Origin of the sequence: Nodosilinea sp. LEGE 07088 (assembly GCF_015207395.1) — a bacterium.
In the GTDB taxonomy this organism is placed as follows: Bacteria; Cyanobacteriota; Cyanobacteriia; order Phormidesmidales; family Phormidesmidaceae; genus Nodosilinea.
Genome location: NZ_JADEWX010000001.1, coordinates 115,344 through 157,396, shown reverse-complemented (window position 1 = coordinate 157,396; position 42,053 = coordinate 115,344). Strand labels below are relative to the sequence as shown.

Genomic DNA, 42,053 nt, shown 5'->3' with positions numbered 1-42,053 from the left:
TTCGCGCTCATTTTCTGGAGCTGGAGGCGATGGGGTATGGGGAAACCCAGGGGATGGGGAATCGGCTGCGGTGGCGGACAACGGTAGACGCGGTAGACAGATTTGAGGAAACGGTAGACGGGGTGTCTACCGCTGAAAGTGTTGATGGACAAGGGTTATAGCGAAACGGTAGACAAGTAGACAGGGTTTGCCAATGGGGAATTGCTAGGGAAGTGTCTACCGTCTACCGAAATGGCTGAAGAGATTGTGGATAAAGGCTTTTGCCCGGTAGACACCCTGTCTACCGGGCGTCTACCGTGTCTACCGAAAGTCGATTACTCCTCGTCGTTGTCTGTGAACAAACTCGTTAGGTCGCGGTAGCCACTGACGACTCGCAAGATGTCTACTCTAGATTCGGTTGCGGTATAGAGAATGAGGCGTTGCTGATTCAGGGTATGAAGCGACGGCTCAAATCTTTGAAAACTCCTTCCGGATTTCGCAAATTCATACTGCCATTCAGCAACGCCGCCTAAGCTACGAGCACGTAGGCCAACACGGCGCGTGCAGCCTTAAAGCAATCTTCTTGATGACCACCGAGTGCACAGAGCCTGAGTTCACTAATCTCAAAGAAGAATTAGAAGAGTTAGGTTATAGGCTGAACGTAGTATACGGCTGCACAAAAGAGCATCAGGATGCGAGACAACGCGCTCTCAATGATGCAATGACCACTGCTTAAGTAGGAGAGATCACATGCAGATCGAATTTCCCGACCATTTAGTGCCCACCGTATATAAGTCAGTGAAGGCTTTGAGTGACCAAGCCTTTTTATCAAGTGAGGACCGAACAGTACTTGTCCTGCTTCGAGAACTGCAGCAAGCCATTAGTGTTAGCAAGAGCAAAGAGGAGTAATGGCTAAAATTATGACCCGCTGGGAGACTTTCTCATACGATGTCTTGGGCAACAAGCACGATGGGTACGAGGTCAACAACACCTACAGAGGTGAAGAAGTTGACCTAGCCCTTGAGTTAAAAGGCTACAACCAGGGCACCCCGCATGGCCCCCTAAAACCCCCAATTCTGGGGGGCAAATCATACTTGCGTTAAGCAACGCCGAGAATGAGGTAGTTCTCCATTGAGAGGCTGCGTAGCTCTGGGAGGATTTTGTCGCGTGGCCGCCCTAGATTAGGGAATTGGGTGATTCTGGCGAATTTGGCATCGAGCTTTGAGAGGAAGCGCTCGGCCTGCTGGAGCCCAGTCTGACCGGCAATGTAGTCTGCAATGGCCTCGATGTCTTGAATGGCAGGCTGAGTAAGGTAAAACTGAGCAGGCATTATTCGGCAGAGGCGTGACGAGACCGGAGGTTTTCTCGAATTTGGGCCATGGCGGAAGGGCCTTCGACGAGGTCGCCGCGCTGGGCTGCTTCCCAGCCGATTTGGGCATTTTGCTGGAGTTCGGGGAGTCGCCCTTGATAGATGTCATCTTGCTGGTCGAGCAGGTGTATGCCTGCTGTGATGACATCTAGGGCAGATTGGTATTTGCCTGCGGCGATTTGGCGCTGGATGAGTTGCTCTAATTCAGGGGTAAGGACAATTTGCATTAATAGGGTGGTTGTCTTTGTCTTTTGATTGTAGTCCTTGTCGATATTTGCCCGGTGGCGGTACTGGATACTGAACAGAAAGGTTGACTATGAAACCCTCTATTGAAGCCTTGATGGGGGACGGGGAAACCCATGGGATGGGGAATCGGTTGCGGTGGCAGACAACGGTAGACACGGTAGACAGATTTGAGGAAACGGTAGACGGGGTGTCTACCGCTGAAAGTGTTGATGGGTAAGGGTTATAGCGAAACGGTAGACAAGTAGACAGGGTTTGCCAATGGGGAATTGCTAGGAAAGTGTCTACCGTCTACCGAAATGGCTGAAGGACTTATGGATAAAGGCTTTTGCCCGGTAGACACTCTGTCTACCGGGCGTCTACCGTTGTCTACCGTTTTTGAGGTAGCTACTGGATGCTTTGCTAGGTAAATAATGGTTGGCAGGCAGAGATCGGTGAGCCAATGGCTGCCCTAAAAGATGATGAAGCTCTCGGGGGTGATGTTCTGCTTTCTGCCAAAAGCGTTGTAATAGGGATGAGGGATACCCTCATAGCACCCTGAGTATGCACTTTGATTATGTTGTGAGCTAGGGCATTCTGAGGATGAGGTCTAGATTGTATCTCCTGTGCCCTTTGCTCTAGCGTCAGTTACTTCCCCATGCTGCCATCCGTCTTCGATACCTGCGTCCCTAGAGACGAGATTCGCTCTGGTGACCTCTCCCTCGATCTGTTCGCAGCCAAGCTCCGGCCTGTGGTGGAGGGCAAAGCTCCCCAGATTTACCAGAAACCCGCAGTTTTTCTGGCCAACACCTTTCCGACTGATGGCCTGAAAACCCTGATTACTGAGGTCTTTGGGCGGCTGACTGGACGGTTGGTCGGCTCTCCAGTCATTCGGCTAGAGACCAGCTTTGGGGGCGGCAAAACCCACGACGAGATTGCCCTGTGGCACATGGCCAAGCAGGGGCGGCAGATCGATGGGCTTAACCGCTTTGTGGATGATATTTCGCTAATTCCAGATCGCCCTATTCAGGTGGCGGCGGTGGATGGACGAGATCTGGACCCAGAGGCAGGGGTGTACCACCCCGACACGGGCATCACCACCTACACCCTGTGGGGCGAAATTGCCTACCAAATCGGCGGCATTGACGGCTACCAACTACTGCGGGGCGCAGACGAAAATCGCATTAGCCCCGGCACCTCGGTGATTGATCGCCTGATTGGCCAAGAACCGACGCTGATCATATTGGATGAGATTGCTCGCCACCTGCGGGCGGCAAAGGCCAAAACGGTGGGGCAGAGCACCCTGGCCGAGCAGGTGGTGGCCTTTTTGTTCTCGCTGATGGATCAGGCGGCCTCCTGCAACAACCTGGTCTTCGTCTATTCCCTGGCCTCAGAGTCCGACACCTTTGCCAAGGAAACCGCAGAGATTCAGCAGGAGCTGATTCGGGCCTCGGCCCGACAGGAGCGAGTGCTGAGCCCCAGTACCGACATCGAGGTCTACAACATTGTGCGGCAACGGCTGTTTGCCAGCATTAGCGCCGAGGCGGCGGAGAAAGCCTCTGAGGAGTACCTACAAGCGTTTCGGGCGAGCCGGGTGAACCTGCCTGACGGCTGTAAAGATGCGACCTACGCTAGGGCGATCGCCAACAGCTACCCCTTCCACCCTGAACTGTTTAACCTGCTGACCAAAAAGATTGCCTCTATCCCTGAGTTTCAGCGCACGCGGGGAGCCCTGCGTCTGTTTGCCCGGCTGGTGCGCTACCTGTGGCAGCACCCAGATAGTCGCATGCCGATGATTCATCCCCACCACCTACCGGTGGGGCTAGAAGATGAAATTACTAATGATCTAACCTCACGGCTCCAGCGGCCCCTGATGCGCATGCCGATTGGAGCTGATATCTACAACCCCACGGGTCGCGAGGCCCACGCCCAGCTGCAAGACCAGGAATGGATCAGTGCCGGTAAGCCACCGTTTTCTACCTGGGTAGGTCGCACGATTTTCTTGCACTCCCTCACCCAGGGCATTTCGTCGGGCATTCGTCGCACTGAGCTGAATCTGTCGCTGCTGACGCCAGGGGTAGACATTAGCTTCGTAGACCGTGCCCTAGAGCGGCTGAGCGGGGTGGCCTGGTACCTTGATGTAGACCCGATAACCTCTGTAGCTCGGTTCAAAGAAGAACCCTCCATCAACAAGATCATTGCTGAGGAGAAAGAGCAGGTTGGTGTCACCGAGGCTAAAGAAGAACTCCGCACCCGGCGCGATACGATCTTTGCCACCAAATTTTTTCAGCTGGTAACTGGCCCTGAAGGTGCCCACGATGTGGACGATGACCCCAGTACTATTGCCCTGTGCATCATCGACTTTAACGAGGCGAAGATCGGCAGCTCCACGGACGGCCCACCAGCGTTGATTGAGCAAATCTTTAACAACACGGGCGAGTCGGGCAAGTTTCGCATCTTTCGCAATCGGCTGCTGTTTTTGCTGGCCAACGAGCAGGAGCTAGACCGGGCGATCGACATTACCCGCGAGTTTAAGGCGGTGCGGGCCATCCTGCGCAGTCAAAACCGCATGGATGACCTCTCGGAGAACCAGCAACAGCAACTGAAAGGGAAAGAAGGAAGCATGGACTTGGATGTGCGGATTGCCTTGACCAACGCCTACCGCCACCTGTTCTACCCGGCTAATGACCCGGTGAAAGCGCCCAAGGGGTTGATGCATTACCCCCTGCCCGCCCAGGATGCCAGCACCGTGAAGGGCAACCGCAACCAGCAGGATGTGGTGCTGAAGGCGTTGAAGGACTGCGGCAAGGTGCGTAGCGAAGATGCGGCCCCATACGCCCCCGCCTACCTACTGCAAAAGGTGTGGCCTACGGGGCTGGACCACTGGACGACCAAGAGTCTGCGGGAGCAGTTTGCCAAGGACTTAGCGCTGAACATGCTGCTGGATGCAGAGGTGTCCAAGCTGCGGGATACGATCCGCAAGGGTTTAACCGAAGGCCAGTGGGATCTCAAGGTGGGAGAGCAGCTCTACATCAAAACCGATGGGGCTCCAGTGGGGACGCCTACCACTATCGAGTTTTCTGAGCGGGCAGAGCTTTACCGGCGGGGGTTGCTGAAGCCGCCTGAGCCGAAGGTGGTGGAGCTGAGTGCTCAGCTTTTGGCCGGGGGCGGCGACGAGCGGACGGTGCAGGTGCGCTGGCGGGCCAAGGAGGCGCTGAAGGTCAGCCTGTATCAGGATGGCAGCCTGGTGGGTGATGAGTTTTTGCCCTCGGATGAGCATCAGGGGCAGATAGCCAAGACGACTCAGTTTAAGGTGGTGGCCGACTACGGTACTGGGGAAATGGGCGAGGCGGTGCAGACGGTGGTGCTGTACCCGGCGGGGAATGACAAGTCGATCAATGGCGGCGAGGGGAATGGGGGGTATGAAACCCTTTCTTTGTTGAATAAGCCCACCGAAAAGGACTTTGAGGGTAGCCCCACCAAGATCTTCAACGACCTGGCGGATTGGCTGGGGGATTATCAGCCGCAGGCGATCGCCGCTCTAGGCTTCTCGGTGAGCGATGTGACGGACTACCGCAAGCTGGGCACGACTCTGCCCCTGCTGGCCCGCTACCAGTTTGATATTGAGCAATTTGTCACAGTGCAAACGGGGCAGCAGTTTGTGCGGCTAGAGTACCAGGGAGATGTGCGCGGGTTCCAAAGCTTCTTTAGCACGCTGAATGGCATGCTGAACTTGCCGGAGACCCAGGCTAGCCTGACGCTGACCGTGAGGCTCAAGCTGAATGCTCCGATGGCCCCAGGGGGGGCGGAGATCCAGGGGCTTCAGCAGGCGTTGACCCGGAACCCTGTCGATAGGATGAATTTGAGAGTCAGAGTAGAATACTAGACCTGACGTCTTCTTCCCGGTTTGTGGGATTCGCGACACCATGCAAGAGTTCCAGCTTCGAGTTGTCCCCCTGAGCAATAATGACTTTGCTCTGGAGCTGTACCAGTGTGCCTACAAAAAGGCGGGGGAAAAGAAGCGTCCTGCGGCCAAGCGGGTGGGGCGGCTGAAGGGTAAGCCGCTGGTGCAGGCTCGGCAGGCGATTTACCAAGCGCTGAAGGCGAATAACTATGACCCCAAGACCCTGAGCTACAAGCGGCAGGCTCCCTATGTACTCAGTGAGGCCTCGGGGGTGAATCTGGCGCTGTTGTTTCAGGCGTTGCAGCCGTTGTCGAAGCCGGAGCGAATTGCCAATGTGACGGAGGGTATTGCGGCCATGAGTAACGAGGAGGCCCATTACTGGTTTGGTAAAGTGAGTAATGGGAAGAAGCGTCCGGCCCTGAAGGCCATGCGGGTTTTACTAGGAGACTGATGTAGTAGGAGGTAAGTATGGCAAAAGCTAATAGCCCAGCAATTTCAACAGTCGATGTTCAGACAGCTGCTCAAAACGCAACCAGTTTCTTACAAAGTCTTGCCCCCCAAATTGGTGCTGAAATTATTGATATTCGCCTTGAGGAAGTTGAACTATCAGAGGATGAAAAGTTCTGGTTTATTACTTTAGGGTTTGCACGACCTGTAGATACTTCATTTGCTATGATTCAAGGCCAAAAACAACGAGATTACAAGCAGTTTAAGATTGATGCGGAGACAGGGGAAGTGAAGGCCATGAAAATTCGCAATGTATGATTGAAGAAGTTAGAGCTGTATTTGTACGCTATCAGCAAGCAGGGATTTTAGTTGACACCAATATCTTACTGCTCTACATCGTAGGCTTGGTCAACAGACAAAGAGTTCCGTTGTTTAAGAGAACTAAGCAATTCACTCCCGAAGATTTTGACTTGCTAGCTCAAATTCTAAAGTCTTTTCAAAAGGTGGTTACTACACCAAATATCTTGACTGAAGTCAATAGCCTTACCAATCAACTGGGGGAGCCGGAGCGTTCTAAATGTTTTCAGTTTTTTCGACAAGTCATTGGCCAAATGGAAGAGATCTACCAACCCAGTCAGCAGTTAGTTCAATTACAAGAATTCCAGAAATTTGGCTTGACAGACTGTGGCATTTTGGAGGTGGCTCAGGGAAGCTATTTAGTGCTCACAGATGATTTAAAGCTCGCAGCTACCCTCCAGCGTAAAGAGATTGATACCGTCAACTTTAACCATATTCGAGTTCTAAACTGGAAAAAGTAAGATTGGGGGTAAATACCAATGCAACTTTCAGATTTGGCTGAAGAGTCTTTAGACGTAATCAAATCTGTCCGGTGGGATCGCATTATTGAGAAGCATGAGGGGCCGGAGGATTGGGCCTCAGTGCTGGAGTGGTATGACCCAGAATTTATGATGATTGAGGGGCGGGCGGTTTTGCTTCCTGTGGAGCGATCGCACCACGACAACATCACCATCCTCCGCACCATCTGGAGCGCCGATGGTAATTCCCTCACCCTATTTTTGAAAGACACCACCTACGGCGACGACTGGTTTGTGAGTGGGTATATGGCGGTGTGTGACCGCATCCCCAACCAAGATTTCTACCTGGCTATTCTCTATCACGAGTGGTTCATCATTGAGTCACCGGCCACCCTGGAGGCGTAACCCTATGACCACCCCCGATGGATTAGATCGCATTCTTGCTTTTATGCCAATTTTTGAGCGCACACCCAGCAGTCTGTACGAGGTGCGCCCAGATTTGAGCATGATGGATCCCTATATCTATGCTCCAGAGTTTAACCAGTTCATCAAGGGGCTTTACCGTGAGAACTTGGTGATTGATTTCAACTGGGTTGCCTGGAAAGATGAGGCTGCCAAGTATCTTGAGAATCCCAGGCAGATCGAGTCAGCAGATTTAGAGACCCTACAGAAACTGATCACAACCCATGTTCGTGCGGATCGGTTCAATAGCGGGCACCTGGCTCAGATGGTTGAGAATGAGCAGATCTTGGCAATCCTGAAGCGCCTAGCGGCGATTCGGGGGCAAATGGAAGCATTTCGTTCAGATTCACAGCAGCGAATTCGAGTCGTTCAGGGAGATATTACCCGCCAGCAGGTGGATGGGATCGTCAATGCAGCCAAGGAGTCGCTATTGGGTGGGGGTGGTGTGGATGGCGCTATCCACCGGGCGGCTGGACCTGAACTGCTGGCAGAATGTCGAACGCTGGGTGGCTGCCCCACTGGGGAGGCCAAAATTACGCAGGGATATAATCTGCCTGCCCGATGGGTGATTCACACCGTGGGGCCGGTTTGGCAAGGTGGGCACCAGGGTGAAGATGAGCTATTGGCCTGCTGTTACCGTAATAGCCTAGCCCTGGCTGTCACCCATGAAATTCGTACCCTGGCATTTCCTGCTATCAGTACGGGTGTCTATGGGTTCCCGCTAGAGCGGGCCACACGCATTGCGATGGCTGAAGTAACCGCTTTTCTCAGCCGTTCAACTTCTGTTGAAGAGGTCAGGTTTATCTGCTTTGGCGACGAGGCCCATCAGGTTTATCAGGCAACGTTATCGACGCTGTAAATGCAAGAGCACTAGCCAAACCAACCTTGGGCTTTGAGGTGGTTCCAGGCCATTGCAAGATGCTGGGGCTTAAAGAGGTTCTTCTTACGATCGCTCCATTCCTGCACCCGCTCAATAGCCACCTCGTAATCAACAGCAGCTTGAGGGTCTTCCTGAGCCACCCAGTGGAGGGTTGCCAGCATTTCAATGCCGTAGGGGGTTTCAAACCCTTCGATTAGCTGGCTGACGCGCTCAAAGGGACGATCGCTGCCTTGATCACAACCATTACCGACCTCCATACCGCCTAGGGCGTGGCTCAGGTTATAGGCATAGGGGCCGTAGTGTGAGCGGCGGTAGGTTAACCCCTGCAACCCTGGCTCACCGGCCACTTTGAGCAAATAGGCCAGCTTTTGAATCTCTAGATGGCTGGTGCGATAACCCGACAGGTCGTAGCGTTCAACCAGTCGCATCAGGGCAGTCTTGGAGGCCCAGAGATTATCAAGGTTTAGCCAAGCCATGACATAGAGGAAGACGGATATGACACGATAGATTAATATGAGGTACTAAGTTTGGCGTACATACGTATTAAATCGTGACTACTCAGGTGGTGGGCTACACACAACTAAGTATGGCCAACCTGCTGGAGCGCCTGGAAGAGAAAGGGCTCCAGGCTAAATACGTGCGCGATCGCGCCCTCCCCACCTGGTGGGATGCTGATCTGGAGGATGACCCTACCGTGGTTGCCGAGGCAGCGGGCTACATTGCCAAGCGCTTAGGTTTAGACATCGCCTCTGTCTTTTCCCCTGAAGCGGAAATCGCATTTAAGGGGCAAGCCCAAGCTAAGTTTAAGAAACGACAGGACACCAGCAAACAGAGCCTTGAGGTTGTTCAAGGGCTGGCTAGCCGAGTGGCGGAATTGGTGAGTTACGCTGTTTTGCCCTCTTACCATGAGCTTCGGAAAGATGCGGCTGCATTACGCCAGGGCATCTTGGCACGTGGCTGCTGGGTTAATCTCGATAGCCTTTTGGCTCTGTGTTGGCAGCATGGTATCCCAGTAGTCCATTTCTCGCCGCCACAAGGCACTAAGAAAATTGATGGTATGGTTGCCAGTTTTAATGGGCGGCTCGTTATTGTGATTTGCTGCGCCCGCAAGGCTGCGGCATGGTTAGCGTTTATTTTGGCTCATGAGCTTGGCCATATCCTAGCGGGCCATGTTCAGGAACAGTTCTATGTGGATGAGTCCATTACTCAGGAAGAGCAAGATCCCGAAGAATTGGAGGCTAACGCGATCGCTGCCACTCTCCTCTTAGGAAATCCCAACAATTACGAGTGGAGAGCCCGGTTATACCCCAATGTTTTAGTGACAACTGCTCGGCGTTTTTCTCGGCGGGATAACGTTGACCCCGGAATAGTTTGCCTCAATTACGGCTGGAAACGAGATATCAAAGAAGAATGGGGCATTGCAGGGAAAGCCCTGAAAACCTTTGAGCCAATTCAAAAAGCACCCAATACGATCAACCAACATCTGATTCACAACCTTGACTGGGAAAGACTAGATCGAGATAGCCAAGAATATTTGCGGTTGGTGATAGGGGCATAGTCGATTGGTCGTTTACTTTTTGGATAACGACATCATCATCAAGCTGTCGGCCTACAATCTTTTCTGGAAAACGATGAAAGCGTGGGGCGTTACTGATCCATCGATCCGAGTGCTACCAACGGCCTCTGGCTATATCAGGCGTGCTCCAAATATTCAGGCTCAATATAATCAGGAAATTTGTACCAGAGCTTGCCAGGTTACTGATAAATCTGACAAAGCTTCTGTCAGTCCGACAAGTCTGGAATATCAGCAGTTGCTAGGCGTTATGGGGATTGATCAAGGAGAGGCATTACTTCTCTCTGCGACTGAAGAGGAATCAGAATTCTTTATTGTGACAGCTGATAAGCGATGTCTAAGAGCGCTTGCTAACTCAGGAATGACAACGACTTTAGCTCGCCTCCAGCACCGAATCATTTGTTTAGAGCAGCTCGTGATTCAGCTAATTCAACAGTCCACTGATTTCAATACGATCTATCGCCGCATCAACAACGCTGTCGAGTGTGAATTTTCTGTCACAGAAGCGTTCAAACTCGCGGATCAATCCGCCATCATCCAGAGATTACAGGCAGAAGTTGATCGCCTCCGAAATGAGACGGGTAACTTATTAGTGCTGTAGAGGCTCCCCGCGTCTCCCCTTGCCCCTAACTTTGACTCACCATGACCGACCCCAAGCCCACGCGCCCTGCTGTGTTCATCGAGAAGATTTTTCCGGTGACGCTGCTGAATAAGCAGGTGTATTACGAGCATGGGGGCAACCCGTTTAAGGGGCTGCATCGGTGGTATTCGCGCAAGCCGCTGTCGTTTAGTCGGGCGAGTGTGTTGGGCTCGCTGCTGCCGGACACGGTGACGATGGAGGAGTTTGAGTATCTGCTGGGGCTAAACCGGCGGGTGGCGGGGCACCCAGACAGCACGACGAAGCTATATAAAACGCCGCCCAGCCCGGAGCGGATTAAGCAGGTGCATGACCTGTGTGAGCAGACCTGGGGCACGCGCACGCCGACGGTGCTAGATGCCTTTGCGGGGGGTGGCAGCATTCCGTTTGAGGCGGTGCGGTATGGGTTGAATGTGCTGGCGAGCGACTTGAACCCGGTGGCGGTGGTGACGATGAAGGCGGCGATGGAGTATCCGCTAAAGTTTGGGCCAGATTTGCAGCATGAGATTGATAAGTGGGTGAAGTGGGTTGGCGATGAGGCGGAAAAGCGGCTAGCGGAGTTTTTTCCGTCGCAGGAGGGGGAGGAAACGCTCTACTATCTTTGGGTACACACGCTTCAATGTCCCAATTGTCAGGGAGTCGTGCCGTTAAGTCCAAACTGGTGGGTCTATAATCGCCCTGAGAAACAGAACTGGAATAGATGGTGCTCTGTAAAACCAGTCTCGGTTGCTTTAACTAAGGACGTTGACTTTCATCTAATTAAGGGCAGTAAGGGTAAAGGAAAAACCATTCAGCTGCTCGAAGAAGAATATAATCCGGATGATTCTGCAACTCTTTCCAGAGGAGTTGCAAAATGCTTACATTGCGACAGCATATTGGAAGACGACTATATTAAAGAATTTGCTGTATCCCAAAAACTTGGAGACAGATTATACGCTGTTGCATATCGTAAAAAAGGAGGAGTCGTTGAAATCAGAGTGCCTACAGAGTTAGATCTACAAGGGGCTGCCAAAGCAAAAAAAGTATACTCAAAAGAAGAGCATCGGATCTCTGAGTTTTTGCCTTTTCAGGAAATACCTTCCAATACTCACAGAGGTCCTGACATGTACCTCTATGGAATCTACTTCTGGAAGCAGATGTTTAACTACCGGCAGTTGCTAACCCTAGCTGCTTATGTAGAAGTAATTTCAGAAGCCCGGATACTTCTTCAAGAAAGCTACGACCCAAGTACGACTGAAGCCATACTGATTTATTTATCTTTGGTATGCAGTAGAAGTATTGACAAAAACTCAAAACTTTCACATTGGCAATCTTCAGTTGGTGTCCCACAAGCTGCGTCAGGGCAACATTCATTTAGTCTGATGTGGAATTATCCAGAAATCAATGGGGCTAGTAGGCTTTACAGATGGAGTGCAGAAACAGTTGTTTCTGACTATCCAAAGCTCTGTTCATATTTGGGAAGCCAAGCTGGGCTCTTGGGGGATTTTCTAGAGCAAGCAAGAAAACCTATTTCAGTTCAAGCTTACTCTGCTGATGATCTACACAGCATTCCCAGTAAATCAGTTTTTGCTGTTGTCACAGATCCTGCGTATTATGACTCTATTCGTTACGCAGAGCTTTCTGACTTTTTCTATGTTTGGTTTAGAAAAAACTTGATTTCAGTCTTGCCAGATCTATTTTCCTTAGAACTGACAGATAAAGACCGTGAAGCGATTGCCAATCCTGGCCGTTTTAGAGGAATGGGCGATTCTCCTGAACAGTTGGCTAGGCGCGATTACGAAGCCAAAATGGCCCTTGCCTTTGCCGAATACTTCCGCGTCCTCCGCGACGACGGCGTCATGACCGTCCAGTTCAACCACAAAGACTCCGGTGCCTGGGACGTACTCGCCAAATCCCTCATCGACGCAGGCTTTGAAATCACCGCCAGTTGGGCCGTCAGCACCGAGAACCCGCAAAACCTGCACCAGGCGCAGAAAAACTCCGTCTCCAGCACCGTGCTCCTCGTCTGCCGCAAGCGTGACCCCAACGCCGGTTCCGCCTGGTGGGATGACCTGCGCCCCGAACTCGCCAACCTCGTCGAGCAACGCGCCCCCGAATTTGAAGCCAACGACATCGGCGGCATCGACCTCTACCTCAGCGCCTTTGGCCCCGCCCTCAACGTCTTTAGCCGCGCCTGGCCCGTGCTCGACAGTTCCGGCGTGGAAATGCGGCCCGAAGTCGCCTTTGGGGAAGCTCGCAAGGCGATCGCCAACTACCGCTTCCGCAAACTGCTCGAAGCCGACACCGCCGGGTTCGACCCCCTCACCCAGTGGTACATCCTCGCCTGGGATGCCTTCCGCGCCCGCGAGTTCCCCTTCGATGAAGCGCGACAGCTCGCCCTCGCTGTCGGCGGCTTCAACGTCAGCGACCTCGCCAAAACCCACAAACTGATCGACTCCGCCAGCGGCACCTGCAAACTGCTCACCCCCCAACAGCGCCTCAAAAAACGCGCTTTCTCCACCAACCCCGACGAGTTTACCGCGATCGCCCTAGTCGATGGCCTCCACGCCATCATCGCCCTCTACCTCGAAGAACAAAGCATCGACCCCGTCCGCCGCTTCCTCAAAACCACCGGCCTACTCAGCAACGATCTCTTCATGCGCGCCTGGGAAGTGGCCCTGAAGGCGATCCCCCACATCGGCGACGAGCGCAAACGCATGGTGGAAGAGAAAGCGCTGGCCGACCTGTGGCTGGCGATGGATGAGATTCAGGCGAAGGTGCTCTACGTACAGCCAGAGCTACCGCTAGAAGAAGGCCAGATGGGGTTGTTTTAGACACGGAGAGAGAGACGGGGGGACGCGCAGAGGGTCTGGTATTTGCGTCACCATAGAGTTAGTTGGGAGTTCATAGGGGATAAGCATTATGGCGAGTACATCGGCTAAAGTTCCAAAATCTAAAAAGAAAAACTTTTCTAGTTTTAGCTATGCAGAAGCCTTCAAGCAGCTCAACTTAGATGATCTCATTCCCTGGGAATTAGAAGCGCCCCCGCTGGAACCCAGCGCCTTCTTTCAAGAGCGGTTACACCGCCTAGAGCAAACCTTTGACCTAGAAGGCTACGAAGAATCGAAAAAGCTGCTGATTGATGCCATTTGCGAAGAGGCGATCGCGAGCACTGACCATCTCAAAATCTGGAAAGGAGCACAGCTCGAAGGCGACACTGCCGCAGGCTACGTCGATTACCTAATCGCCGAGCGAAAGCGGTATTTAGACATTCCTCTACTCTGCATCATCGAAGCCAAAAAGGACGACTTTGAGAAAGGGCTGGCCCAATGCCTGGTCGAAATGCAGGCCTGCCAGTGGCAAAACCAGCAGTCGGGCCGCGAGATTGATGTCTACGGCATTGTCACCAATGGTCGAGCCTGGCAGTTCTACCGCATGATTCCAGATGGCACAGTCTACGAAACTCCCGTATATTCCACCGGGGATATGGATCTGTTGCTGGGGCGACTGCGCTACATATTTCAGCTGTGTGAACAAAATCTGAGCTAGAAATGACGACGAACGCAAACGATGGTGGAAAAGAAGACGCTGGCGAACATGTGGCTAGCTATGGATGAGATTTAGGCCGGGGTGCTCTACGTGCAGCGGGAGCTGGACTTCAAGGAGGGGCAACAAGCTTTATATCTAAGAATTTAATACCGCTCAATATGTTTTTCTCAATCAATCCTTAATAATGATTCCAAATCGAAAAGACTTGCTCCTGTCTGAATCCCTTGATCTTTACGATAACCTTGCTGTAGTCGATGAAGTTACCGGAAGATTGAACGCAAAACTGCAAATTTATCCATCGGCATTCATCGAATGGGATTTTGAGCTTTTTGCGGATGATTCTATTGATATTCAGAAACTACGCGAGAGTTTCAGAGAACATCCCTTAACTGCTCCAGCCCTTTTCCTAGAAGATTTAACTCAAAATAGAGAATCATATAGTTCAGTTGCCACCTTGTTGTCATTTGCAGGTCGTGCAACTAAACTTGTGCTCGGCAACAAAAACTCAAACGGCCAAAGCTTTAACTTTCTTTTGACAAATACGAAGGTTTTGTCATATTGCTTGGCACAAGATATCCTAGAATACAAAGTCATTGAAAAAGGACTCATCACACCAGGCTTGCCTGCGAGAGAAATAGCATCAGGCGAAGAAGGGAAATTTATTGATGCTCCATTGGACTCAAATTGGAATCTTCGTCTTGAGATTCGCAAAGAGGCCATGGATTGGTTAGATGACAAGCGCAAGAGTATTGGCAGCTATCTCACTTGTGAAGCAGAGCTGTATCAACCTAGGCGTTCTCACCTAGAAAACTGGGAATCTCTTGAAAAGCTGAATCTTGAACAAAGTGAAGCTATGATTCAAAACATTTCATGGTTACTTTCTTATGCAAACTGTGGGTTTGTAGCTCCTTTATATATTGAAGCAAAAACCTATCAAATGTCTTCTAGAGATACACCTTCATTTACCACTGAATTTGCAAGTTTCACTACTAATCTGCAAACCACAAGCCTGGAACTTTTGGGGCAAAGTTGGTTTGTTTGGATCAGTGATTTAAAGGCTCTTATAGGCTGTTTTCCTGCATTTCGGAGTATGCTATCTTCTTCCGGCTGGAGGGAGACATTTTATTTTGTTCTGATTCAATATTTCCAGGCTACTCGATTTGGTGATTGGCAAATTGCTGCCAGTGCGGCTGGAGCAGCCCTTGAGAGATTAAGCTATCAAGTCTTGGTTGAGGACGAAGTTAACCCCACCAGCAAATCAAACCATGAACTTTTGTTTGCTATTGATGGTCGGACTCGCAATACAGCAAAAAGCGTGTGGAATTTAGGTAGTAGTTCTTCTCAGCAGAATGTCAGTGTTACGACCAAGCGTCTGATGTTAACTCTTGAACGTATTGGTCTGACAGCTACGAGAGGACACACCGATGCTAACGATGTGCTAGCTTTCCTCAATGTGCGGAATGACGCTGTTCATCCCAGAGTGAGCACTATGGACACCAATGAAAGAATCGCAGTCATCCTCAAAGCTATTCAATGGATAGATGAAATTCTTTTATGGCGCTTGGGCTACGAGGGTAAGTATCTTGACCGCATTGCTTATGGAGAAATGATGAAGGGCACAATTACCAGTCATACACTGGTCGCAGATGCTCGATACGACTTAACACTAAGGGATGCAAGTTGGTGAGATGTTAAATGGCTATCCTTGGAAGATCAGCTACGCCAGCGACACCAGCAACCCCGTCGCCGACTTTTATATCCCCGCCCTAGAGCGATCTACCCAGTACGATCGCAAATCTGGCTTCTTCAACAGCGCCATCCTCAGCCAAGTCGCTGGGGGGCTGGGGGCCTTCCTCCAAAACGAGGGCCGCATCCGGCTGATCATGAGCTGCCACCTCAGCAAAACCGACCTCCAGGCCATCCAGCAGGGCTACACCCTCCGCGATGCCGTCGCCGCCCGCCTCGACGCCAACCTCACCCCACCCACCAACTTTGCCCAACTCAAACGCCTCGAAATCCTTAGCTGGCTGATTCAGAGCGATCGCCTCGATATCCGCATCGCCATCCCCCTGCGCCACGATGGCCAACCCCTCGACCCTGACGAGGCCATCAACACCCACTACATCTATCACGAGAAAGTCTGCCTCTTCACCGACGCCGACGGCAACCAGATCGCCACCACCGGCTCCAACAACGAATCCAGCGGCGGCTGGAACTTCAACGTCGAATCGTTCCACGTCTTCTGCTCCTGGGAGGGCGATCGCGACCTAGCCCGTGTACAGGAAGAAACGCTGCGCTTCGAGCAGCACTGGCACAACCAAATCCCTAGTGTCCGTGTGTTTGAAGTGCCCGAAGCTGTCAAACGCAAGCTGATCCGCTACGCCCCACCCCAAAAGCCCCTTTGGACAGCCGACGACGAATTCAACCAGCGCCCCCTCACCCCACAGGAGCGCGAGCAGCTAGAGATTCCCACCCCAGAGCCTGCCGAGGAGGTGAAGCCAAACATCCCCATTGATGAGGCCACCCTGGCTAGAGAGCGGGAGATGTTTCGGGCGATCGCCAACATCCACCAAGACCCCGGCTGCCTCAGCGCCTGCCTCAGATCCATCCCCATCCAGCCCTGGCCCCACCAAATCAAAATCCTCAAACGCGCCGCCGCCGAATTTCCCCGCAGCTTTTTGATTGCTGATGAAGTGGGCCTGGGCAAAACCATTGAGACCGGGCTAATTCTCCGCTACCTGCTGGTATCCCAAAAGGTCAAGCGAGTCCTGGTGCTGGCTCCCGCCAGCGTCCAGCCCCAGTGGCACGAAGAACTGCGCGAAAAGTTTAACCTTCACTTCTGGAGCTACACCCAGGGCGAATTCAAAGATCCCTACGGCCACACTACCCCGCCCACCGGCAACCCCTGGAATAGCCAAAACCTGATTCTGGCCTCTAGCCACCTAGTGCGCCGCCAAGAGCGGATGCAAGAACTGCTCGATGCCGAACCCTGGGATCTGGTTATTCTCGACGAGGCCCACCACGCCCGCCGCAAATCGCCCCAGGCCCGCAAAGACACCCCCAACCGCCTGCTGCAACTGCTAGAGCAGCTGCGCGATAAAACCAAAGCCCTGATTTTGCTGTCGGCCACCCCGATGCAAATTGACCCCATCGAGGTCTTTGACCTGCTGCATGTGCTGGGGCTAGAGGGCCATTGGGCCTATGGCGATACCTTCTGCGACTACTTTGCGTCGCTGGGCAGCAAGCCTGATCGCCACCTGCTGAACTTTTGGCAAACGATGTCTGCCGACTACTTTGCCCATGGCGGCCAGCCCTGCCCCCGCCTCCAGCAGCACCTCAACCAGCAAGACCGCATGCTGGCCAGCCGAGTGGAAGATGCTTGGCGGGGGCGGCTGAAAATAACCATCAACGATCGCCTCTTCCTACAAGACAAGGCCTTTCTCGCCGCCTCCCTACAATTCCTCTCCACCAACACTCCCCTCAAAGATATGATGTTCCGCCACACGCGGGATACCCTGCGGGAGTATTACCGCCTCGGTCTGCTAGAAAAAGACGTGCCCCGCCGCGAAGTGTGCGACAACGCCATCACCCTAGAACCCACCCGCGAAGCCGACCTCTACCGCCAAGTGAGCGACTACGTGCGCCACTTCTACCGCCTGGCCCAGAAAGAGCAGCGCAAAGCCCTGGGCTTCTTGATGACTCTCTACCGTAAACGGTTGACCAGTTCCTTCTATGCCATTCAGCAATCCCTCCAGCGCCGACTCGACTCGCTGATTACCCAGCAGGGCAGCAGCCTTACCGCCGATGACCTGGCGGATTTAGATGATGCCGACGATGCGGTGATCGAAGGGCTAGAGGGCTACATGGAACCCGTAGACCCTAGAGAAATTGAGCACCTAGAAGCCCTGCTGCGGCAATTTGAGAACACTGGAGAAGACACCAAGCTGGCTCACTTCATTGCCACCCTGCGCCAGGAGCTGGTGAACCGGGAAAGTACGATCGCCTTTACCCAGTACACCGACACCATGGACTTTCTGCGCGAGCAGCTGCGGGAACTCTACGGCAGCCAGGTGGCCTGCTACTCCGGGCGCGGCGGCGAACTGTGGCGCGATGGCCAGTGGGCGATCGTGCCCAAGGAGCTGATCAAAACCCGATTCCGCGATGGCGAGATCAAAATCCTGCTCTGTACCGAATCCGCCAGTGAGGGGCTGAACCTGCAAACCTGCGGGGTGCTGTTTAACTACGACCTGCCCTGGAACCCCATGCGAGTGGAGCAGCGCATTGGTCGCATCGACCGCATTGGCCAGCGATACCCTACGGTCACCATCCACAACTTCTACTACGACGGCACAGTGGAGGCAAAGGTTTATAGGAAGTTGCGCGATCGCATTGGGGCCTTTGAATCTGTCGTCGGCAACCTCCAGCCCATCCTGGCCCAGGTGCCCACCTTCATCGAACGGGCCACCATGAGCGTCGATGCCGAAGAAGAAGACGTTCTACTCTCGGAGTTTGACAACGTTCTCTCAGCTCCGCCCCAGCGTCCAGCCCTCGATGACATGGTAAAACGCGATGTGGAAGCCGACCTGCAAGAAATTCGGCGACCGCTGACTCCCTCTGCAATCAGCCCCGAGGTTGTGGAGGCGACATTCACCCAGTCGAACCTCCTTAAAGCTAAAGGAGTTCATTTTTCTCAAACAGACCCCAACATCTGGAAACTGGTCTATCAACAACAAACTTATTCGGTAACGTTCCGGCCCGAGGTGTTTGAGGGAAGCCCTTCCCTACGGATGATGACGTGGGAAGACCCTCTATTTGAAATGCTATTACTGGAAAGATTAACGAAATGAGTGGATATTGAATTATCCCTTCAGCCGCTTCTGCATCGTTTCCAGCTTCCTCAAATCCGCTGCCCGCTTCCGCCGCTGGTAGCGCTCCTTCGCTACCCCATTCACCGCCTGCATCGCCTTGGGGTGCTCCGCCAGGTAAAGGTATGCCGCCTCAAACCACACCTCCTTGGTGATCTTCTCATCCATACAGAGGTGGCGCAGGGCCTTATCAATCTCTTCTTCCAACCGGGTGGTCGTCCGCACTAGCTGCGGTAACTCCGCCTCATCATCTTGGCTAACAGACATACTGACGTCAACACTCGCAGACTCGCTAGAGTCACTATATCCCGACCCATTGCCCCCAATTGCCACCTGTTGAGGAGACTTCACAGGTAACTCTGCCCCCAACCCATCGGCACGGGGCGGCACACTCGGGCGCTGCCGCTGCATCAACCGTTCCAGCGCATCCTCAGCCATTCCCTTGCCCCTGCTCTAACGCCTCAATCACCCTGTACAGCGGATATTCCAGCTCCGCGTACCCTATTTCTGACAGCCGCTGCCCCTGCCGAATCGCTTGCTTGTAGCGCTCACTCTCCACAATTGATGGCAGCACCGGAATTGCCCCTGCCACCTGCTGCATAGCCGCTATGGCCTCTCGGCTATCCGTCGCCTGAGACCTACCAAACCACTTATCTCGAAACGGCAGCACCCCCAGAACCTGCCCTGTAAACGCCCGTATGCGCCCCAATTCCTCCAGCAATTCCAAACTACGCAGCAGTGAATTCACCCCCTTGGTCGAGGCCTCCGCTGGAATCAGCACCCATTCCGATGCCCCTACTACCGATAAGCAAATCTGGGTGCGCTGGGGCGGCGAGTCGATAATGCAAATGTCAAACAGCTCTTCCACGGCTTCCAGGCTGTGGCGCAAAGCCAGGGCTCCCATCCCGATGGTGGCCAAGTATTCCTGGGCCTTGTGCAGCCCCTCATCTGCCGGAATCAGAAACAGATTCGCCTTCGCCAGCGGATAGATCCCATCGGCTGTTTCCACCTGTCGCTTCAGTACCTCCAACAGGGTGGGTTCATTCGCCTGAACGTCATGGCCTAAATAAAAGGTCAGATTCGCCTGCGGATCAGCATCCACCATCAGTACCTTCTGGCCTCGGTGCGCCAAGAGCTGCCCCAGCAGCAGCGATACCGACGTTTTCCCTTGCCCCCCAGAGAGCGACAAACAACTTAACGTCTTCATAGCTGTGTTTCACTCCCAGTGCAACGCTCAGCCCTGATCACCATTAGGTGACTAGACTCACCAGGGACCATGCCGCCATTTAAGGCCGTGAATATAAATGCATCAAGACGTATTGACGTCAAGACATTTATTTTTGTGTCTGTAAATCAGTTTTCACATGATTTTGTCAGTTGAAGCTTGACTTTTGAGTTGAAAGTATCTGTGGCATAAGGGAACCGAAGGGATAGCCTTACGTCGCTTCGAACAATATCTTATAGATAGACACCGACTTGATCTATAGAGTTTTAAGACAGGTCTAATAGAACATATAAGTTGATGACAATTTTTTATTTTTTAGTGGCTATGTACAGCCCAGGTATAAAAGCTATCTTCTCATTTAAGTAGTTTCAGAGATTGCTCAATAGCTTGATTAACATCACGCAAGATTACGGAATAAGGCACAGTATCCATCATCTTGTATAGGCTTTAGGCATGGTCTTAAACCGCCCGAGTCGAGATTCACAATCTAAATTCCTATTTAACCCACTGCCAGAAAATATTGTTATATTGATCAAATCTTCATGCAATTTGAGTGGGATAGATCACTCATTGGTGAGCACGCGAGTCATGTCATCTGACTGATTTCAGGAGACTTCAACAATCAGTCGGACTCAATTTATTTGAGCCATGAAAACTCTCTACGTTTTTCCGTTGATGGAACGAATGGTAGGTCGGATGAACCCGCTTCCAGACCTGCCACCATTTGCCGTAGCGCTTCTATGTCTCACTCTAGATCTCCTCATCCATGGCCCCGCCTTACTGGTCGTGCTGGCGGTGGCAGGGTTGATCGGTATGGCTTGGAAGCAGAACATAACACCCTCTCGTTCCTTATCCAGACGGGCATCCAAAGCCCAGGGGGGCAGGCGAAAGACTGGGCGGCTCCTGGGTTTAGGGCTGTTCTGGCTGATCACTCTGCTCGCCTTTCCCGCTCAGGCCCAGTTCTTCGGTGGTGCCGAAACCTGGATGCAGAGCAACTTTGGGGCAGATGCGGGAGACGCAATTCCCCTGGTCTTTAACGTGCTGCGGGGTCTGTTTTTGCTCTATGTCGGCATCTCGCTTGTGCGGGTGATTAACGGAGCCCGCCAGGATGAGGATTGGCAGACTATTGCTCGAACCCCGTTAATCATCATCATTGCCGTCACCGCAGGTGATGTGCTGACCACACTAATCACCGGCTAGTTGTCGGTGTTTGGCCATTCAGATCGAGGGTGCAGCTCCAATTGTTCTTTCAGCACTGCTGGGCTGCTTATGGCATCTCAATTTCGTCCCGTTAACACCATCCTGGGGGCGCAACCCCGGTTAGGACCCATTCCGGCAGACCAGATCATTCCCTGGTTCTGCATCACGGGGGCGTCCTACCTGCTGGGCCGAGGATTCAGCCTCAGCTGGATTTCCATAGGTTTTATTGCCGCCTGGGGCATGTCTACCTGGTGGATTCTCACTGGGGGGCAGAGTTGGAAGTTCACCGCAAAATTTGTGCCGACTCCCACCTGGAGTCGCGGCTATGCCCGATATCTGAGGTTTACCCACGATGAAACAGACCATCGGCAAACACCGACTCAAGCTCGGCAACCAGTTCGTCAGCACGTTGACGCCCTTTGAAGATGCGCTCCACCTCGCCGCTATGCTGCGAATCGAGCTGCGGGGGCGGCAGGTTGGAGCCTACGTCCTCACGAAGGGCAAGAACCGGGAGCACCTCTGTTTTGTGTTTGGCTTCGACTGCCGGGGCATTCACAACACGTTGACCGATGAACAGGTGGAGACAGTCTTTGACCAGCTGGAATCGGGACTGAAGGATTTGCCCAACGGTGAGCGGCTGACGATTCATCTGGGGTCGTTTTCGGCGGACTGCAAGCGACAGCAGGATCTAGCCCAGCTCACCCAGATCGCCCCCAACCAGGCTCTCAAGTTCTTGCTCACCGCTGAACGGGCCAGGGTCCAACAGCTCACCCAGCAAGGCCTGCGCAAACCCAAGTTTCTGCGGCTGTACGTCACCTACACCGTGCAGAGCGGTGCCGAAGGAGCCCAAGACATGATCGAGAGGGTGATCAGCAGGGGCGAAACCCTGTGGAAGTCGTTTACGGGGGAGCTACGCCAGGCCAAAAACCAGCGCCTGCAAACGGTGATCACCAAGGCCTTTACCGATGGCTTTTTGCTTTGGGAGCAGGTGCTCTCAACCAAGATGGGCCTCTCGGTGAAGCCTCTGAGTGAACAAGATTTGTGGAGCCTGCTGTGGGGCCGCTTCAACGCCAGTGACCCCATCGACATTCCGCAGTTGATCATCCTGGATCAGGACGGTCTGCACGAGCAGGTCAACTCTGACATTCACAGCACCACCTTGCTAACAAGGGCAGGGGTGCCCACCGCCGGAAAAACCTGGGTCAAGGTTAAAGGACGGTATGTGGCTCCACTGACGTTCCTCGAAAAGCCCGGCGGCTGGGCTAGTGAATCAGCCCAACTCCGCTACCTGTGGGAGATCCTCTCCCGCGAGACGGTGGCCGATACCGAAATCTTTTGCCAGCTGACTCGGGCCAACGAAACTCTGGTGAAAACCACCGTGCAGCGGATGCTGAAGCAGTCAAACCTGACGGCTACGTTAGCTGAAGACAGTCACTCGGTGGATGTGGCCGCTGAGCTGAAGATGAAGCGCTCGATTGAGGCCCAGGAAGAACTCTTTGAGGGGGCTCTGCCCATTCACACCGCCGTTGTATTCCTGGTGCATCGACCGGATCTGGAGCAGTTGGATGAAGCCTGCCGCTATATCCAGAGCTGCTTTCGCCGTCCGGCCTGGGTAGAGCGCGAGCAAGACTACGCCTGGAAGGTGTGGCTCCAGACGCTGCCCATTGTCTGGGAAGCGCTGATGGCGACCCCCTTCGGGCGGCGGCAGCTCTACCTGACTGGCGAAGCGCCGGGGCTGATGCCGCTGGTAGTGACCCAGCCCTGCGACAGGAGTGGCTTTGAGCTGATTGCTGAAGAAGGGGGCCAGCCAATCCACCTGGATTTGTTCAACCAGCACCAGAACCTGGGCCTGTTTGCTACCACCCGAGCCGGAAAATCAGTACTGGTCTCCGGCATCCTTACCCAGGCCCTGGCTCACCGCTTCCCGGTCGTGGCGCTCGATTTTCCCAAACCCGATGGCTCCTCGACCTTCACCGACTACACCCAGCTGGTGGGCGGGGCCTACTTCGACATCTCCCGCGAATCTAACAACCTGTTCGAGCTGCCGGATTTGCGTCACCTGCCCGGTGACGAGCGCAAAGAACGCCTCGACGACTTTCAGTCGTTCCTGGAGTCGGCCCTGCTGACCATGATTGTGGGTTCGGGGGTCAATAGCTCGGTGATGACTCAGACCATCCGCTCGATTTTGGTGCTGGCGCTCAATGCCTTCTTTGTCGATGCCCCGATTCAGCGACGCTACCTGGAAGCGATGGAAGGGCGACTGGGCTCTCCAGCCTGGAGCCAAATGCCGACCCTGGCTGACTTCCTCGACTTTTGCACGCCAGAAACGCTGGAATTGCAACAGGTGGGCGGCAACATCGAGGCGGCCCTGAACATGATTGAGCTGCGGCTACGGTTCTGGCTCTCTAGCCGGGTGGGGCGAGCTATCTCTGCTCCATCTAGCTTTCCGACCGATGCGCAACTGCTGGTCTTTGCCCTGCGCAATCTATCTAACGAAGAAGATGCTGCTGTGCTGGCCCTTTCTGCTTATGCCGCTGCCCTGCGGCGAGCCCTGGAAGCCCCAGCGTCCATCTTCTTCATCGATGAAGCCCCGATTCTGTTTGAGTTTGACGAAATTGGAGCCCTGATTGGCCGACTCTGCGCCAACGGCGCTAAGGCCGGGATTCGGGTGATTATCTCGGCTCAAGATCCTGACACGGTGCATAAATCTCCCGCCAGCGCCAAGATCTTTCAGAACTTGACTACTCGCCTGATTGGTCGCATTCAGCCCATGGCGGTGGATAGCTTTGAGCGCATTCTCAAATATCCCAAGACCGTCATCAGCCGCAATGCCAGCGAGAGCTTCTTTCCCAAACGGGAGGGGATCTACAGCCAGTGGTTATTGGACAACAACGGCCTCTATACCTACTGCCGCTACTATCCCGCCTTTGCCCAGCTGGCCGCCGTGGCCAATAACCCCGATGAGCAGGCGACCCGAGACTTGGTGCTGCGCCATGCCCCGGATACCTTCACGGGCCTGGCGGAGTTTGCCCGGCTGCTGGTGCTCTCGATTCAGTCTGGAGAACCCCTCTCGGCGATCACAGAGCGCTGGTTTGCCGAGCGCAATCCCCATCCTGAAGTTCCCCTGTCTTCTTTTAACTCCTTACCTACTGGAGGTCATTCATGAACCCTCGCCTTCGCACTGCCCTCGTTCCCATTCTGGCTACCACCCTGCTAGTAGCACCGATCAGACCTGCCGCCGCCTCGCAAGTGGATACCACGTTCACCGATATCTTCAGCATTTTTCGCCAGGCCTTTGAGACCAGCAAAACCTACATCGAGCAGACCATTGCCGACTTGCTCACGCCGCTGCCTGGCGATCTAGAGGGCGTGATCCAAAACGCCCTGGGGGATCTGGGCCTGGTTGACCCCAATCGGGTCCGGTCAGCGATCTCAGAGGAGCTGACAACCATCCTGGAGGGCGATCTAGCCCAGTCCGACAGCATCTATGCAGGCCTTGAAACCGCCAACGAAGTTGACCGGCAGCTCACCCGCGCCCAGGTCGATGCGGTGCTAGGTCAGAGCGGACAGGCCGCCACCCGCGACAAAATCACCTGGATTGAGGACACTATCGGCCAGGTGCAGCAGCACGCTGACTCGGCCCAGACGGCTGTCTCTACCCAAGCGGCGATCAAGCAGATGGCGCAGCAAAACGCGCGTCAGTCAGAAATTCTCGGGGCGGTGCAGTCAGAACTGCTGCAATCTCGCCAGGACGCCCAGTTGACCAACCTCAACCTGGCCAACATGTCTCAAAACCTGGATCAAGAGGCCCGTGCCCGTCGCCTGCAAGCGCTGGGTAATGCCCTTGACACCCTGCAAATTAGCGCCCAAGCCCGTCTGTTCTAGACGTCGGTTAGTCATGACGTCAACTTGGATGTGAACCCCCATGCTGCTGGATTGGCCCATCTCACTGATCGCCCAGCTCCCCCGCGACACCGCCGACATCATTGAAGGCGGCGCTGTCGCGTCCGAAGCCGTGGCCGAAAGCTGGAACCAGCTCTGGGAGAGCGTGCTTCAGGGGGGGCTTTACTTTGCCCTGGCTCGGGTCGGGGTCTTATTCGCTGTCGCGACTTTGCTCTTGTTCATGACCCAGTGGACGCGGCAGATGCTGGAAGGGGAAAGCAGCCGAGCCTACGCCGACTTCATCTGGCCGCTGCTGGTGATTGTGCTGCTCTCTAACAACGGCGATCGCCTGGCGGCCATCACCCTGGACATCCGCAACTACATCAACCAGGTCAACCAGGACGTCTTGTCCTACACCGCTGCCGATATTCGGCTGCAAGAGGCCTATCAGGCGGCGGTCTTAGAGGGTTCGGTGGAGCAGACCATTATCCAGCGCCGCAACCAGTGCTACGAACTGCAAAACCCCGAAGAGCGGGCGAATTGTATTGAGCTGGCGGCGATTGAAGCCCGCGAGTTTATCGAAGACTACCGCGCTAGAACCGGCAATCCCAATGCCCTGTCCCGTGCGTTGGAGGCGGCTCAGGCCGGGGATAATCCCCTCGACTCGGGCCTGCGGTTTGGGGGAGCGCTGATGGGCTCAGGCTTTCAGACCGTGACCCGAGGCCTGTTGATGGCGCTGCATATTGCCTTTCAGTGGCTGATTGAAGCCTCGCTGTTGCTGACCGCCACCCTGGGGCCGCTTGCCGTGGGCGGCTCGTTGCTGCCGGTCGGGGCCAAGCCGCTGTTCGCCTGGCTGACGGGGTTCTTCTCTTTGGCCATTGCCAAACTCAGTTTCAACATCCTTTCGGGCCTGGTTTCCCTGGCGGTACTCAATGCCGGGGATTCCCATCCGCTGATTGCCCCATTCTTTCTGGGCCTGCTGGCTCCCATTCTCTCTCTGGCTCTGGCGTCGGGCGGTGGCATGACGGTCTTTGGAGCCCTCACCAGTACTGCTGGGGTGATCGCGGGGACGGGGGCCATGGGTGGCATCGCTCGTGCCCCTGGCTACTCGGGCCGACGTCGGGCCTACCGCGTGCGTCGCTGACCTCACTCATAAGGACATATCCCATGGTGCAGTTGATTGAGAAACGCAATACAAACTACCTGCCCCTGTTTGTCTTGGGCAGCGTGGGGTTGCAGCTGGTGATGCTGGTGGTTTTGTTTCTCCAGGCCGGTGCCCTGAGCCGTCTCAGCCGCCAGGATGCCCCCACCCTGGTGCAAATGCAGGACGGGCAGGCGATTCGAGTGGGCACCATGGGCTCTCGGGAGCGCACCCCAGAGACGATCCGACGCTTCGTCAATGACACCCTGGTGCTGATGTTCAACTGGAGCGGCAGCCTGCCTGCGACCACGGCAGAAAAGGCCAGCCAGCCCAGGGCTGACCCTGGCCTACCCATTGAGGTGGAACGGGGCAAACGCAATATTGCCACCGCCAGTTGGCAGGCCAGCTTTGCTTTTTCCGAAGACTTCCGCCAGGACTTCTTGAAGCGGGTGGCTGAACTGACGCCACCGGGAGTCTTCACGGGCACGAGTCAGGTGGTGATGGTGATCAACCACGTTGGGAGTCCCGAGGTGGTTGGGGAGGGGCGTTGGAAAGTGGCGGTGGTGGCCCATCTCTATGTCTTTAACGACGCCAATGCCCTGGGGCAAGCCATTCCCTTTAACCGGGAGGTGTTTGTCGAGGCCGTCACCGCACCAGCCGTGCCCGATGGCGACACCCCGTTGGAGCAGGCCATCTACAGCATTCGCCAAACTGGCCTGCAAATCTATGCCATCCGTGAACTTGAACGGGAGGACTTGTGATGACGACACCGAACAATCTGTGGGATGACCAAGAGATGGCCGACTTGGTGGGACTACACCTACCAGAACCTGCCGCTACCGAAGAACAGGCTGCTGATTATCCAGTTGCACCTACTGTCGCTGCTTCTGATCCAGAACCCCTTCTAGATGCTGAGGATATTGACGGGCAGGCCTTACGCGATCGCAAGCCCAAGCTATCCCTGGCGGCTAACCCTTTCACCAAGCTGGGTGTTGTCGCCGCTGGAACGGGTTTAGTGATCGGGGTTTTAGCGGTCTTCACCAGCGGGGTGATGAAAAATGACTCTCCACCGGCTGAGGAGGTGCAAGCCGATTTTCCAGACCCTATGGTCGAAGAAACTGAGGTGAGTGCTACCGATGACCGGGGCCAGCTGCTGACTGATTTAGCGATGGGGCGTCAGCAGGCTGAACTAGAAGCTTTGGCCAATGAAGAGCCTACGGCCCAACCGGAAGCGCCAACCGCCAGAGAAGCCCCAGAGTTTTCTCCCGCGCCTCCACCCCCGGCACGACCACCTCAGCCTGTTGCAGCGCGACCCGCCCCAGCACCGCTACCGCCTCGGCCAGCTCCAGTCTCCCCTGCTGTTTCAGCTCGCCCCATCGTGTCCCAACCGGTGGCCCAACCCGTCATCGATCCAACGGAACGATGGCTAGCGCTGTCCCATTTGGGGAGCTACGGACAGGGTAGTCCTTTGGCGCAGGAACCTTCTGCACCTCTAGTCACAGCAGCTCCAACGCCCGTCCCCGCGTCAGTGGCTCAAGTCAGCACACCACCTCCATCCCGAAACATCAACCATGCCGAAGAAACGGCCATTCTCCAGGGCCAGCCGGTGGCATTGCTCCCAACATCGCCCCTGCTGCTGACTGGAACCCAGGCCCCAGCCGTACTAGAAACGCCGTTGATCTGGGCGGCGGAGACAGATAGCCCCCAGTTCGTGGTGCAGCTGACAGAACCCTTGCTGACCGCCAATGGAGAGATCGGCTTACCGGCAGACACGTCGCTGGTGGCACAGGTGACCTCGGTGGCGGACAGTGGCCTGGCGCAGCTGGCGGTGGTTTCCTTCATTCAGGCCGGTCAGGAGATTCCGCTGTCCGCTGGAGCTGTTCAACTACGCGGAGTAGAGGGCACTCCCCTGATCGCTCAGAAGTATGACGACCCAGGGATGGATATCGCTCGCATGGATGCCACGATGGCAGCCATGGCCGGGTTATCTCGGGCGGCAGGGTTGGTGAATCGGCCCAAGACCTCCTCGGTCATTACCTCTGTTGGAAGCAGCGCGATCACCCAGGACACTGGGGAGCCTAATCTTCTGGCTGGGATTCTTGAAGGCGCGTTTGAGCAGCTCTCGGGGCAGATGGAAGCACGCAATCAGGCGGCCCTAGACGAAATCTTGAATCGCCCTGTTGTCTGGTATTTGCCACCAGGCACTGAGGTCGACGTGTACGTGAATCAAACGGTGGCGCTATGAAAACACCTTGGACTCCCTGGATTGTGATTGGGGCACTTTCTCTAGCAGGTATCTCCTCCCACCCCGCCCAAGCCCAGTCAGCCTATTCCGTTTCTGCCAGCCATGCCCAAGGATTAACTGGCAGCCAGTCCCCGGTCATCCACCTGTGGCCCGGCTATGGCACCAACCTGAGCTTTATTCCAACGAATGAAAGCATTGTGCGGGTGTGGATCGATGATCCGTCCCGAGTGGCCCTGGATTTTGACGAACCGCTCTGCCCCACCGTTGCGGACTCAGGCTGTGTCTCGGGGCGGCCCTCCGTCGTTCATCTGAGACGAGTTCAAGGGCTGTCTTTCGAGAATCTGCCCAGGGCCAGCGGCACACTGCTGACGGTGATCACTGAGACATCTGGAGGAGATCGCCGCCTCTACGAATTCCGCATCGCCTTTGGTACAGGCGAGCCCGACTACCACACCGTTGTGGTCAACCCCACCTCCCCTATCCATCCGCTCCTGGGGCCAGGGGATGTGCGCCGAGGGCTTCAGGTAGCTGAATCCAGAGGACTGATCGCTCAAAACCAGGACTTGTGGAATCGGCTGCAAACCTTTTTGCGGCTGGCCCAGGGTGGCCTCGCCGTGCCTGCCGCCGCAGCGCAAGCCGGGGTTTCTCCTGAGCTGATAACCCGCCTGGCGGAGTGGGGGGCCAGTGCCCGCGATGACCCGCCTTTGAACTCTACCGCTCTCTAGGTTCTCCACTCAGGTTAAAGCCATGAACCAATATTCTTTCAGGCGCAGGCGGCCATGGCGGCCTGTGATCGGGATTTTTGTTCTCATTTTGGTGATCGCGCTCCATGGCTGGCAGGTGCAACCGGCCCATTCCAGCCTCCAGCCGGGGTCACCTGTACCCGTGATTCAAGATCAGATCTTAGGCACCAAGCCCGACTGGATGCAAATTACCTTGCGCACCCTGCCTGCGGTGCTGGAGTCAGGTTCCTTCGAGGCTCCAGCGGATCTGATCCGTCTACTGGGCTACGACCCGTCGCGGGTCTGGCAGGCCGGTCAAACCGCTGATCAGTATATGCAGCTGGGCGATTTTCAGGAGAGCTTTCAACTCCAGCAGTTCTCGCTGTATGAGATCGCGGCTTTGGTAGGGCTGGATTGGCCTGCCCTGCGGCTGGCGGATTTTGCCCTGGTGGCCTGGCAAACCCTGGGGGACTTGGTGCAGGCGGTGCCGGATTTGGCCAACCGTCCTGTGGAGTCTGTGGCTCCGATCGCCGATCTGCTCAGGGGAGAAGTAGACCCGCAAACCGCGATCGCCGAGGTGCTCCAAGATGAGGTCTTGGCATCAATCAGTCTGAAAGACCTCAACCTGGAGCAGTACGGACTGGCTGATATTCCGGGGTTGATGGAGGCTCCGCTGGAACGCTTCCGCGACTGGCAGCAGTCGGTTATCGATCAGGTACCGGGTCTCGCCGATGTCCCATTCGCCAATTTTCCTAATCCCATCGTGGAGCAGGGCGTGGTGGTGGGCCAGGTGGATGTGGTGTTTGGCCCGGCGGAAGGCGATCGCACCAACACTATCAGCGGCAGCTATGTGGAGGGGTTCAATGTCCCCTGTGACGCTGACTGCGCCCACCTGGAAATCGGGCAACCCACGCTGGTGGAAGGCACCCAGTGGGTCTCCGGCAAGTACCAACAGGTGCGCGGCGGGCGCGGAGCCTTGGCCGCCGCCAACGGCGGGGTTGAACCCACCGGTCGCCATCCCTTTGGCAATGCGTTCAAGGTGGCGGTATTAGAGACCGATGAGGCCTCCGGTACCGCTGAAACCGGGCTGTATTTCCGCATGTGCGTCCGCAACCTGTTTATGGACTTGGGCTGTACTCCCTATTTCATCGGCCCCATTCCCTGGCTACCGGTGCAGGAAGAAGGCATGGTCTTCTTGGGACAAATCAAGGAAGGCCTTTCGACCACCGATTCAGCCGACGTTGCAGCGGCAAAAGGAATCGACCCGCAGACCGGGGAAACGAGGCCCACGCCAGCGCCTGCTGCCAGAGGTTCAGGATCGCCCGGCACCGCTACTGGACGATTCATTCACCCGGCACCGGGCTATGGCATCACCAGTAGTTTTGGCTATCGCACTCACCCAATCCATGGCGATCGCCGTCTCCACAGCGGCACCGATTTTGGCACCCCCACCGGCACCATCATTCGAGCGGCTGACGGCGGACAGGTCACCTTCGCGGGCATTAGTGGCTCTCTCACCAGCGGCTACGGCAGGCTCGTCGTCGTCAACCACGGCAATGGTGTAGAGACCTACTACGCCCATCTGCAAGGCTTTTTCGTGCAAGCGGGCGACATCATCGCCCAAGGCGAGCCGGTCGGTCGCGCCAACAGCACGGGCTGGTCAACAGGGCCGCATTTGCACTTTGAGGTGCGCCAGAACGGCCAGCCCCAGAACCCTATGAACTATCTCAGTTAAGGAGTGTAGCGATGAGACTTAACCGTACTGTCTTCGCAGGTTTAGCAGGCCTCTGCCTCCTGCTGGTTGGCTTAATCTCGATTGTGGGCCTCAATCTGGCTCGGGCGTCAGACCCCATTCCAGAGGCGGTCTACGACTGCCTGCCTCTCCAGACCCAGGCCACCAAACTCTGGGGCCTTGTTGAGACAGCCTCCGGCAGCTATCTCCTAATCGGGGCTGGTGAAGGCGAGACCTACCAGGAGGTATTGATTTACCTGGACACTCAAGCCGTCTGCCGGTCTCTGCTGCCGGAGGATGACCCGGTGCTGAGTCACTACATCCCCCTAAACTTGGCCCGTGAGTTAGCCCTCCAGCGCTACACCCAAGTGCTGCAAGAACAGGGCGGACGCGATGCCTACCAGCAGCAGCTAACCGAGTATCTAACGGCAGCCCCTGAAGGTACCCGCAGCCAGTTTCCTGAGGAATACCTTTGGGCGCTGGAGGAACTAGGCATTGAGCTACCGCCCAATAGCTATGAGGTGCTGCGCTGATGCGTTATTTCACTGAGGAACCCTCAACGTTGGGGCAGGTGGATTCCACCTCAACTCAGTCAATCTCTCAGTTGGTAACCTCACTCCAGTCCCGCCAGGGGCTCACCCTGCTCGGCTGTGCGGTGCTGATTGCTGCCTTCTCCCTGATGAGCCAAGGCAAGAAAGGTAAGCTCGCCACCAGTCGCTTTGGTGGCAGCCCAGAGAAGTCCGCCGCCCGCAAGCGTGCGGTACGGCAGATTCAGGAACACAAACGCAACGCGGTTTCTCTCTACATCGGCAAGCCCACTCGCAAGAAAGACGTTAAATCCCTTTATCTGCCCGACCTTCAGCGGGGCATTGCCGTTTGCGGTGGGCCAGGCTCCGGCAAAACCTTTAGCGTCATTGACCCACTGATTCGCTCCGCCCTCGACCAGGGTCTGCCGGTGGCCATGTACGACTTTAAGTACCCGACCCAAAGCGCTCGCCATGCCGCCTATGCCGCCAAGCTGGGCTACGACGTGCGAGTGCTGGCCCCCGGCTTTCCTGAGTCCGAGGTGTGCAACCCCATCGACTTCCTCCGCAGCGAGTCCGATGCCGAGATGGCCCGGCAAATTGCCACCGTGCTCAACAAAAACTTTCGGCTGATGACCCAGAGCACCGAAGACGGCTTCTTCGCCGCTGCAGGCGATCAGCTGACAGAAGCCCTGTTAATGCTAGCCAAGTCCACCCAGTACCCCGACATCATGACCGCCCAGGCGGTGTTAGGGCTCACCAATCTGGGCAACCGGGTGGCTGCCGCTCAAGGCATGAACAGCTGGATTCGGGTGTCTTTCAACCAATTGATTGGGGTCAAGGATGCCGAGAAAACGGCCAGCGGCATCGTGGGCAGCGCCAGCGAGACCTTTACCCGCTTCATGAAAGAAGGGGTGTTGGGGGCTTTCTGCGGCCAAACCTCTATCCCCTTAGATCTGACCGGCAAGCAACTGCTGATTCTGGGGATGGATCGGGAGCGACGGGATGTGGTGGGGCCACTGGTGGCCACCGTGCTGCACATGCTGGTCACCCGCAATGTGGCTCAGCGTCGGCAAGATCCGTTAGTTGTCGCCATTGACGAGCTGCCCACCCTCTACCTGCCCACTCTGGTGCAGTGGCTCAACGAAAACCGGGAGGACGGTCTAGCGGTCATCCTAGGCTTTCAAAATCTGGTGCAGCTAGAGAAAACCTACGGTCGCGAGCTGGCCCGCGCCATCTTGGGGGCCTGTGCCACCAAAGCGGTCTTCAACCCCCAGGAATACGAAGCGGCCCGCATGTTCTCAGACTTTCTGGGGGATGAGGAAATTCAGCACAAGCAAAAATCGCGGAATCGCGGCGGCGGCAAATCCAGCACCACCATCTCTGACCAGGAGCGCACCCGCAAGCTATTTGAACCCAGCCAGTTTCTACGCCTACCGCCGGGTAAATGCATTTTGATCAACCCCGGCTTTACCTCCCATGGGGAAGCGGGGATTCCTATTCAGCAGGCGATCAAGATTCCTAAAGCCGATGTGCAGGCCAGCGAGGGGAGCGAAGCCCTATGGGCCAAAATCCATGCTCGCCTGGTGCGCCGCAGCCCGCAGCGGATGCCCACTGCCGCTGATTTAGAAAAGCGGCGACAGATGGTGGAAGCGATGCTGCCGGAGCCCCAGGCCCCGGTCAACTCGGCCTACCCCGACCCCGCTGGCCTAATCGATAAATACAGCAGTTTGCTCTAGGAGAAACCCCGATGACGACAACGATTCAATCCCCTGATCTCATGCTGGCGCAGACCCTGCGGGCGAAGCTGCCTGTGGATACGGTCACCGCCCTGCTGGCTTACCCCAACATCGCCGCTGATCTGGCGTTGGTGTTAGATCAGCCGCCCCTGGGTGCGGACTATGTGCCCCGCGAGATTGAGTTGCTGTACGACGATGTGACGGTGTTTCACTGGCGGGATGGCCGGATTCATGCCCAGTGCGCCGATGTGGATATTGACTATACGCCAACCCTGGTGGAGTGGCTGATCGATGGCGACACCGCCTACTTTTCGGTTCAAGGGCTGGAGGTGATTAACCGTATCAAAGTCATGCCCCTGATGGAGTTAGAAGGCCTAGACCCCCTAAAGGAGGAACCATGCAAGCCGTAGTAAACCCTGGCGAAGCGAAACAAATCGAGCAGGATTATGCTCACACCACCCTGGCCTCTAGCGAAATGGCAGCGGCCACGGCTCAATCAACCGCCGAGGCTGTACAGGCCTTTATTCAGATGCTGCGCGAGCGGCTTCAGGCTGCTCGACAGAAGGAGCAAGACCCGGAAACTGAAGCACAGGACGCTCAGTCTGAGGATGCTGTAGATTTGCCCCAAGCCGTCGCTGAGCCCATCGAAATTAAGATGGGCCGTGAGATTGTCTACCGCGAGGGCTATGCCGATAAAGACCCCGTTAACAAGCTCAATGCCAACACGCTGAAGCTGCTCCAGGCGGCGGTAGATGCGCCTCCGCAGGCGGGCGCTGAGGCAACTGCTGGGGCCAAAGGGACGATCAACATCAAGGCCGGAGATGAACTGGTTTATCGGATGAGCAAGGGGGCAGTTGAGACCAACCGACTAGAGCCAGATCCAGTTGTTCAGGCGGAAGTACCTCAGGCGGAAGTGCCTCAGGCGGAAGCCTCCCATGAAGAGTCAATAGCAGCCGTTCCGCCTGGAGTCGGGGATGCTGTGTCTCCCGCTCCTATGCCCGTGTCTTCGATCAAAGCAGCAGCGGAACCCAAGGTGCCCCTACTCCAGAAGGTCGAGCCTGCCCTGTCTTTGGTAGAGCCAGAAAATTTACCACCCGCTAGCCAGCCTGCGCCTACCCGAGTTGCAGCTCAGCCCCTGGCCATGGCCTCGCCCAGGGCAGTCTCCATCCTCAACGTGATGGAGCGCCAGAACCAGCAGGTGGTAGAAAAAGCCACCCAGAAATGGATGCAGCAGACCACTCGGGTGATGCGGCGTTCGTCCCAGCAGTTAACCGAGCGGGTGGTGGCTCTGGCTGTAAATATCCGCCGTCGGCAAGTCGCCTCCACAGCGGTGGATTTGCTCCAAAAGTACGGGACTGCCTACAGCTCTGGCCGAGGCTTCTATGTAGCGGAGAACTACGTGGTCAGCTCCAAGGGCCGCATGGTCACTGTCTCAGACCGCGAAGGCATCGAGTTAATGACGGCTCGCAAAACTCGCTGGGGGCTAGACATCCTCAAAAACGACATGGTGGTGTCCCAAGAGGCAGACTTTATGAAAGCCCGCCAGCAGATCCAGATCCAGGGGGTGGATGGTCTGTCCCCAGAGCCTCCCATGCGGGTACGGCAATTGGGCAACCTTGCACCAGCGGGCGACATGGGCATCACCCGTGATCTCACTGCCCTGGCTCTGGCTAAAACCGCCCGCAAACTGCTCGATGTCACCGGCAGTCGCCCCAACGTGCAGGGCAAGCGAGTGTTTCAAGGGGGCAGCCAGTACCGGATTGAGGAGACCCCCAACAGCCTAAAAATTCAGGCGGGAGAGCGGGGGGCAATTCTCAGCATCGACAACGGCAAAATCAAATCTGATCTCACGTCTAAGGACATAGCCTACTTTCGCTTTATTGATCGGGAACTGAGCCAGGACTTGCAGCTCCACCAACCAGCAAAAGTGACACCCCTGAACAGCCGACAACGCAGCCGCGCCGTGGGCATGGCCATGGGTGAGTAGGAATGGTAGAAGACGCCCAACAGCAGCTCGTGAACCACTTCACCGCCCACTTTCTGGGGGATGAAGGGTTTACGACAATCACCGCCGCCCGGCAACAGGCGGCGTTGGTGTTGGGCACGCCGGTCAACCCCGGCACGGCGCTGGCGAAGCAGGTGGATGAAGCGGTGGAGGGGGCGCTGGTGCGAGCAGCCCAGGGGATCCTTCAAACCTCAGCCACCCCCCGCGACGCCTATGAGCGGCTGGTCGAGTTGCATAACCGACAGCCAGCCCTAAATGTGCGCTCCTCCACCAGCGTTTTGCAGCAGGCCTACAGCACGCCGATTCCCATCGCGTTTTTGGCCTCTACCCTGGCTGGCATTACCCCCGAGACCATCGTCTACGAACCTTCTGCTGGCCATGGCGCATTGCTGGTGGGAACTGACCCCACCCAGGTGACCGTCAATGAACTCAATCCAGACCGCGCCGCTGACTTGCGGGCTCAGGGGTACATCGTCACGGAGTGGGATGCGGCGGAGTATCAGCCGGAACGTCTGCATGACGTGGTGATCGCCAATCCACCCTTTGGCGCGGTGCGAGATGCTCAGGGGCAACGTAAACGGTTCAGTTTGCCCGGCAACCTGCGGGGAACGACTCAGATTGATCAGGCGATCTCGTTTCAAGCTCTAGGGGCGATGAAGGACGATGGTCGCGCCGTGCTGATCCTGGGCGGCAAGCTGGGGGTGGATGAAGAACTGCGGTCTGAGCGCTACAACAGCCTGGAAAGTCGAGGTTTCTTCTATGCCCTATATCAGCAGTACGCCGTTACCCAACACATTTCTATCTGGGGTGACCTGTACCGCAAGCAAGGCGCGGGTTTTCCGATTGATCTGATTGTGATTGAAGGCCGAGGACAGTCTGAATGCCCGTTACCGGCTGCTGATGTCCCGGTTATCTACAAATCGTTTGCTGAACTTAAGGAGTTGATTCCCCATGAACCTATCCACCACGCCCGTTTCTCCCTGGACGTATCCATTCATGACCAGCCAGTACCCCAGCTTTCCCAACCTCTGGACGCTGGAGGGCCTGGGAACACTGTTCATCGTCAGGGTGCCACCAGCGCTAGAGCAGCTGAGCGAAGCGACTTACCTGCAGCTGATGCAAACTCGGCTGGACAGAATGATTCAGGACTCGGTCTCGGAAACCTCCCAAATCGAGACGCAACAAGGGCTGGCCACGACTCTCAGCGAATTGGACTGGGCTCAGGAAATTCCGATACTGGAGCCGGACGAGGAGCCGGACTTGGCTCTGGAGTATTGGCGGCAGCAGTGGGCGGAGACCTTGATTCGGAGCAACTGGCGGTTTCAGGAACGACTGGGCCACTACGGGGGGATCTTTCCGGTAACGCCCGTAACCCCCAGCTACCCGGATTACCTGGACTGGATCAGCCTGCACGACGAGACCACGCTAGAGGCGTGGCTGGCCGAACTGAGCCTGTAAAACCTCACTCAGAACTCACCATGAATACTCCTCTTTCAACCGGCGAGGCTGTGGCACCGTCGGCAGACACGTATGATGTCCAGCCCCGGCAGGTGGTCTATGTACCCAAGAGCAAGGGCTTTTCGACTCAGACCCTGATTCCCTTCAACATGGCCAGTGCGGCCCAGCAGGCGCTGGAGCACTTCGAGCATCACCACGGCGACATTGATGAGTACCTGGCCACCCGACTGGGCTATGGTTCTGTGTCCGAACTCCACGGCTACTTCAGCGCTGAACAGGTCGATGCCTCGGCCCTGGCGATCAGCAACATTGAGCGGGGGGCGGGGTTCATCACGGGCGACCAGACCGGCATCGGCAAGGGCCGCATCTGTGCCAGCATCATGCGTTACGCCCAGCAGCAGGGCAAGATTGCGCTGTTCATCACCAAGGACAAACCCCTTTACGCCGACATGATGCGGGATGTGGGGGATATCGGGATGCGGCGGTTTACGCCCTTCATTACCGATAGCGGCACCGAGATTCCCTTGGCCAATGGCGCGGCATTGAAGACCGCTGGGGCCGCCAAGCAGCAGGCGGAAATGCAGGCGATGATTCAGCAGGGCAATCTGGGCCGCTACAGTGCCGTGTTTACCACCTACAGCCAGCTTCAGACGGTAGGAAAGAAAGAACCTCTGCGCCGCACCTTCCTGAGGCGGATGGCTCCCAATGCCATCTTGATTCTCGATGAGGCCCACCAGGCGGGGGGCAGCAAGGGCGGGTGGAAGGAAGCTGGGCCACCCGACCGGGCCGACTTTGTGCGGGAGTTGATCGATCTGTCGTCGGGGGTGTTTTATTCCTCGGCCACCTACGCCAAACGGGCCGAGGTGATGGATCTCTATGCCCGGCGTACCGATTTGCGGTTGGGTGTTAGCAGCATGACGGCGCTGGAAAATATCCTCACCCGTGGAGGTGTGCCCCTCCAGCAGATTGTCGCCAGTAAGTTTGTCGCTTCGGGGCAAATGCTCAGGCGGGAGCGCTCCTATGAGGGCATTTCGTTTCAAGCCAAGACGGTGCCGGTGGATCGGGAGGTAGCGGACGACTTCTCGGCGGCGATGCGGGCGATTAAGGACTTTGACCGGGCGAAGCAGAAGGCGGTCAAGGCGATCAGTAATGAGGCGAAGGCGGAGGCTAAAGCGTTAGGTGAGGATGGAGCGATTGGCGAGGTGGGAGCCAGGAGTACCAACTTCACCTCGTTGATGCACAACTGCATTGAGCAGGGATTGCTGGCCCAAAAGGCGGATGCGACGGTTGAGGAAGCCATTGCGGCCCTGAATCGGGGCGAAAAGCCGGTAATTACCGTGGCCAATACGATGGGCAGCTTCATCCAGGCCTATGCGGAGTCCCGTGATTTGAGCCCTGGGGACGGGATGAACTTGTCCTTTGGGGATCTGCTGGAGCGGTATCTGGAGCGATCTAGGGACGTGGTGGTGACAGACTACCAAGGCCACTCCACTCGGCTGCGACTCAGCGATGAGCAATTAGGCGGCGATGCCGTTCTGGCCTACGAGGAAGCGCTGGGCTGTATTCAAGAGTCCGACTTCAGCGGCATTCCCATCAGCCCGATTGACTACATTGAGCAGCAGCTAGAGCGGGCAGGCTACCGGGTTACCGAAGTCACCGGGCGGACGGCGGGCATCGAGTATGGGGCCGATGGATCTATGGCCTACAAAGTGCGACTGGGGGAGGAAAAGAAGGCCAAGGGCAAGATCGATGCCGTGGCCCGGTTCAACGCCGGGGATGCCGATGTCATTCTGTTGAACTGCTCGGGGTCTACAGGGATTTCGCTCCATGCCTCAGAGAAGTTTGCTGACCAGCGGCCTCGCCACATGATTGTGGCCCAGTCGGAGCGGGACATCAATGTGTTTATGCAAATGCTGGGACGGGTGCATCGCACCGGACAGGTGGCGCTACCTGCTTACACGCTGCTGATGGGAGATCTTCCAGCGGAAAAGCGTCCAGGAGCAATTCTCTGTCGCAAGATGGCGAGTCTGAATGCCAACACGACAGCGGCACGGGAGACCGATATCTCGCTGAACACCGTCGTAGATTTCATGAACCCCTACGGCGAGCAGGTGGTGACGGAGCTGTTGGCGGATGACCCAGACCTCAATGCCAAGCTAGATTTCCCCGCTGCTCAAATCGGGAACGATGCCTCGGATATTGCCCTGATCAAGAAGGTGACAGGGCGGATTCCGCTATTGCCGATCGCTGAACAAGAAGCCGTCTACAGCCTGATCGAATCGGAGTACCGCGACCTGGTGGATCAGGCCAGGGCGATGGGGGAGAACATTCTGGAGGCAGATCAGCTGGATTTGGAGGCCAGGCCGCTGGCTCGGATGGAGGTGATGGCCGATGATAGCGAGATAGCCAGCGAGTTCACGGGGCCGGTGTATCTGGAGTTGGTGGAAGCGAAGAGTGAGAGCAAGCCGCTGACCCAGCTCCAGGCGATCAATGCGGTTCGCGAGTCGGTGGGGTTGGCGGAGGTGAATTCGGTAGAAGCCCATGACCCAGATACTCTGGCCACCCAGGCGAGGCAGCAGGTGGCGGCGACAATTACCGAGTTGGAAACGCAGACGAACCAGTATCGGCAGGCGGCAGTGGCCCAAAAGCAAGACAGTAAGGCGATTGAAAAGCTAAATGACCGCATTGAACAGCAGCTCACGCATGTCTCTGGCGTGCTGGAAACCTTCGTTCCAGGGACACCGCTCCGGTTGGTGACCCCGGCTAGCAAAACTATTCTTTACGGGGTGGTTGCGGGGGCTGATGCCAAGAAGCGATCGGGCAGTCCAGCGGCACCCAATCGCTGGAAGCTCAGAATTCTGGTCGCTGATTCAGCGAGGCAGATTACGGTGCCCTTCTCCAAGTTCAACACGGGTCGGAGCGGATCGCTCGATGCCACGGTTCAATCCGAAGACTGGTTTGGCAATAGCGTCTATTCCCTGTTCGACATGCAGCAGGAGGCGGGGCGGGTCAACCGGCAGATCTTCACCGGCAACCTAATTAAGGCGTTTGAGAAGTATTCCAACGGCAAGCTGGTGAACTACACCGACTACCGAGTCGAGGTCTGTCAGGGGCTGATCATGCCCAAGGGCTTTGATATTGAGTCGGAGCTGACCAAAGAGCCAGTGGCGTTTAAGGAGCCGCAGCAGGTGTTCAGGTTCCTGACGGAGCTGACCAACCGGAAAGGGACGGTGAAGACCCTCGATGAGTTGTTGTTGCTGAAGCCGCAGCAGGCGGGGGAGGGGTTTACTCTGCAAGCGCCGAAATCGAAGGAGTCCGGCGGGCGGTACTACCTCGATGAAGAATTAATTGCAGCGGCGGGGTCGGATTTTTATTCGGTCGCCGATCGCATGGAGGTCGTCATCCCACCAGAGCGGTTAGAGCGGGTGCTGGGAGTGGTGATGCACCAGCGGAACTATACCCTGGCGGCATTTGAGTTTAAGGAGGTAGCGCGGCAGTTGATGGGGGTATCATTGCCAACGTTGGAGAAAGTGGAGGTGGAAGCGGTCAAGCCCCCGGTTGTTTCTCAGCCGGTTGTGCCTGCAAGCCAACCCAGGTCAGAGCCGACAGTGGAAAGGCCTGCGGTCGAAACTCCGGTGTCCCCGCCCGTACCCAATCACCCCCCGATGGGTCAACTGGAGAAACGGATTCTACGGTTTTTGAGGAATGCCGGGATTGAGCAAGACGTCATGGCCTCCCAAGACTTTCACCTGCGAATTGAGAATGAGCCATTCATTCCGTTGGTGGTGGAGCGCCAGGGGGATGAGCTGTACCTGACCCATTACTTGACCCAGAACGGGGATATGTTCATCGACTCGGAGATGGTGTTTCGGGTGCGGGGCGAGGGGCACATCGAGTTTAAGGAGACGGCGGTGCAGAGTCTGCGGGGTGGGGAATCGCGGATTCCAGATCGCGCCTTTGCCCAGATTTTCTCCAAAAACATAGTGCAGCAGGGGTTTGCAGAATCGGCAAAAGCCCAACTCCAGGCCCAGGCGGAGCCCAAAGTTGAGGCGGTTGAACCTGAAGAGGATCGCGCCTCGATGCCGAGTGATATGCGGCAATATTTGGAGGTAAAAGACCAGTATCCCGAGGCGATCGTGCTGGTGAAGTCGCCAGATGACCGGTTTTATGAGGCATTTTTTGAGGGCGCTCAGCCCTTGATCGAGCATCTGGAGATGATTGGTACCAGCATGGAGTCTGGGGTGAAGGAACTCGGACGGGTACGAGTGGCAGGGTTTCCGGTGCAGAGTTTGCACAAGTATTTGGACAGGCTGACCCAGCAGGGGGAGGTGGTGATTGCGGAGGTAGAAGGGGCGATCGCCGTCCACCCCCATCAACGCCCAGAACCAATCCTGGAAGAACCAGCCCCAGCTCCTGTCGAACATATTCCAAAGCCCCAGTCCTCAGCACCAGCGGTTGAAGAACCTGAATTTCAGGTACAAAACCTATTTGACCTCGACCAGTTCAATGGGGCTCACCAAAATGGACATAAGGAGCGCCAGACTGCCGATCCAGCCTGGACTAGCGTGGCGGAACAACCTCAACCAACAGCGCCAGCATCAGAGGTTATTACAGCGCAGCCTACGGGATCATTGATAGCGCCTACGGTTCCAGAAGTAGCTGACAAGAGGCAACAGGCAAATAATGGAGCCCCGGAGTCCCCAGAACCGTTACAGCATTCAGCCTTAGAAACCCTACGCGACTGGTACCGAGCTGCCCGCGATTTGGGCCACGACCCACTGCACCTGGAACAGATCAAGCAGTTAGGCCTCTCAGCCAAACAAGCCAATGGCAACGGCTTTGACCTCGCGCCAAACCTACAGCAGTCGATGGCTCAGGATCTAGCCCAATATCGGGCATTGCAGCAGCGCGGAGAATACGTGGCCCAAGCTTCCCAGAAAATTTTGTCGGTGATCGGGCAGACCCGAGGCCCCCATACCCAGTTTCGTGGCAAAGTTTATGAACTGAAGCAGACCGCTGACCGGCTGACCGTCCGCCGAGTGACGCCTCAACCCCAAACCATTTTGGAAATGGCCCAGGGAAAAATTCAGTGCACGGTAGTGACGGCTGAAGACTGCCAGCGGTTTCAGCGATTTGTGCAGCGCCTAGAATCAGACCGTGTGCCCACCCCGACCTCAGTAGGACTTGAACGATGATGACCCTGGCCCCCTTGCCCGCCGACTACCGCCCCCAGTCCATCGTGATCTTGTGCGATGGGCAAAAGGCCGTGCATGTGGAGGGCAACGAAATGCAGCTCGATGTGGAGTGGACAGCGGAGTGCGAATCCGATCGCCTGGAGATGTTTTGGGATGGGGTACTGGTCTATGCCCTGGTGAACCAGCAGATCACGGTCAACCGATTGGAATTGGTCACTGGCGCTGTCCACCCCATGGAATGGATCTTTCAAACCCCAGCGAGCCAAGCCGATGAACCCAGTCCTTCGAGCCACGTTTGATTGGC

General features: G+C 55.9%; 34 protein-coding genes (1 of these 34 only partly in view). 29 read left to right on the top strand and 5 right to left on the bottom strand.

The window, feature by feature from the left end; all coding sequences use genetic code 11:
- Positions 1–1,078: 1,078 nt before the first annotated feature.
- Both IQ254_RS00730 and IQ254_RS00725 read right to left on the bottom strand, forming a co-directional pair.
- On the bottom strand, positions 1,079–1,309 hold the full coding sequence (locus tag IQ254_RS00730) for a type II toxin-antitoxin system RelE/ParE family toxin (RefSeq protein WP_228039860.1): 231 nt from the start codon (positions 1,307–1,309) through the stop codon (positions 1,079–1,081).
- Entirely contained in the window at positions 1,309–1,575 is a 267-nt protein-coding gene (locus IQ254_RS00725; RefSeq protein ID WP_193963263.1) for a type II toxin-antitoxin system ParD family antitoxin, read from the bottom strand. Before IQ254_RS00725 ends, IQ254_RS00730 begins: the two co-directional genes overlap by 1 nt.
- 89 nt (positions 1,576–1,664) lie before the next feature.
- Between IQ254_RS00725 and IQ254_RS00720 the strand changes: the two genes are divergently transcribed.
- The 7 genes from IQ254_RS00720 to IQ254_RS32980 all read left to right on the top strand — a co-directional run bounded on the left by IQ254_RS00720 (position 1,665) and on the right by IQ254_RS32980 (position 8,057).
- On the top strand, positions 1,665–1,811 hold the full coding sequence (locus IQ254_RS00720; RefSeq protein WP_193963261.1) for a hypothetical protein: 147 nt from the start codon (positions 1,665–1,667) through the stop codon (positions 1,809–1,811).
- 417 nt (positions 1,812–2,228) lie between these two features.
- Entirely contained in the window at positions 2,229–5,456 is a 3,228-nt protein-coding gene (locus tag IQ254_RS00715) for an ATP-binding protein (protein WP_193963259.1), read from the top strand.
- Positions 5,457–5,496: 40 nt separating this feature from the next.
- A complete protein-coding gene (locus tag IQ254_RS00710) occupies positions 5,497–5,925 on the top strand; it encodes a hypothetical protein (protein ID WP_035984305.1) in 429 nt (142 codons plus the stop codon).
- Positions 5,926–5,942: 17 nt separating this feature from the next.
- Positions 5,943–6,239: a hypothetical protein gene (locus IQ254_RS00705; protein WP_193963257.1), complete on the top strand. Its 297-nt coding sequence runs from the start codon at positions 5,943–5,945 to the stop codon at positions 6,237–6,239.
- Positions 6,236–6,739, top strand: coding sequence for a PIN domain-containing protein (locus tag IQ254_RS00700; RefSeq protein WP_193963255.1), 504 nt, complete (start codon positions 6,236–6,238; stop codon positions 6,737–6,739). Before IQ254_RS00705 ends, IQ254_RS00700 begins: the two co-directional genes overlap by 4 nt.
- Positions 6,740–6,757: 18 nt before the next feature.
- Complete coding sequence (locus IQ254_RS00695; RefSeq protein WP_193963253.1) at positions 6,758–7,141, top strand: hypothetical protein; 384 nt, start codon at positions 6,758–6,760, stop codon at positions 7,139–7,141.
- 4 nt (positions 7,142–7,145) lie between these two features.
- Positions 7,146–8,057 carry an O-acetyl-ADP-ribose deacetylase gene (locus IQ254_RS32980; RefSeq protein ID WP_228039858.1) on the top strand — a complete coding sequence of 304 codons (912 nt, stop codon included), beginning with the start codon at positions 7,146–7,148 and terminating at the stop codon, positions 8,055–8,057.
- Between the two features lie 11 nt (positions 8,058–8,068).
- On the opposite strand, the gene IQ254_RS00685 is transcribed toward IQ254_RS32980, so the two are convergent.
- Positions 8,069–8,506 (bottom strand): hypothetical protein, encoded by a 438-nt coding sequence (locus tag IQ254_RS00685; protein ID WP_228039856.1) that lies wholly within the window; start codon positions 8,504–8,506, stop codon positions 8,069–8,071.
- A gap of 158 nt (positions 8,507–8,664) precedes the next feature.
- Between IQ254_RS00685 and IQ254_RS00680 the strand changes: the two genes are divergently transcribed.
- The 6 genes from IQ254_RS00680 (at position 8,665) to IQ254_RS00655 (ending at position 18,663) form a co-directional block, all read left to right on the top strand.
- Positions 8,665–9,636, top strand: a complete 972-nt coding sequence (locus IQ254_RS00680; protein ID WP_193963251.1) for an ImmA/IrrE family metallo-endopeptidase — start codon at positions 8,665–8,667, stop codon at positions 9,634–9,636.
- Between the two features lie 19 nt (positions 9,637–9,655).
- A complete protein-coding gene (locus IQ254_RS00675; RefSeq protein WP_193963242.1) occupies positions 9,656–10,252 on the top strand; it encodes a hypothetical protein in 597 nt (198 codons plus the stop codon).
- A 41-nt stretch (positions 10,253–10,293) separates the two neighbouring features.
- Complete coding sequence (locus tag IQ254_RS00670; RefSeq protein WP_193963240.1) at positions 10,294–13,101, top strand: DUF1156 domain-containing protein; 2,808 nt, start codon at positions 10,294–10,296, stop codon at positions 13,099–13,101.
- Between the two features lie 88 nt (positions 13,102–13,189).
- Entirely contained in the window at positions 13,190–13,816 is a 627-nt protein-coding gene (locus tag IQ254_RS00665) for a hypothetical protein (RefSeq protein ID WP_193963238.1), read from the top strand.
- Positions 13,817–14,000: 184 nt separating this feature from the next.
- On the top strand, positions 14,001–15,503 hold the full coding sequence (locus IQ254_RS00660) for a hypothetical protein (protein ID WP_193963236.1): 1,503 nt from the start codon (positions 14,001–14,003) through the stop codon (positions 15,501–15,503).
- A gap of 1 nt (position 15,504) precedes the next feature.
- On the top strand, positions 15,505–18,663 hold the full coding sequence (locus IQ254_RS00655; RefSeq protein WP_193963234.1) for a DEAD/DEAH box helicase: 3,159 nt from the start codon (positions 15,505–15,507) through the stop codon (positions 18,661–18,663).
- A 12-nt stretch (positions 18,664–18,675) separates the two neighbouring features.
- Here the strand turns inward: IQ254_RS00655 and IQ254_RS00650 are convergent, their stop codons facing one another.
- Together IQ254_RS00650 and IQ254_RS00645 are read right to left on the bottom strand one after the other, a co-directional pair.
- Positions 18,676–19,119: a hypothetical protein gene (locus IQ254_RS00650; protein WP_193963232.1), complete on the bottom strand. Its 444-nt coding sequence runs from the start codon at positions 19,117–19,119 to the stop codon at positions 18,676–18,678.
- A complete protein-coding gene (locus tag IQ254_RS00645) occupies positions 19,112–19,888 on the bottom strand; it encodes a ParA family protein (protein WP_193963230.1) in 777 nt (258 codons plus the stop codon). Before IQ254_RS00645 ends, IQ254_RS00650 begins: the two co-directional genes overlap by 8 nt.
- A gap of 666 nt (positions 19,889–20,554) precedes the next feature.
- Here IQ254_RS00645 and IQ254_RS00640 point away from each other — a divergent pair.
- The 16 genes from IQ254_RS00640 to IQ254_RS00565 form a co-directional block, all read left to right on the top strand.
- Positions 20,555–21,106 (top strand): hypothetical protein, encoded by a 552-nt coding sequence (locus IQ254_RS00640; RefSeq protein ID WP_193963228.1) that lies wholly within the window; start codon positions 20,555–20,557, stop codon positions 21,104–21,106.
- A gap of 69 nt (positions 21,107–21,175) precedes the next feature.
- Positions 21,176–21,529, top strand: a complete 354-nt coding sequence (locus IQ254_RS00635; protein WP_193963226.1) for a hypothetical protein — start codon at positions 21,176–21,178, stop codon at positions 21,527–21,529.
- Positions 21,459–24,272: a hypothetical protein gene (locus IQ254_RS00630; RefSeq protein WP_228039854.1), complete on the top strand. Its 2,814-nt coding sequence runs from the start codon at positions 21,459–21,461 to the stop codon at positions 24,270–24,272. The genes IQ254_RS00635 and IQ254_RS00630 overlap by 71 nt, the downstream gene beginning before the upstream one ends.
- Positions 24,269–24,991: a hypothetical protein gene (locus IQ254_RS00625; RefSeq protein WP_193963224.1), complete on the top strand. Its 723-nt coding sequence runs from the start codon at positions 24,269–24,271 to the stop codon at positions 24,989–24,991. The genes IQ254_RS00630 and IQ254_RS00625 overlap by 4 nt, the downstream gene beginning before the upstream one ends.
- Positions 24,992–25,031: 40 nt before the next feature.
- Positions 25,032–26,132, top strand: a complete 1,101-nt coding sequence (locus tag IQ254_RS00620) for a hypothetical protein (RefSeq protein ID WP_193963223.1) — start codon at positions 25,032–25,034, stop codon at positions 26,130–26,132.
- 23 nt (positions 26,133–26,155) lie between these two features.
- Positions 26,156–26,890, top strand: a complete 735-nt coding sequence (locus IQ254_RS00615; RefSeq protein WP_193963222.1) for a hypothetical protein — start codon at positions 26,156–26,158, stop codon at positions 26,888–26,890.
- Positions 26,890–28,374: a TrbI/VirB10 family protein gene (locus IQ254_RS00610; RefSeq protein ID WP_193963221.1), complete on the top strand. Its 1,485-nt coding sequence runs from the start codon at positions 26,890–26,892 to the stop codon at positions 28,372–28,374. Before IQ254_RS00615 ends, IQ254_RS00610 begins: the two co-directional genes overlap by 1 nt.
- Positions 28,371–29,099, top strand: a complete 729-nt coding sequence (locus IQ254_RS00605; RefSeq protein ID WP_193963220.1) for a hypothetical protein — start codon at positions 28,371–28,373, stop codon at positions 29,097–29,099. Before IQ254_RS00610 ends, IQ254_RS00605 begins: the two co-directional genes overlap by 4 nt.
- A 22-nt stretch (positions 29,100–29,121) precedes the next feature.
- Positions 29,122–30,831 (top strand): M23 family metallopeptidase, encoded by a 1,710-nt coding sequence (locus IQ254_RS00600; protein WP_193963219.1) that lies wholly within the window; start codon positions 29,122–29,124, stop codon positions 30,829–30,831.
- A gap of 11 nt (positions 30,832–30,842) precedes the next feature.
- Positions 30,843–31,361 carry a hypothetical protein gene (locus tag IQ254_RS00595; protein ID WP_193963218.1) on the top strand — a complete coding sequence of 173 codons (519 nt, stop codon included), beginning with the start codon at positions 30,843–30,845 and terminating at the stop codon, positions 31,359–31,361.
- A complete protein-coding gene (locus IQ254_RS00590; protein WP_193963216.1) occupies positions 31,361–33,091 on the top strand; it encodes a type IV secretory system conjugative DNA transfer family protein in 1,731 nt (576 codons plus the stop codon). Before IQ254_RS00595 ends, IQ254_RS00590 begins: the two co-directional genes overlap by 1 nt.
- Before the next feature lie 11 nt (positions 33,092–33,102).
- The gene (locus IQ254_RS00585) at positions 33,103–33,501 is read left to right on the top strand and encodes a hypothetical protein (protein WP_193963215.1); all 399 of its coding nucleotides are present in this window, start codon (positions 33,103–33,105) and stop codon (positions 33,499–33,501) included.
- The gene (locus tag IQ254_RS00580; RefSeq protein ID WP_193963214.1) at positions 33,489–35,078 is read left to right on the top strand and encodes a hypothetical protein; all 1,590 of its coding nucleotides are present in this window, start codon (positions 33,489–33,491) and stop codon (positions 35,076–35,078) included. Before IQ254_RS00585 ends, IQ254_RS00580 begins: the two co-directional genes overlap by 13 nt.
- Before the next feature lie 2 nt (positions 35,079–35,080).
- Positions 35,081–41,749 carry a strawberry notch C-terminal domain-containing protein gene (locus IQ254_RS00575; RefSeq protein ID WP_228039852.1) on the top strand — a complete coding sequence of 2,223 codons (6,669 nt, stop codon included), beginning with the start codon at positions 35,081–35,083 and terminating at the stop codon, positions 41,747–41,749.
- Entirely contained in the window at positions 41,746–42,048 is a 303-nt protein-coding gene (locus tag IQ254_RS00570) for a hypothetical protein (protein WP_193963213.1), read from the top strand. Before IQ254_RS00575 ends, IQ254_RS00570 begins: the two co-directional genes overlap by 4 nt.
- On the top strand, positions 42,020–42,053 hold the 5' end (the start) of the coding sequence (locus IQ254_RS00565) for a bifunctional DNA primase/polymerase (RefSeq protein WP_193963212.1). The gene runs 1,517 nt beyond the window's last position; the window shows 34 of its 1,551 coding nt (coding positions 1–34); the start codon lies at positions 42,020–42,022; its stop codon lies beyond the right edge, outside the window. The genes IQ254_RS00570 and IQ254_RS00565 overlap by 29 nt, the downstream gene beginning before the upstream one ends.

Bases quoted from the DNA above. Each gene is read 5' to 3' on its own strand.
- IQ254_RS00635 (WP_193963226.1), top strand. From the start codon at position 21,176: ATGGCATCTCAATTTCGTCCCGTTAACACCATCCTGGGGGCGCAACCC.
- IQ254_RS00580 (WP_193963214.1), top strand. From the start codon at position 33,489: ATGCAAGCCGTAGTAAACCCTGGCGAAGCGAAACAAATCGAGCAGGAT.
- IQ254_RS00610 (WP_193963221.1), top strand. From the start codon at position 26,890: ATGACGACACCGAACAATCTGTGGGATGACCAAGAGATGGCCGACTTG.
- IQ254_RS00570 (WP_193963213.1), top strand. From the start codon at position 41,746: ATGATGACCCTGGCCCCCTTGCCCGCCGACTACCGCCCCCAGTCCATC.
- IQ254_RS00620 (WP_193963223.1), top strand. From the start codon at position 25,032: ATGCTGCTGGATTGGCCCATCTCACTGATCGCCCAGCTCCCCCGCGAC.
- IQ254_RS00685 (WP_228039856.1), bottom strand. From the start codon at position 8,506: ATGCGACTGGTTGAACGCTACGACCTGTCGGGTTATCGCACCAGCCAT.
- IQ254_RS00665 (WP_193963238.1), top strand. From the start codon at position 13,190: ATGGCGAGTACATCGGCTAAAGTTCCAAAATCTAAAAAGAAAAACTTT.
- IQ254_RS00730 (WP_228039860.1), bottom strand. From the start codon at position 1,309: ATGCCTGCTCAGTTTTACCTTACTCAGCCTGCCATTCAAGACATCGAG.
- IQ254_RS00720 (WP_193963261.1), top strand. From the start codon at position 1,665: ATGAAACCCTCTATTGAAGCCTTGATGGGGGACGGGGAAACCCATGGG.
- IQ254_RS00715 (WP_193963259.1), top strand. From the start codon at position 2,229: ATGCTGCCATCCGTCTTCGATACCTGCGTCCCTAGAGACGAGATTCGC.
- IQ254_RS00605 (WP_193963220.1), top strand. From the start codon at position 28,371: ATGAAAACACCTTGGACTCCCTGGATTGTGATTGGGGCACTTTCTCTA.
- IQ254_RS00700 (WP_193963255.1), top strand. From the start codon at position 6,236: ATGATTGAAGAAGTTAGAGCTGTATTTGTACGCTATCAGCAAGCAGGG.
- IQ254_RS00615 (WP_193963222.1), top strand. From the start codon at position 26,156: ATGGTGCAGTTGATTGAGAAACGCAATACAAACTACCTGCCCCTGTTT.
- IQ254_RS00650 (WP_193963232.1), bottom strand. From the start codon at position 19,119: ATGGCTGAGGATGCGCTGGAACGGTTGATGCAGCGGCAGCGCCCGAGT.
- IQ254_RS00705 (WP_193963257.1), top strand. From the start codon at position 5,943: ATGGCAAAAGCTAATAGCCCAGCAATTTCAACAGTCGATGTTCAGACA.
- IQ254_RS00660 (WP_193963236.1), top strand. From the start codon at position 14,001: ATGATTCCAAATCGAAAAGACTTGCTCCTGTCTGAATCCCTTGATCTT.
- IQ254_RS00645 (WP_193963230.1), bottom strand. From the start codon at position 19,888: ATGAAGACGTTAAGTTGTTTGTCGCTCTCTGGGGGGCAAGGGAAAACG.
- IQ254_RS00630 (WP_228039854.1), top strand. From the start codon at position 21,459: ATGAAACAGACCATCGGCAAACACCGACTCAAGCTCGGCAACCAGTTC.
- IQ254_RS00590 (WP_193963216.1), top strand. From the start codon at position 31,361: ATGCGTTATTTCACTGAGGAACCCTCAACGTTGGGGCAGGTGGATTCC.
- IQ254_RS00595 (WP_193963218.1), top strand. From the start codon at position 30,843: ATGAGACTTAACCGTACTGTCTTCGCAGGTTTAGCAGGCCTCTGCCTC.
- IQ254_RS00625 (WP_193963224.1), top strand. From the start codon at position 24,269: ATGAACCCTCGCCTTCGCACTGCCCTCGTTCCCATTCTGGCTACCACC.
- IQ254_RS00640 (WP_193963228.1), top strand. From the start codon at position 20,555: ATGAAAACTCTCTACGTTTTTCCGTTGATGGAACGAATGGTAGGTCGG.
- IQ254_RS00655 (WP_193963234.1), top strand. From the start codon at position 15,505: ATGTTAAATGGCTATCCTTGGAAGATCAGCTACGCCAGCGACACCAGC.
- IQ254_RS00600 (WP_193963219.1), top strand. From the start codon at position 29,122: ATGAACCAATATTCTTTCAGGCGCAGGCGGCCATGGCGGCCTGTGATC.
- IQ254_RS00680 (WP_193963251.1), top strand. From the start codon at position 8,665: ATGGCCAACCTGCTGGAGCGCCTGGAAGAGAAAGGGCTCCAGGCTAAA.
- IQ254_RS00725 (WP_193963263.1), bottom strand. From the start codon at position 1,575: ATGCAAATTGTCCTTACCCCTGAATTAGAGCAACTCATCCAGCGCCAA.
- IQ254_RS00695 (WP_193963253.1), top strand. From the start codon at position 6,758: ATGCAACTTTCAGATTTGGCTGAAGAGTCTTTAGACGTAATCAAATCT.
- IQ254_RS00575 (WP_228039852.1), top strand. From the start codon at position 35,081: ATGGTAGAAGACGCCCAACAGCAGCTCGTGAACCACTTCACCGCCCAC.
- IQ254_RS00710 (WP_035984305.1), top strand. From the start codon at position 5,497: ATGCAAGAGTTCCAGCTTCGAGTTGTCCCCCTGAGCAATAATGACTTT.
- IQ254_RS00670 (WP_193963240.1), top strand. From the start codon at position 10,294: ATGACCGACCCCAAGCCCACGCGCCCTGCTGTGTTCATCGAGAAGATT.
- IQ254_RS32980 (WP_228039858.1), top strand. From the start codon at position 7,146: ATGACCACCCCCGATGGATTAGATCGCATTCTTGCTTTTATGCCAATT.
- IQ254_RS00585 (WP_193963215.1), top strand. From the start codon at position 33,103: ATGACGACAACGATTCAATCCCCTGATCTCATGCTGGCGCAGACCCTG.